This window comes from Muricoprocola aceti (genome assembly GCF_025567005.1).
GTDB classification, from domain to species: Bacteria; Bacillota; Clostridia; order Lachnospirales; family Lachnospiraceae; genus Marvinbryantia; species Marvinbryantia aceti.
Genome location: NZ_JAOQKE010000004.1, coordinates 1 through 57671 on the forward strand (window position 1 = coordinate 1; position 57671 = coordinate 57671).

Here is a 57671-nt window from a genome sequence, read left to right on the forward strand (position 1 = left end):
CATAAAAACTGCCCGGCATAACACCGGGCAGAAAATATTTTTTGTTTTTTTAATTGTCTACTTGACGGGTAGCACACCATTTTCCGGGGTTTTTGAACCATTTTGATATAGTCTGAGCAGTCGATTATCGCTTGCTGAACTGCGGAGCGCGACGAGCAGCTTTGAGACCGTATTTCTTACGTTCTTTCATACGTGGGTCACGTGTTAAGAATCCTGCTTTCTTCAGAACTGGTCTGTAATCAGCATCTGCCTGAAGTAATGCTCTGGAAATACCATGTCTGATAGCACCAGCCTGTCCTGTTGTACCACCACCATGAACGTTTACTAAAACGTCAAATTTATCTGTTGTTTCTGTAGCTACCAGTGGCTGGCGAACGATAACTTTCAGTGTTTCCAGTCCAAGGTACTCATCGATATCTCTTTTATTGATTGTGATCTTACCTGTACCCGGTACAAGGTATACTCTTGCGATAGATTTTTTTCTTCTTCCGGTTCCGTAATATTTAGTAGCCAATGTCATTTACCTCCTTCTTAAAATGTTAATACTTCTGGTTTCTGAGCTTCGTGTCCGTGCTCTGCACCAGCGTATACGTGAAGTTTTGTCATCATCTGTCTTCCAAGAGGTCCTTTTGGAAGCATTCCCTTAACAGCCAGTTCAATGACTCTTTCCGGTTTCTTGTTTAACATTTCACGTAAGGTGGTTTCTTTCATTCCGCCTACATAATCTGAATGATGATAGTAAATCTTCTGGTCAAGTTTCTTACCTGTTACTTTGATCTTGTCAGCGTTGATGACGATTACATAATCACCTGTATCGATATGCGGTGTAAAGATTGCTTTATTTTTTCCACGTAATACTTTTGCTACTTCTGAAGACAGACGTCCTAATGTACATCCTGTAGCATCAACTACGTACCATTTTCTGTCAATTGTTGATGGGCTAGCCATAAATGTTTTCATTGGTTTTCCTCCTTAAATAATTAACCTGGCAATGCTGGAAAGTTACATCACCTGCTCTATCGTTAAACACCGTTACCGGGGCTTTGGCTTGGCGTTAACATTCTTTGTCACACTGGTCTATTATATTATACGAATTTCCCCGTGTCAACTCTTTTTTCTTTATTTTTCAGCCATTTTTCAGCCTTTTTACACTTTTGAAAGAACATAGTTATATATTTTCTTATAAGTTGCAGCCGTATAATGCAAACCATCCACTGTCTTGAACCCTTTTTTCTTCAGATAAGAATTCACATCAATGTATCTCTGTGGAAATGCAGCTTTCAGTTTTTTATTAAAACTGTTAATCTTTGCATTGCTTACATATCCTGCAGTATATTTGGAATCAATCGGATTCACTGACATGAAGTAAATATTGGCTTCCGGATAAGCTTTTAAAAGTTTCTTATAGCTGTTTATGTATTTTGTAATATTCACGTGGTCATTTACACCAAAATTCAGAACCACTGTAGCTTTTGGATTTTTCTTCAGTTCCTTTTTCAGCTTTTTTTCCGCTGTTGTAAGATACCAGTTATGTCCTTCTCTCACTTTTGCAATACACTTTTTACTGATTCCCATGGAAATACCCAGTCCTACTGTCCTTGAATCGCCTACCCAGTAATCTACTTTTCCGCTTTTCTTTGGTGCTGTATCTGTTGTCTTATCAGATACAGCGTTTACTCTTTTTCCATTTTTATCTACTTTATAATTTCCTATGGTGGTATTTACCGCCATCTTACCGGTAACTGGTGAAAAGTAATACCAGGAACCTCCGATCTTATTCCAGCCAGTCTGCATAACGCCTGTTCCGGAAAAATAATACCATCCTGTAGACATCTTCACTTTTCCGGTTGCTGCACTGCCAGATAAGTCTGCTTTATTTTTCCAAAGATAATACTTTTTTCTGCCAATTGTCTGCCAGCCAGTTGCCAGCTTTCCTTTTTTATTGAAATAATATCTTTTTTTATGATATGTTTTCCATCCGGTCTTCGCATATCCGTTTGAAGTAAAATAATAGATCTTTCCCCTGACCTTCACCCACTTATTTTTTGTATAGGTTTTACTTCCAGAATTATAATACCGCACTCCTTTTTTATCAGTCACCAGTTTTCCCGCTGCCGCCTTTGGTGCCTTCAGCACATTTTCCAGCGAAGCCGCACTGATCTGGCTCCCCATCCCTGTTATAAAAAGCATCATGAACAAAAGCAGCCAACATAATTTCTTTCTCGGTCGTTTCAATGGTTTATCCTCCGTTTCATCTGCAATATGTGACAACCTATCTTTGAATTATACCATAAAAAAAAGGATGTCTCAACCCTGTTTTACATAGTCGACATCCTTTGTATCTATTTTTGTTACTATTCACTATTTTTCTCTGGAAATAACATAATAAGGAACAGCAACAAACAAGATTCCACCTACCATATTTCCAAGAGTAACAATACCCAGGTTATAGAAAAATCCACCCATGGTGATTGCTTTTCCCATTGGGTTCATCAAGCCAATGGATAAAAATGTCATATTTGCAATGCTATGCTCAAATCCGCAGGTTACAAAAGTTCCTACACAGCAGAAGTTCATGAACATCTTTGCGCCTTCTGACTTCATCTTTGTTCCGCACCAGATTGCAATACATACCAGAATATTGCAGAGAATTGCTTTTGCAAACAGATTAGCTGGTGTTCCTGCCATTTTTCCTGCTGCTGCATTTGCAAAAAACTCCCCAACTGCTTCATTGCTGCTACAGATTCCGGTCATGGTAAAAATTGCTGATGCAATGACGGAGCCAATCAGATTGCCAATATAACAGACGATCCAGAGTTTTACAGTCTGCCCCCAGCTGACTGCCTTCTGCATGCTGGCTGATGCCATCACAAAATTGTTACCTGTAAACAATTCCGCGCCTGCCATCGTTACAAAACAAAGACCTACCGAGAATACAATACCGCATACCAGCTTCTGTGCCGGCTGTCCGGTCAGGCATCCTCCCACAAACCCCATTAAAATACTGCCAAATCCAATATATAAGCCAGCAAGAATCGAAGCCAGCACATAAGCCAGTGGATTCTTTTCCAATAAAGCAACTTTTCCCTTTGCTACATTACCTACTGCCTGATATTCCTCTTTAAACATATCGCATCCTCCCTCATCATCCTGAAACTATGAGAACAGGAAAAAGGCCGATTTCCTCCCTTAGTACGAAATCGACCTCCTTCCTGTCTTTATCCGTCTTTAATTTTATTTAATTAGAACAGACCCGTAATCTTACCTGTCTCGTCTACATCAATTCTTTCTGCAGCCGGTACCTTTGGAAGACCTGGCATTGTCATAATCTCTCCGGTAAGAGCTACGATAAATCCTGCACCTGCACTGATCTTCAGATTACGAACAGTTACTTCAAATCCAGTCGGTGCTCCCAGTTTTGTCTGATCATCTGTCAGACTGTACTGTGTCTTAGCTACACAGATCGGGCAATTGCCAAATCCCATATCTTCCAGCTGTTTTGCCTGCTTCTGTGCATTTGCTGTCAGGACAACTCTGTCTCCACCATAGATCTTCTGAACAATCGCATTCAGCTTATCTTCAATGCTGGTTCCTTCCAGTTCGTAAGCATATGTGAAATCGTTAGGCTGTTCTACCAGTCTCAGTACTTCTTCTGCCAGTGCGATTCCGCCTTCGCCACCCTTTGCCCATACTTCAGACAGTGCAACGTTAACGCCCAGTTCTTTACATTTCTTCTCTACCAGATCCAGTTCTGCTTTGGTATCTGTTGGGAATGCATTAATAGCAACCACTGCAGGCAGCTTGTATACGTTTGTGATATTGCTTACATGCTTTAACAGGTTTGGAAGACCTTTTTCCAGTGCTTCCAGATTCTCATGATTCAGCTCTGCCTTTGGTACTCCACCATTATATTTCAATGCACGTACAGTAGCAACGATAACAACTGCACTTGGCTTTAAACCAGCCATACGGCACTTAATATCCAAGAACTTCTCAGCACCCAGGTCAGCACCAAATCCTGCTTCTGTAATTGCATAATCAGCAAGTTTCAGAGCCATCTTGGTTGCTGTTACAGAGTTACATCCGTGTGCGATATTTGCAAATGGTCCACCATGAACAATGGCTGGAACGTGTTCCAGAGTCTGAACCAGATTCGGTTTCAGAGCATCTTTCAGAAGTGCTGCCATGGCACCCTGTGCATTCAGGTCACCAGCTGTTACCGGTTTCTGTTCTGCTACTTTACCATATGTATAACCAACAATGATTCTTGCCAGTCTGTTTTTCAGATCTGTAATGTCGCTTGCCAGACACAGAACAGCCATGATCTCAGATGCAACAGTAATATCATATCCGTCTTCTCTTGGCATACCATTGGTCTTTCCGCCAAGTCCGTCTACAACATTTCTCAACTGACGGTCATTCATATCCACACATCTTCTCCATGTGATCTTTCTAGGATCAATGTTCAGTGCATTTCCCTGGAAAATGTGATTATCAATCATTGCTGCCAGCAGGTTGTTTGCAGCACCGATTGCATGAAAGTCACCGGTAAAATGAAGGTTGATATCTTCCATTGGAACTACCTGTGCATATCCACCGCCTGCTGCTCCGCCTTTTACACCAAATACAGGTCCCAGGGATGGTTCACGAAGTGCTACCATAACTTTCTTACCCAGTCTCTGCATACCATCAGCAAGACCAACTGTTGTCGTTGTCTTTCCTTCTCCTGCCGGTGTTGGGTTAATTGCCGTTACCAGAATCAGTTTTCCATCTGGAGCATTACTTTCTTTTAATAAATTATAGTCGATTTTTGCTTTATACTTACCATATTGTTCCAGATATTTCTCATCAATACCGGCCTTTTCTGCAATTTCTGTGATTGGAGCCATTGTAGTCTCCTGTGCAATCTCGATGTCTGACTTGTATCCCATTGTCGATTCCTCCATTCTTATATAATATGTTAAATATTTTTAGGCAAAAAAATGCTGCGCAAAGCAAATAATCTGATATAAAACATATACCAAACTTCTTTCTTTTACGCAGTAGCGGAAGCGATGCTATAACGCGGTGTAAACACCTTCGTTCATCAGAAGTCTTCCCGTCTGATGACACTTAACGTACAGTATCTACTCTACTTATTAACAATTCTTTCCTTTGATCATCATTATACTGGTTTGTTTTCTTTTTGTCAATCCTGTTTTTTATTTTTTTCGTTTTATCTTTCAACATTTTTCTTTTTTCTCATACAAAATGTACTATGTATTACAAATAACAGAAGGCGCACTCTACGAACATTCCGTTATCATGAATCAAAAAAGAGACTCCTCTCAGAGTCCCTCTTTCACTGCGGATAACAGGACTTGAACCTGCACCCTCCCGGACCAGAACCTAAATCTGGCGCGTCTGCCAATTCCGCCATATCCGCGCAGTCTTTATTGATATGAAAAAACGTATCCAGATCGGATACGTCCAAATGAAGCATCGGGGATTCGAACCCCGGACAACTTGATTAAAAGTCAAGTGCTCTACCGACTGAGCTAATGCTCCATAAATATGAACTGGGCTAGCTGGATTCGAACCAGCGAGTGCAGCAGTCAAAGTGCTGTGCCTTACCGCTTGGCGATAGCCCAATTGGTCGCCGTAACGGCAGGGTGGGTAAAGGGACTCGAACCCTTGGCCTCCAGAGCCACAATCTGGCGCGCTAGCCAACTGCGCCATACCCACCATACAACGTTCATGTAATCATGACGTTTACTCTGCGATAAGCAAAGTAAAACGAGCCTGAAGGGATTCGAACCCCCGACCCACGGCTTAGAAGGCCGTTGCTCTATCCAGCTGAGCTACAGACTCATAAGCGGGTGATGGGAATCGAACCCACGTATCCAGCTTGGAAGGCTGGTGTTCTACCATTGAACTACACCCGCATCAGTCGGGGTGACAGGATTCGAACCTGCGACCTCCTGGTCCCAAACCAGGCGCTCTAGCCAAGCTGAGCCACACCCCGTAAGCACTTTTGTTTTTGTGCTTTCGTTTGACGCAAATAGAATTATATATGAATGTCTCTAAAAAGTCAACACCTTTTTTTAATTTTTTTCATTTTTTTGCAAATTCCGCTTTTTCCCTTATTTTATGCGGTTTTCCGAGCTTATGTTCTTCTATTTTCTCTATTTTTCCAGATATTTTATTTCAAAATCAGTGTCCCCATTCTCTTCCAGGCGCATAATAATATAACTTGGTTTTCTGCCTTCCTGTCTTGGGTAAGCCACACTTCCAGGATTCACCAGAATGACACCATTTCGTTCTTCGATCTTCGGTCTGTGCGTATGACCATACAGAACAATGTCAAATCCCCTTGCTCCGGCATCGCTTCCCAGCATTCCGGTGTCCAGAGACACATAATAATAGTGTCCGTGTGTAAGAAGGATATGATGATCGCATAATTCCAGTTCTTTTTCTTTTGGCAGATCTCCCAGTATATCATTATTACCTGCTACCATATCGACAGGGCACTTTGCCATGCGAATCAATTTCTTCTGGCTGCCTTCCACATCTCCAAGGTGAAATACCCGATCAAAGCTTCCTTCTTTTTTTAATATTTTTTCCACATTCTCATCTTTTCTGTGCGTATCACTGATTACTAAAATCCTCATTATTTTTCCTTCTAAACCCGTTTTCTTAAACTATCTGTTCCATAATCTGCTGTCTGACTGCACGCAGTGCTTTTCCCCTGTGGCTCAGGCTGTTCTTTTCTTCCGGAGAAATCTCTGCCGATGTACAGCCATAATCATCCAGCCAGAAAATCGGATCGTAGCCGAATCCATTTTCCCCTGCTATATGATCTGCGATTCTTCCTTCCATGGTTCCATTCACTACGATACTTTTCCCACCTGGAAATACTGCCGCCACAGCGCAGACAAATCTGGCTGTCCGCTGTTCTTTCGGCACACCTTTCAACCGTTCCAGAATATGGTTATTCTTAATATCGTAAGAGGTATGCTCTCCCATATAGCGGGCAGAATAAATCCCTGGCTCTTTATTTAGATAATCAATCTCCAGCCCTGAATCATCCGCCATCACAATATCATCTGGCAGCAACTCTGCAATAGCCTTTGCCTTAATCAGTGCATTTTCCTGAAAAGTAGTCCCATCCTCTATAATTTCTTTTTCTACTCCCGCTTCTTTCATGGAAAGAATTGGAAGATTCAGATCTTCCATAATCATGCGGATTTCTTTCATTTTGTCCTTATTTCCCGTTGCAAATACAATTCTTTTCGGTTTCATTGCTTCTCTTCCATTTCTGTTTTATTGTTTTACTTCATCTGTTGTATAGAGTTTCATGCAGACATTGCATCCATATTCCGTTTCTGTTCCAGTCCATTTGGCACCATTATGGCTGATATAACCATCTCCATCGGACAGGTCCGCCTCCTCCGTGGCCTCATCTGCCATATACTCTGTTGCCACCGGATAGTCTGCCTCAGGCGTGTGCACCTTCACTACTACTGCATAGGTTTTTCCCTCTTCCATATAGATTGGTTCTTTCATATTGACAGTATAATAACCGGCATTTGCAAAGCTGCCGGATGCTTTCGTTTCTTCCAGTAATGCATTGGAAAGATCTTTTTCTCCGTCCATTACTGTCACACTATATTCTGTATCCGGACCAACTGCATAGAACCCTACCGCATCCAGCCATTCATTCCTTTCAGCCTGAAACAGATTGGCAAAATAGCAGGTTCCATCGCCATAGCCCAGTCGTCCTACCCATCCGCACAAGTCGGTCTGATAAAGATGGTCATAGTTATCGGTATCTTCAATGTCTGTATAACAAATCGCATTTTTTCCGATACTTCCATCTTCATAGGAAACATAAAAAATCCCCTCTTCCCCAAATTCCGTTCCCCAGCTATTCTGACAGATAAATGCCCCATCCTGTTTTGTCTGATAGTTGAACTTTTCTGCCGGATAAGCATCATCCCATCCAATAATCAGGATATCATGGTTCGCTTTTTTTTCTCCCGGATACAGATAGGAATGATTTATCTGGTTGTAATAAACCGAAGAAGAAAATGCTGTATCCATATCCATGTAAAGTGAAGACTGTACTGCTCCATATTGATAGATGGCACTTTTAATTGACTGGTAATCTTTTTCCTGCAAAACCTGCATTTCCTGCACATGTTTCACTGCAGTCAGAGACTCATCTGAGATTCCATCCCCATATGGATCTTCTGCTTCCAGAACCGGTCCCTGCCATCCTGCAAGATAGGCCATCACCATCGTATAATCTCCCCCATCGCTCTGTTTCCGTGAAAAGGAATTCTGTAAAGACATGTGATCTGCCGCAAATACCTCTTTTTCCCTGGGAAGGAGAGCAGATTCCAGAGCTGAAGATGCTGCTACCGCCCAGCAGGTACTCAGTTCCCCCTGATTTTTCACAGCAGGTGCTTTTTTCTGCTCTCTAAGATCGTATACTGCCGGTAATTCTGCTTTTTCTTCTGTAACCAGCCGTTCTCTGTATACAACAGTACCATCTTCCTCTCTGGTAACTACGTAAAGCCAGCCAGCCAGCCCTGTACACAAAAAGGCCAACGTCACTGCAAACAGTTTTTCTATTTTTTTGATTGTCATTTTCCTTCTTTTTGTCTTGGCGGTCTTGGGCCCAGGAACTGATAAAAATAAGTCTTCATCATGCCATTATAGATTTTCCTGTTTTTGTCCGCTTTTTTTCCAATATATTTTTCTGCATCTTCATATGCGGTAATCACATATTCTGACCAGCAGTCCAGTCGTTGAAAAGCTTCTCCAATCTCCCGATAAAGCTGTGGCAGGTTGGCTTTTTCCTCAATACGCTCTCCATATGGAGGATTTGTGATCACAAATCCATACTTCTTTGGATGATTCAAGGCTGATACCGGCCTTTGCTGAAAATGAATCAGATGATCAACCCCTGCCAGTCTGGCATTCTCCCTTGCAGCTTTTACTACGTTCGGATCAATGTCATACCCTTGAATATCCGTCTCAATTTTGTCATCCACCAGCTCCTGTGCTTCGTCCATGGCATTATACCAGCTCTTTTTCGGGACAAGATTGCTCCACTGCTCTGCAAGAAAGCTACGGCTCATTCCAGGCGCTATATTGGCCGCTATCATCGCTGCTTCAATAGGAAATGTGCCACTTCCGCAAAATGGATCCACCAGAATGCGGTCTTTTTTCCATGGTGTAAACAGAATCAGTGCAGAAGCCAGTGTTTCGGTAATCGGAGCCTTACTGGTCAGTCTGCGATAGCCTCTTTTATGTAAAGACTCCCCGGATGTATCCAGTCCGATCACTGCTTCATCTTTCATGAAAGCCACCCGTATCGGATAAGATGGCCCATCTTCGGTAAACCATTCTTTATGATACAATGATTTTAACCGTTCTACCATCGCCTTTTTCATAATAGACTGAATATCTGACGGACTGAACAGTTTGCTCTTAATAGAAGTGGCCTTCGCCACCCAGAACCTTCCATTCTCCGGAATATATTGTTCCCATGGAAGCGCTTTTGTACCTTCAAAAAGTTCATCAAATGTCTCCGCATGCACAGTTCCGACCTTGATCAGTATACGTTCTGCCGATCTCAGGAACACATTTGCATAACAGACTGCTTCCATATCACCAATAAATGTGATCTTGCCGTCTTCCACTTTGCTAACATCGTAGCCCAGATCCAGAATCTCTCTTTTCAGTACTGCTTCCATCCCGAAATGACATGGCGCAATCAGTTCTATTCTTTCCATACTAAAGGACTTCCTCCGTTTTTCTTCCTTCTCTCATATCTCTTTGTATACCTTTCTATATTAAGGTTCTAAAGCACCATCTGTCAATATTTCTCTTTTAAATTCCCCCGATAAGCTCTGATCCCCCCTACCAGCACACTGACCGGAATTCCTCTTTCTGTCAGTTCTTTTGCAGCTGCAAAACTGGTCGGTCCACGTTCACAGTAAAGTATCACATTCTTATTCTTTTGTATTTTTTGAAATTCTGCGCTGTGTGTATAGTTTTTCCAGTCATGATAGGGAACGTTTACCGCATTCCCGATATGCCCCTTTTCATAGTCTTTCCTTTCTCGCAAATCAATAATCAGACTACTATCATCCAGCAGATAATGTTCCATCTCATCTGGCGCAAGCATATGAAATCTCATAACAGCCTCCCGGTTATTCTATATTACACAATATGATATCAAAAACAAAAGGTCAACAACTGTGTTAATATCTGCTACAGCATCACAGCCGACCAGAATATTCCGGCCGGCTGTGATGCTGTTTTTATCCTCAGGCTGATGGACTAGTATTCCTCTTCATCCATATCTTTTTTAGCAGTGTACTTACTCTCTGTATTTTTACTGGAATTAGAGGTGCGGTTTTTTGTGGAATTCTCATTTTTCCCACAATTTGACATATTCGATTCCGCTTTATTTCCGCTTACCGTATTCTTATCCTGAAGATTTTTATTTCTTGCCATCTTAAATACCTCCTGAAAATATTAATTTTTTGTTACAGTATTTATTATTTCTTAATATTTTCAAAATATGTATTGCAATTTTTACCAAATTATATTATAATGTCTCCTGTAAGAGTTACTACTCTTACAACCCCTTATTAATTATTTATACTCCCCTCGAGACAGCCGGTAGCTCCCCTACCGGCTGTTTCATTGTATTCGGAACTCTAAAGGAAATTCTTGATTTCTCTGTCTATCTGCATTATACTAAGACATATTGAATCAAAGGGGAGAATAAATTAATATGAAAAAGACATGGAAGCTCATGCTTCTTCTGGCAGTCAGTTCTACTCTGCTGCTGTCTGGCTGCCGTCGCAAGCCTGTAGCCACAGAGACAGAAACTGAAACAGAAACACAAACAGAAACAGAGACCGAGACAGAAACTGAAAAGATCACCGAAAAACAGACAGAAAGGAAGACCGCTGCTTCTTCCACCAAGAAGCCTTCCACTTCTCAGACCGAGAAAAAAACTTCCGTTCAGCCAAATGAAACTAATACAAATAAGAACAATACATCTGCAAACAGTTCTGCCACTCAGACTTGTCCTTATTGTTATCAGAGTTTCAGTACTACACCTGATTCTGATGGTTCTTCCGAATATTCCAGACATTATGCACAGGAAAAGGCTTATGCTGATATGTATGGTATTCAGCCTGATGACACTTCCAGTGACAGCACTTCTTCTGACAGCAGTTCTTCCAGTGGAAGCAGTGATTCTTATGCACAGTGCCCATATTGTTACCAGTGGTTCTCTACCACTCCTGACGCATCTGGATATTCTCCATACGGTGAACACGAAGCAGCTGAATCTGCAGCAGCTAATTCCGGAGCCAATATAACACAGGAATATCAGGAATGTCCATATTGTGGATTGTGGCTGGATTCCGGCACTTATCAGGATCATATCACTAATGGATATTAACTGTTATTTCTATATCGTATAAAAAGACATAAAAAAAGAATGTGCCAAAGCACACTCTTTTTTTATGTCTTTTTATACCAGGAAGTCCCGCAATCTTTTGCTTCTCGATGGATGTCTCAGTTTTCTGAGTGCTTTTGCCTCAATCTGACGGATACGTTCTCTTGTAACATTGAATTCTTTTCCTACTTCTTCCAGAGTACGTGCCCTTCCATCTATCAGACCAAATCTCAGCTGTACTACCTGTCTTTCTCTGTCGGTCAGTGATTCCAGTGCAGTACTCAGTTCTTCCCGCAGCATGGAAAATGCCGCTGAATCTGCTGGAGACAGTGCTGAATCATCTTCTATAAAATCACCCAGATGGCTGTCATCTTCCTCGCCAATTGGTGTATCCAGCGATACCGGATCTCTGGAAATTTTCAGAACTTCCCTTACTCTGGCCACTGGTACACCAAGTCTTTCCGCCACTTCTTCCGGGGTCGGTTCACGTCCCAGTTCCTGCAGCAGTGTTCTGGTCATACGAAGTGTCTTATTAATCGTTTCTACCATGTGCACCGGCACACGAATCGTTCTTCCGGTATCTGCAATACCACGGGTAATCGCCTGTCTGATCCACCATGTTGCATAGGTACTGAACTTAAAACCCTTGGAATAGTCAAACTTATCTACCGCTTTCATCAGTCCCATATTTCCCTCCTGAATCAGATCCAGGAACGGCATACCACGGCCTACATATTTCTTGGCAATGCTGACTACCAGTCTCAGGTTTGCCTCGATCAGCTGTTTCTTGGCACTCTCATCACCAGCTTCTACACGCTGTGCAAGGGCCACCTCTTCCTCTGTGGATAACAATGGCACATTTCCGATCTCTTTCAGATACATACGTACCGGATCCTCTGTACTGACACCCTCCAGTACGTCTGCATCATCGATAATCTCAACTTCATCTTCTTCGCTGAGAATCACTTCATCATCGGTATCCAACAGCAAATCTGTTGTATCATCCACATTATCATCCTGCAACACATCAATATTGTTCTTTTCCAGATACTCCAGAATCAGATCCATCTTCTCTTCGTTGATTGGCATGGAAGCAAAAGCATCATTTACCTGCTTATAAGTCAGCACATTCTTCTTAGTCTTGGCATCCTCTACTAATTTTGTAAGTATCTTCGTGAACTGTTCCTGTAATTCATCCATAAATTACCATATCTCCTCTCAAGGTAATCTTCGGGCCGCCTTTATGCTCCACATATTCCCTGGTAATCGTTACTTTACCAATATTATCATCTTTGGGAATTTCATACATGATATCGAGCATTATTTCTTCAATGATTGCCCTAAGTGCTCTGGCTCCTGTTTTCCTTTCCAACGCCTTTTCAGCAATGGCTTCCAGAGCTCCATCCTCAAATTCCAGCTTTACTTCGTCCAGCGCCAGCAGTTTCTGGTATTGTTTTAAAATCGCATTCTTCGGCTCTTTTAAAATCTTAACCAGCATATCTTTGTCCAGCCCCTTCAGGGTAAATATAATCGGCAGACGTCCGATAAATTCAGGAATCATTCCAAAACTGCGAATATCCTCTATGGTTACTTTTTCTAAAAGATTCGGGTCGTCATTATATTTATCCTTCAGGTCTGCCTGGAATCCCATCGATGACTGTTTCGTCAATCGTTCCTTTATAATGTCTTCCAGACCTGGAAAGGCGCCTCCACAAATAAACAATATGTTCCTGGTATTCACTGTCTCCAACGGGACCATGGCATTTTTACTGTTGGAGCCCACCGGGACTTCCACTTCACTGCCTTCTAAAAGTTTTAACATTCCCTGCTGAACAGATTCCCCACTGACATCTCGTTGATTTGTGTTCTTTTTCTTTGCTATCTTATCTATCTCATCTATAAAAATGATTCCCTGCTCTGCCTTCTGCACATCATTCCCGGCGGCAGCAAGCAGCTTGGATACTACGCTTTCAATGTCGTCTCCGATATACCCTGCCTCTGTAAGGGATGTCGCATCTGCAATTGCCAGCGGCACATCCAGAAGCCTGGCCAGTGTCTTTACCAGATAGGTCTTCCCAGATCCTGTTGGTCCAATCATCAACATATTAGACTTCTCAATTTCAATATCGTCCATTGTTCCGGTAGCCACTCGTTTATAATGATTGTATACGGCTACAGAAATCACCTTTTTTGCATATTCCTGACCAATGACATATTCATCCAGCTTTTCTTTGATCTTATGGGGTGCCGGAACAGACTTCAGGTCTAATGCAGGTGCTTTGCTTTTCTTCTTTACCTTCTGCCGTTGAGGCACCTGATTGGTCAGATCAGATACATTGATCATCTGCATATTGGGGAAACGTTTAGACATCTCCATCAGTTCCTGATAAGTATTCGCATCCATTTTACTCATGCTGTCGAAGGACTTCTGCATACAGTCCGGACAGATACACATATTAGGCATCAGCTCAATCATCTTACCTGTCTTGCTCTCCGGCCTGTGGCAGATACAGCAGACTTTCTCATATTCATCTGTGTCATGTTCTGTCGAGGATGCTGTTGTCTCTTCGATTAACTCTTCTGTCTTCTTTTCTTCTGACACGTATTTTTCTCCTTTTATTGACGCATACTGAACCCATAATAAGTAATACTAACATACATCTGTTTTTTATACAAGCATAATTTTAAAAAATGCCATGGGTTTTCCCATGGCATTTGCTGTTTAAAATCCAAAGTAACGGAACAGATCTCCAAGATCCCCGTTTCCATCAGAAAACGGGATCTGGCCTCTTCCTCCAAAGTCATACCAGTCCTGATAGCCTTCTCCATCCTGACTGTTATCAGATCCTTCTGTCTCTTCTTCCGAATCCTGTGTATCACTGTCATCCTGCGCACTGTTCTGATATCCCGGAAGGTCACTCTTTTTTCCAAGTTCTACTTCTATTACCTTTTCTTCATATCCATCTGAGCCAGAACGTTTTACAGTAACGGCTACCGTCTCGCCTGCTGCGTAATACTGCATCCGATCCAGGAGCTCGCTCTTGGAACTAATTCCTGTCTTGTCCAGCTTGACAATGATATCACCTTCACGAATTCCTGCCTTTTCTGCGGCACTGCCTTCTGTCAGTTCATATACAAAGGCACCAGTCGGAATGTTGTATATCTGTCTCGCTTCCTCAGATACATCTACCGGAACCAGTCCCAATGCTCCGGCATCTTCTGCACGGACTTTTGTTCTGGTCACCTGATTCATCAGATCTTCGATAATTGGCTTGGCTGTATTGACCGGGATGGCATATCCCATGCCTTCCACTCCGGTCTCTGCTGCCTTTGCTGAATTGATACCGATCAGTTCTCCCTTTAAATTCAGGAGTGCACCACCGCTGTTGCCAAAATTAATGGCTGCATCTGTCTGTATCATAGGATTTGTTACTACTCCATTATTAGTAGAAACAGAAATCTCCCGGTTCAGGGCACTGATAATGCCAAAGGTTACTGACTGTCCATATCCTAACGCATTGCCAATGGCTACTGCATATTCTCCCACCTCAGTTTGATCGGAATCTCCCATCTGTGCTACTTTGATCTTTCCTGCCACATCCTCGCTGATGTCACTTAAATTCACTGCTATCACAGCCAGGTCCCATGTCGAATCAGTCCCCTTCACCTGAGCAGGAACTAATTTATCCTTATCCTCCGCATCAACAGTAAAGCATACGGTAAGTTCCTCGGCACCTTCTACCACATGCTGGTTGGTAGCAATCAGCAGTTCACTGTCATTTTTTCCTACAATGATACCAGATCCAGTGCTCTCACTGTCCATCTGATATTCTGTTCCGTAGTAGCTGATTGTCTCTACTCCGGCATTGGTAATCGCTACAATGGATGGCATAACATTCTCTGCTACAGCGGAGATATCAGGCAGGCTCTGCTGATCTTTTTCCTCCAGCAGTTCAGTCGTTCCAATCAGATTTCCAATTTTCTGATCTGAAGCATTTTCTTTCTGTGCTTCACTCTCTGTTTCCGTCTCAGTCTCCTCTGTATCCATTTCTTCCTTCTCTCTCTTAGAGAAATCAGATCCTATCTTAATCCGTTCACTTTCTGTTGCTTCCTGTGCAGCTACACTCATGCTGCCTGCGGATACACTCATAATGCAGGCTGCCATGGCCAGTGCCGCAAGGCTGCGCCAGTAATTTTTTCTGTGCATCTTCCCATCCCCCTGTTTTTATAATTTAAATATTTTAACAGATATTTGTGTTCAATCTGTGATGTCCTTCAAATTCTTTTTTCCCAATAACTTTTATCCGAAGTAAACTTCAGCACCAGCTTTTGGGGAAGATGACGATAACTTTTTCCAGCACGATATCCCAGATATTTCCATCCACTCTGCCAGATTAGCTTAGGAAGTAAATAATAATATCGTTTTTTCATCAGATATCCGGCCGTTTTTTTCACCAGCCGCATTCCTTCCCCTTCTGAAGCAATTCCCTGAAATATTTCCGGATGATCTGTCTGAGAAACTGCCAGATCAAAATTCCTGTGAAACTGTTCCATTGCCGTGTAATTATGGGAATGAATCACCCTCGCATCCGCTGCATAAGCCACCTTATATCCCTTTTGAATCATGGTACCGGCACAGATCATATCTTCATTAAAAATCGTATGACGGACAAACCCACCTACAGATAGATAAATATTTCTCCGATACATCGCACACACATCCGAACAGAAAAATGTCTTAATTCCCATCTGAGGGATATCTTCTGCCGTTTTGATCAGACTGTTTTCTCCATAGTTGAACTCTCTGGTATAACGCTCTATAATACCACAATCAGCTGTCGGAAGTTGTCTTGCATAAGCCGCACCAATCATTGGATCCTGTGTCATGATTGTCAGCAGTCGCTCAATCAGATATTGATCTGCAGGCATAGCATCCTGTGTCATAAACATCAGGTATTCTGCCTGTGATTTTCCAGCTGCCCATGCCCGTGTGCCGCCATGGTCAAACTCTTCTTTTCTGATATGATACAACTCCATTTTCATACCAGCCAGTGTTCCGAATACAAATGGTGATTTATCGAACTCAGCCTGTTCCCACAGTACCTCTTCGGTGTTAATCACAAGAATTCTCTGTGGTTTCACTGTCTGACGCTGAAGCCGGCTGATCAGTTTTTCAAATGTTGCATCCGGTTTATATGTGGGAATGATGATATCAATACTATATTCCATATTTTTCCCTTTCCTGTTTTTTACAGACCGAACCAAACAGGGGGACTGCCTTTACAGTCCCCCAAAATCTACTTTATGAAATACCTGTACGATAAGCAATTTCGTCACTTATGCCCTGTACTGTATCAGATGGTGTATAGTCTTCATTTGCAAATAAGAACTGATGCAGTTCTGTAACATTCTGTGCAAGATTTACCGGAATAACGCAGTCACCTGCATCTACATCGCCTGTCTGTTTTTCAAATGGGAATCCCGTAGTATCTGTCAGACTGTAAGAAGCCACATCCTTTGCAAGATTCAGGATCTCAGTTGTGGAAAGACTGGTAGATACCTGACCCATAACATCCTTAACGATATTGGTAATTGTGATTGGATCCATCTTCTTCACTTTTTCCAGGATCTGTTCCAGTACCTTTCTCTGTCTGTAAGTACGTTCATAATCCAGGCCTTCATGTTCGGAGTCAATCGCCTCAGTATAACGGATACGGCAATAGGATAATGCCTGAAGTCCGTTCAGTGTCTGCATCCCTGCTGATGTTACCGGTACGATTTCCAGGCCGGTAATCTCAGAGCCTTCATTCTGATAACCGTTCAGGAAATTGATCTCATCTTCACGAACATCAATATCCACACCGCCGATATCATTTACTACTTCTGCAACCACATTCATGTTAACCGTCAGGAAGTCTGAAATATCCAGATCCAGGTTCTCGTTCAGCATCTGAATAGAACGTTCTACTCCATAAATACCATAAACATCTGTGGCCTTACGGAAATTGTAAGATCCATCGCCGGTTTCCAGATAAGTATCACGATATACAGATGCCAGTTTTACTTCTTTGGTATCCTTGTTAATGCTGCATACCATGATCGTATCACTCTGGCCCACATCCAGGTTCTCACGGGAGTCTACACCATACAGTGCAATATTCCAATACCCCTGCAGAGCCTTGGCCGTATATTCCGGGAGCTGTTCCTGTACCTTCTGTTTGATCTCATCATCTTTCAGCTGTACACGCTGCACCTTGGAAAGTGTTGCCGCTGCATATAATCCAACAGCCAGTACAAGCAATAACAGTATCTCAAACACGAATAATACTTTACGTTTCTTTTTCTTCTTTTTCTTTTTATCATTCGCTTCCGCCATCTCTGCCTGATAAGGAACACCATATCCCTGCTGGCCTCTTGCATTCTGATAATATCTTTGCTGTCCATATGGATTCTGTTGATAATACTGCTGTTGTCCGTTTGGATTCTGTCTGTAGTACTGCTGTTGTCCGTTCGGATTCTGCTGATAGTACTGTTGTCCGTTCGGATTCTGCTGGTAATACTGCTGTCCATTCGGATTCTGCTGATAATACTGCTGTCCGTTCGGATTCTGCTGATAATACTGCTGTCCGTTCGGATTCTGCTGGTAATACTGCTGTCCGTTCGGATTCTGCTGGTAATACTGTTGTCCGTTCGGATTCTGCTGATAATACTGCTGTCCATTTGGATTCTGCTGATTTGTCTGCGTAGTATGGCCGGCTTCTCTTCCGGCTCTTCTGTTCTCGCGCTCGTCTCTGCTTCTTGCCATAATGTTCCCCTTTTTCTCCTGTTGTCTAATATGCATTTTTATTTATAAATCCTTTAAAAACCGTCAGGAACAGGATCTTGATATCCAGTCCCATGGTCCAGTTCTCAATATAATAGAGGTCACAGTCAATTCTCTTACGGATCGAAGTATCCCCCCGGTATCCATTCACCTGTGCCCAGCCTGTCATTCCAGGCCTTACCTGATGTTTTACCATATAGCGCGGGATCTCTTCTCTGAACTTTTCCACAAATTGTGGACGTTCCGGTCTTGGACCAATCAGGCTCATTTCACCTTTTAAAACATTAAAAAGCTGTGGGAGTTCATCGATGCTGGTTCTTCTCATAAACTTTCCAACTCCGGTTACTCTGACATCGTTCTTTGTGGTCCAGCCTGCCTTTTCCCCGCTTTTGCTCTGTACCTGCATGGAACGGAACTTATACATTACAAATGGCTGATTGTGCAGACCCACCCTCTCCTGTCTGAAGATTACCGGTCCCGGTGAAGTCAGCTTTACCAGAAGCGCCGCCAGAAGCATGATCGGTGAAAACAGCACAATACACACCAGTGATCCAACAATATCCACTGTCCTCTTTGCCATTGCATTGAATGTATTGGATAATGGTACATACCGGATATTGATTACCGGTAGTCCCATCAGGTCCTCCGTATAAGGTCTGGTTGGTATGATATTGCCATAGTCAGGAATTAACTTAGTATGCACCCCCGACTTCTCACAGACCGCAACAATATGCGCCAGTTTATAATACTCACTTAAACTCAGCGCAATGATAATCTCGTCCAGCTGATGTTCCTTCAGAATATCCTCCAGATCTTCCGTCCGTCCGATCATCTGTATCCCACGGTAGGTGGCTGTACGTTCCATATTGTCATCTAAAATTCCAAATACATGGTAACCCCATTCCGGATTATCCATAATACGGTCAATATATCCTTTGCCAGCCGCTCCCATACCAACCAGAAGAATATGCTTCAAATTCATTCCTCTGCGCCGGATCTTGCGTAGTCCCCAACGGATAATGACCCTCTCCAGTGTTTCAAAACAAATATTAAATCCAAAAAAGATAAAGATCAGCTGTCTGGAGAACTCATGCTGCTTTACCAATGTAACGGCTGCCATAAAAATCAGCATGCCGAACAGATTTGCTTTTAGTATATTGCTTAATTCTAATCTGCGCCCCTGTACCCGCTTTGGTGTATACAGGTTGAATGCGGAATTCAGTAAAAGCATCCCCGGGATCAGCGGTATCAGAACCATCATGTACATCTCTGCCGGAAGTACACCGATTTCTTCCCCGGTTATAACCTTAATCTGAATAAACCACGCCAGCATATAGGAGCCGGCTGTAATCAGGGCATCAATCAGAACATGCAGTCGATTAAAATACTGCTGGTTATCCTTTATCAATGTATTTCACCCCTCATAAGCTACGTACCTTTACATCATACATGACGAATCTGAAAATTGCAATAATTCTTTCAATTTTATTACAATTTTATTTATTTTTTCTTAATAAGCCAAATGTATTTTGCCATAATGTCAGCTGTATTTTACAACATCTGTCAAAATTTTCCGGTACAAGTGTAAACTTTTCCCCTTTTCTGCTTAGCAGTACGCCTTTCCACAGGCCAGCAAGGTAAATATGTCCCAGACCCTTGGGTATAAAATAGAGTGTCTTTATCAGACATCCGGCGAACAGAAATGGCAGGTTAATGAGAATCTGCCATCTTGCCATATTCTTATAGATCAGATAAATATTATTTCTGGATGCATGAGACACTTTGAAAGTATTGTGTCTGGATCCTGTAGCTGCGCTGCCTTTGTGGTAAACTACCGCCTGAGGCTCATACCAGTTTTCATAGCCACAGATCTGTGCCCGATACCCCACATCCACATCTTCCAGATAAGCAAAATGCGCTTCATCAAATAATCCAATCTGGTCAAACACTTCTCTTCGATAAAGAACCGCACCTCCGCAGGCTGAAAAGATCTTTGCCGGTTCAGAAAACTTATCTGCCGGGCAGTCTTTTCCTCTTGTGTAAGCCCATCCAAGCGCGCAGTATTGATCGCCTGCATTATCAATGCGATCCGGATGATCCATCTGAAGCATTTTTGCCTGACAGGAAAACAGCTTTTCATTCTTACCTGCACGCAATAACAGATATCGGACAAAATCTCGATCTGCACGGATATCATTGTTCAGCAATATCACATATTTTGTTTGTGCCGCACGAATTCCTTCGTTTACTGCTCTGCAAAATCCGTAATTCTGTTCCAACGAGATCAGTTTCACCCATGGATACTGCTCTGCCACACATTCTCTGCTTCCATCTTCCGATGCATTATCTACTACAATCACCGGCACCTGCCCCACACTCTGATCTTTCAGACTGTCCAGGCACTGGCTGATGTATTCTTTTCCATTCCAGTTTGGTATAATTACCGTTACTTCCATATATTTTCTATACTCCGGTTTTATTTGCGAAGAGAAAAATTATGCTTTGCCAGGGTCAGATTCTGATTATAGCACGGATCTCCTGCTGCCAGAAAATCTGCCCATTTCTCCTGGGTATATTTTACTTCCCTTGCATGTCGTTCTTTTTTCTCATCATTGACGCCTCTGGACTTTGATTCATAATGATACAATTCTGCATATGGATCAAATACGATCAAATACCCGGCTGTCACAATCTTCAGTCCCAGATCTACATCGTTAAACGCAACAGTCAGTTTTTCTTCCAGTCCATGGACTTCCTCATATACAGATCTCTTTACCATAGCACAGGCTGCTGTCACACCACTCATATCCACCTGAATGGATGCCCGGTGCATATATCCCGACTTCTTCCGGTCCATATTGACAAATGCATGATCTGCCATACCGCCCATTCCGATGATCGTTCCTGCTGACTGAATGGTGTTATCCGGGAAATAGAGCTTGGCTCCCACCATCCCCACTTCCGGTCTCTGGCAATGAGACAGCAGTTCTTTCATCCATCCCTTTGTAATCACTTCCGTATCATTATTCAGAAGCAGCAGATATTCTCCTTTTGCCTGTGTTGCACCAAAATTATTAATAGCAGAATAATTAAATTCCTTATCCCAGTAAAGCACACGAACATGATGTCTGCCATCAATTTTTTTATAAAACTCAAACGTTTCTTTTTCTGTACTGTTATTCTCGATAATCAGGATTTCATAATTTGTGTATTCTGTCTTTTCCCAGATAGACTTCAGACATTTTTTCAGTGTCTGCAGCTGATCCTTGTTCGGGATCAGGATCGACACCATCGGACTGCCAATCACCGGATACTTCACCCGATAGTATCCCAGATCGCAGGTTTCTTCTACTTCTGCCTGAAACCCCAGTCTCTGAAGATGGGCTTCTACTGCTCGCCTGCCTGCATGAAATGCATAAATCTTACTTTCCGGATTATCTGAAGTAGATTTTTCATGCGTCCGCCAGTGATATAATACTTTGTGCACATGAGCAATCTTCTCTGCCTCTTCTGTACATCTCAGAATAAAATCATAGTCCTGAGCTCCATCAAATTCCTTGCGGAATCCACCAACTTTTTCCATTAAAATACGCCGCACTACGAACAAATGACAGATATAGTTATTGGAACGAAGCAGATCCAGATTAAAATCCGGCTTCATATTTGGTGTCAGATGTTTTGTTCCCTTGCTGTTGATTTTGTCCTCATCTGTATAGACTACATCTACCCGGTCATCTTCACAGATCTTCCCTGCCACTTCATACAGTGCGTTTGGTTCCAGGGTATCATCATGATCCAGAAGTCCCACAAAATCACCTGTTGCCATCTCCATGGCTGCATTGGAGTTCTCTGCGATACTTTTATTTTCTTTCAGGATCTCATAACGAATTCTGGAATCTTTTAACTGGTACTCCCGGATCACAGAAGTCAGCTCCGTATCTCCATCCGGAATCTTCATCAGAGCTTCTCTTGTTTTTCTGCCCTTTATCTTTTTAAGATCCTGACGAAGCTGTTCGCCTTTTGGACTGGCATCTGCCAGACATAGTTCCCAGTTTCCGTAAGTCTGATTCACAACTGATTCAATCATTTCCCGCAGATAGATCTCCGGTGTACGATATACCGGCACAACGATACTGATGAGCGGTCCATGCTCCGGCGGATTCTTTCTCTGCTCCTGCAGTTCTTTTTCTGTTGCCTTATTTAACCCAAACCAGGTCTCGTAATCAATGTCCTCCTGCTGAAACCGTTCTGTCAGACGAATCAGAAACTGCTTCATGCCATGTCGCTTCAGATAACGGTATCCTTTTTTGATATAGGCGGGAGAAATCGATGTGATCATTTTTCCCCATTGTGTACCATATTCTTTTCTTGCCATGTATGCCCCCGATACTTATATTTCCTGGTAGCCTGGGAATTTCAGGACAAGCTCCGCCACCTGCTCTGCCTGCGCCAGATCCAGATTATAATACATTGGCAGTCGTACCAGTCTTTCGCTTTCTCTGGTCGTATAGCGGTCCTCCCCATGAAATCGTCCAAACTTCTGACCAGCTGTTGCTGTATGAAGCGGAATGTAATGGAAGACACACTGCACTCCATTCTCTTTCATATAACGGATAAACGCTGTTCTGGTCTCCAGATTCTTCAACTTCAAATAATACATATGTGCATTATGTACTGCATAATCTGGAACAAATGGACGTTCTACCAGATGTTTTTCTTCCAGAGATGCAAATGCCTCATTATACAGATTCCAGATGGCCATACGTTTGTCGTTAATTTCCTTAAACAGTTCCAGCTGTGCATACAGATAAGCTGCGTTCAGGTCGCTTGGGAGGTAAGAAGATCCATAATCCACCCAGGTATACTTGTCTACCTGACCACGGAAAAACTTACTTCTGTCAGTTCCTTTTTCTCGCAGGATCTCTGCTTTTTCCTGATATTTATCTTCCTGGAATAACAGAGCGCCTCCCTCTCCCATGGTGTAATTCTTTGTCTCATGAAAGCTGTAACATCCAAAATCGCCAATGGTTCCCAGAGCTTTTCCTTTATACCATGCATTCACTCCCTGAGCTGCGTCTTCGACTACCAGTAAATTATGTTTTCTGGCAATCGCCATGATCTCATCCATCGCGCAGGCAACACCGGCATAATGTACCGGTACAATTGCTCTGGTCTTTTCTGTAATGGCTTCTTCTATCAGATTCTCATCCAGATTCATAGTCTTTGGATTAATATCAACGAACACGATTTTTGCGCCACGTAATACAAATGCATCGGCAGTAGATACAAAGGTATAGGCTGGCATAATTACTTCATCTCCTGGCTGGATATCACACAGATATGCTGCCATCTCCAGCGCATGAGTGCAGGATGTAGTCAGCAGACAGTGCTGGCTCTCAAAATGTTCTTTCATCCACTGGGAACATTTTTTTGTAAAAGGTCCGTCTCCGCAAAGTTTTCCATTTGCAATGGCCTGCTGCATATATTCTGTTTCTTTACCTGTAAAAGGTGCCACATTAAAATCGATCATTTCTTTCTCCTTATGTTCTCCCGTTTTTTTATCATAATTACCACACTGATAAATACCAATGTGCTGATTACACTTACTACTCCCCCCAGTCGAAGCAGCGGTGCGGTAAATTTTACCGTCATATTATATTCTCCTGCTGCCACTGGAAAACTGATAAATCCATAATCTCCATTGGACAGTTCCTGCTTTTCCCCATTCAGAGTTACACTCCAGCCATTCTCATTCGGAACTGCCAGCATCACATAACCATCTTCTTTAGCTCTGATATGACCATTCAGAAGACTGTCTTTTTTCGGTGCTTCCACGGTAATCTCTGCCTGATCAGAAAATGCCGGTTCTTTTTCCGTGCCATATACCTGCACATCACTAATCTGGATATAACCAGTCGGATTCTCCACTGTCAGTGTTACCTTCTGTGCATCTTCTGGAAGCTCGATATGCATCTTCCGTTCAGTCTCCCAATTATGTACATAGTCATGACTGTATCCGTCATTGATCTGTACGGTTACAACGGTACGTTTTTCAGCCAGCATCGTGAACTCCAGGATTGCAGATTCATAAGCTGCCCGTTTTTGCGTATCCAGATTCAGTTCTACTACAAACGGAACCGTTTTGGTGTCATCCTGCGCATCTGTCTCATAGACTTTCCTGCTGTCATCTGTCAGTATACCACTGATTTCTTTCTTTTCATATGCTTTTATTTCAGAATCTGTTAATGTTTTCTCATTCTCATCTTCCAGAATCAGAGTATCCGTCAGCAGGGCTCTGGTATTCAGATTGTCCTGATTGGCTTCATACTGTTCCTGAGTCATAGTCTGTGTGAAGAATTTGCCAAGTGACTGTGTTCTGCTATTCTGGTATATATATACAGCGCCCTCCTGATGGATCAGCTCGTAACCATCTACATCCATATCTCCAGACTTAGATAAAATATATTTGACATCCGTCAGTCCGGCAAATGTGCTGTCCCACAGAGCATTCATGAACTGAATATGATTCACATCCCTTTCATGATTCAGCTGTGGCCAGATCTGTGCTACAAATTCTTTAATATCAGCATTCTGATTGGAATTGTAAGCACTGATGCCACGATAATCCTGCGCCAGAGAATCAAAACAGCTGGATGCGGTAAAATAATCTTTTTCTACGCGATAGAAAGTATCATCATTGGCTTCCAGCCAGTCCAGTGCTGCATTGACATCAGAGTGATAGGTCTCTGAAAAATATTCCGGATGATTCTTTGGCAGTGCCACACGATCATTATAACACAGATAAGAGTCTGACACGATATTGATCGTCACGATCAGCAGCAACAAAGTATAACAGGTCCTGCCATCCAGGAATTTATTCTTACAGTACATCCATAACAGAGCTGCCATCCCAAGTCCGGTCAGCCATAAAATCATAGCATTATCTTTGAACTGCTGTTCCGGCAGGATACGGTAAGCCTTCATATAAACTGCAGTAATCATCAGTACGGAAATGATCAGTGCCGGCATATTTAACTGTTTTTCCTTCAAGATCCGATCCAGCACCAGACATATCATCACAGCAAACACCGGCATCAGAACAAATGTGTGACGGAAAAACGGGCCGTACAATCCATTAAATAAAGTGGTCACGTTCGTAATCACTACACTTGCTGTACACAGGATCACGCAGAGATACTGCATACATTTACTGCGTCTGCTGCCCTTCTGTTTTGGAATGCATACCAGATACTGAATCAGTAAAATAACAAATAAGGTAGAAAAGAACAGTTCCGGATCTTCATAAAAATTCCGTGATCCCACATATGTCTCATTTCCGTTTCCCTGAATACAGCTGGAAAACAGACGGTAAATAACAGACTTATTAATTCCCGTACTCCACAGCCTGATGTGGAAAAGACGTTCCACCAGAGACTGCTTTGCTGCCATACGCTCGCTGGAACCAACCTGTGCTGCTGCAGATGGGAAAAAACGCCATGCAGACATCAGAACTCCCAGAATCATCGCTCCTGCTCCGGCAAAGAATGCCTTTCCTCTTTCCCGGATCGTCTCCTTCTCCTGCATAAGAATACGAATACAGATATAGGCTCCGCCGCCGAACATACACATATAGCCCTGATAAAAACTGCTAAGCATAGCCAGACAACTGATCAGACAAAGTCCGATGCTGAACTTTTTCTTTTTTACAACACGTTCTGCAAAAATCAGGATCGCAGGGAAATATACTACAGAACTTCCCAGTGCATAATGCTGTCCCCACACCATCATGTAACTGTTGAATGCATAGATCACGGTAGCAATCAGCTTGGACTTCTCACTGAAATCAAATTCTGACAGATACCAGTAGCACAGAGTTGCCGCTACAAAAATACGGAAAATCTCCATCCACACCATATACCAGGTGATATGCTCCGGTCCGAAGATCACCCCCAGAATATAGATCGGAATCAGGAACGGCTCTGTCAGGTGATGTCCCATGGTATTCATGCCGAACCCGTTTCGGAAATCCCACGGAGAAAAATTGCCATCCCGCAGGCTGTTTACAATTCCGTTATACCACATAATATACTGATCTTTTCCATCGGTACCCACATCGTAAAAAGCAATGGTATAATTGCCGATGACGTACATATGGAAAATATAGAGGCAACCCAGTCCCACCAAAAACCACATCAGCAGAATGGTATTGCGATTGATTCTTTCATTTTTCATCTGATACTTCTCCTCCGATTTTATCTTTTCAGGGAAAAATCTGGTTTTTCCAGCGTAAGACTGGCATTATAAAATGGATCTCCCCTGTGAAGTTCCTCTTTCCATGTCTGACAGAAATACTCTGCCTCACGCTTTACACGTTCTGCTTTCTCTGTGTTCATTTCAAATCCCCTGGTCTGAGACTCGTAATGATACATCTGTGCAGCCGGATCATACAGTATCGTCCAGCCTGCTTTTCTCAGCTTCATGCAAAGATCAATGTCATTATAAGCTACTCCCAGCTTTTCTGTAAATCCCCCGATTTGTTCAAATGCCCTGCGGTCCACCAACATACAGGCAGCCGTCACAGCTGACATCTGCCGAATCACCTTCGCGTAACGCAGGTTCTCATATTCTGTCTGCGACATACCTTCAAAGGCATGTCCCGCAATTCCTCCGTATCCAAGCACTACACCTGCATGCTGGATGGTCAGATCGCCATAAAAAAGTCTTGCTCCTACTGCACCGGCTTTTTCTCTCTGTATACAATCCATCAGTTCCCACAATGCTCCCGGTTCTTTTATTTTAGTATCGTTATTCAGAAACAACAGATACTCTCCATGTGCTTTTTTCACCGCGTCATTGTTGATTGCTGAATAATTAAAAACACCACTCCAGTTTAACAGCTGGATTCTTTCATCCGCCTTCTTCATTTCTTCATATCCCTGAAAGGTGGCCTCCTCCTCACTGTTGTTTTCCACAATCAGGATCTCCAGGGATTCATATTCCCCCTGATCCAGAAGACTCTTCACGCAGAGTCTCAGGTCTTCGATATGATCTTTATTGGGAATAATCACAGACAAAAGCGGATTTCTCTTTCGGCCATCTATTGGGGGAACTGATGACAGCTCTGCCATCTCCGTTTCCAGTATTTCATTGACGTGATACAGTAATGCCGGCAGATGAATCACATCTTTAGCTGACTGAACTGCCTGATTTAGAAGCGCCCTCCAAAATTTTTCCGTTCCTGCCAGAATAAAATCCGGTTCCTGCACCAAAAGCCATCTCTCCAGTGCCTCTGCTATCGTCCGCTCCACCAGAAGCACACTTCCCATATAATTCTGCTGCTTCTGCCATACCGGATCATAATCCGGCTTGCAAAACGGATTTTTCAGATGTCCATCTGTTCCGGCCACATCATGATCCGTATACAGTACCGCAGATCTTTTCTGTTTTGCAGCTTCTTTTGTCATCTCATAGACTGCCTCCGGGCGAAGCTGCGTTCCTTCACGGATCAGCAGAACATATTCTGCCTTCTTCCATCCGACAGCTTCCGTCTGCTGCTGCAGCTCTCTGGCTGTAAAAATCGGGAATCTGCCTGCGCTCTGACACATCAGACTCTCCAGAGTCGAACTGCCCGGTCCGGCTGCCGGAAACAGCCATATTGCCACTTTCACTGGATGCTCTGCTACCGCTTTTTTCTGTCTTTCCAGTTCTTTTTCATCTGCCACATGCCCTTTCAGCCATGCCTCATAGGAAACTTCTCTGGACAGAACGGCTTTTCGTCCCGCCCGGCAGATTGTCTTACGCACACCGTTTCGTTTCAGATATGCGATTCCTTTATCCAGTTTTTTCTTCAGATCTGACATCGTAACGCCTGCGCTCCTTTTGTTGATTATTATTTTCTCTCTGCTGCCGGCGGAATTCGGAAGGTACAGTTCCAGGTGGTACGAGAAAGATTCACATTATAATATGGATCTCCTTTTTCCAGTATTTCCTTCCACCGTCCACGAAAATAAGCCACCTCACGGTCATAGCGTGCTTTTTTCTCCGGTGTGTCCTCCAGTCCTCTGGATTTAGATTCATAGTGATACAGCTCTGCCTCCGGCTGAAATACAACCATTTCTCCGGCTTCCTGAACTTTCATACAAAAGTCTACATCATTCAGGGCTACCTGTAGTTTTTCTTCAAATCCGCCTACTTTGCGGAATATTTCAGCTGATGCCATCATACAGGCTGCTGTTACCGCACTTAAGTTCTGCATGGTACAGGCTCTTCCCATGTATCCACTGATATTGCCAGGCTCTTTCACAAACAGATGTCCTGCAATATTGCTCAGTCCCAGAATCACCCCTGCATGTTGGATGGTATCATCCGGGTAATAAAGCTTTGCCCCTACTACTCCTACTTTTTTCTGCTGGCATACAGACAACATCTCCTGGATCCAGTCCGGTGTGAGGATTTCGGTATCATTATTTAAGAAAATCAGATACTCTCCTTCTGCCTGCTTTGCTGCGAAATTGTTAATAGCAGAATAATTAAATTCCTTCTCCCACTTCAGAAGTTTTACCTTTCTGTATCTTTGCAGCATCTTCTCATACCAGGCAAAGGTCTGTGGCTGACGGCTGTTATTTTCCACTACCAGCACTTCATAATTGGTATAGGTAGTCTTTTTCTGTATGGATCTGAGGCACTGCTCCAGATCTGCAATATGATCCTGATTCGGAATAATCACAGATACTTTTGGACTTCCTTTTACCTGCCATTTCACCCGGTAGCGCAGTGGATAATTGGCCCAGGTCACCTGTGCCTGGATCTGTGCTGAAGCGTAATAACTTTCCAGTACCCGTTTTCCATCATCCCATTTTCTGCACAACTCCTGTCTGCCTTTCAGATCTCTCTCCATCGGGCAGCTCTCATGATACAGAATTTCGCTGATATGGGATATCTGATCTGTTTTCTCTCTGCAGCGCAGGATCAGATCATACAGTGGCTGACTGCCATATCCTTCCCGGATACCTCCCACCTCTTCTGCCAGTTTGTCATGGATCCAGATACTGTTTCCAATATAGTTGCCACTTTGCAGGGTATATGGGCTGTCATCCGGCTTAAATTGTGGTTCAAAAATGGTGTGTGTCTCAAAATCTATTTTATCTGAATCTGAATAGATCAGTTTTACTTTCGTTTCCCGGTTGATTTTCTGACAGATCTGGTAAAATGCCCCCGGTTCCAGAATATCTCCCGGTTCCATAAACAGCAGCCAGTCTCCTTTTCCCTGCTTTCTTCCGGCTTCCATACGGGCTCCCAGATCCGCATCTGCTTCTACTGCGATTCCCCGTACTTTTTCATCCTCTTTTTTCAGCTTCTTTTCACTGACCATCAGCACTTCCCAGTTTGCTACAGTCTGATGACGTATGCTTTCCAGGGTCTCTGCAGCTGCCTTTGTCTGTCCATCTCTTACTGGCAGGATCACACTGATCTTTGGATTCTCTGCGAAAACTGTTTTCTGCTGACTGATCCGCTGTTTTTCGGTAAACTGATGTGCCATTCTCCAGGTATCAAAACGCTGGTTTTCCACCCGATAACTGTCGGACTCACCAAACAGCCCCATCTCATGAGGTGCAATATAGGATATGGTATCTTTTGCTCCCCGAAGATCCATCAGTTTTTTTCCGATCCTGCTCTGCTTGATCCGCAGCTTTTCTACAGGTATCGGGAACTGCACCTCACTGCTGCCATCCCTGGCCACCAGTGTAAACTTTCGATTCTTCTGAACCGCTTCTGGCAGTCTGCATTCCAGATGAAACCCTGCTTTGCTGTTCTTGCCGCTAAGTTTGAACTGATCTACTACATCCCGGCGATACAAATATTCTGTCCTGACTGTCTCCAGTTCTCTGCCCTGCTCATCCAGTAATGCAAAGCTGACCTGTTTATCTGCCTTGCTGACCGCCCATCCGTTCACATGAATTCCATTCATGGCAATCTCAAAGGTATCTACAAATACTTCAATTCCTTTATTCGCCTGGGCATTTGCCAGGGCAACTGCCTTTCGGTTCGCCTCTTCCGCCTGGAAATTCACACATCCAGGTGAAATTTCTTCATACAAATACCGCAGCGGCACATGCTTTCCGGTAATATAATGCTGGAATGCTGCTTCCATATCTGTATACTGTGCGATCTCCTGTTCCGTCAGGCCTGCTCTTTTATACAACAATTCCTTATTTAGTGCTTTTCTCTCCACATTTCCATAGAGATAATTCTGAATAATTCGATAAATGACATAATTCACCGGTATCGGAAAGTCAAAAGACCATTCATAATCCATATGAACCCAGCCCTGCTCACAACAAATAGCGTTTCCGGCCACCATATCGATATCTGTGACTGCCCCGCAGGTCAGTCCCTCCGGCAGCAACACCGGCCCAAATACCTGCTCAAACTCTGGTGTCACATAGAATTTCTGGCTGCTGCCTGCCTGACGCACTGCCTGAATGTAACGCATCAGTTCTCTGATGGCATCTTCTGCCTTTCCTTCCAAAAGGAAATGATCCATCTTTTCTTCCAGCGTCTGACCTTTCAGAAAATCGATCTCAATTCTCTCATCTCCCATATGACAGGTATTCATGGTAATCCCCACATCTTTATAGACATCCGTCAGCTGTTCCATCCAGCTCGGCAGCTGATCTATATGTCTGCGTCCTTCCGGGTAACACGCTGCTTTCCCGACATGGCGGATGCCCTCTTCATCCTTCCAGATATCTGTACGGATGGCAAACGCTCTTGCCCGTTCATTGGAATATTTGGAAAAAATGGTTCGTGCCTGCGGTACCTGTTCTTTTTCTGCCCGGATAACAGCCAGAAAGGAATTCGAAAATACCGGGAACAATCCATCCTTAATAATCTGATCAAATGCCTTCATCTCATCAAAGAAAAGATATCTTTCCTGATCAAAATTACGCAGATTATCCCAAAGTTCTCCTACTTTTGGCAGATGTTCATCTGAATAAATCGTCATTGGCAGATGATAATCCGGATATGGATAATAAAACTCTATCTGTTCCAGTCCTGCCAAATGTATCACCTGTTCCATCTCCGGACGGGAAAATGTCTTCTTTCCGGCATTTTCCGCATATCCTTCTATGCCACGGAAGTATTCCTGAGAATAGGGTTCTCTGCACCCGGCAAAATATCGCAGCCCCAGACGGTTATCCGATGCCAGCACAATCTTTCCGCCCGGTGCCAGGTACTCCTTCACACTTTTCAGTAATTCCGCCCATGGATCTGCTCCATCGATCCAGCTTGCAGCTTCCCCCCATGCATCCATCAAAAAAATCCAGTCATATGTTTTTTTCAGATGTGGAGATATTTCCATCCAGTTCCCCTGACAGATCTCGATTCCTTCCCTGTTTCGATTGCGCTGTGCATTGATCTTATTTTTTATCGGAGAAGGTTCCACACAGGTTACAAAGCCTGATTTTTCTGCCAGAACTGATGTAAGCGCTCCATAACCAGAGCCGATCTCCAGAACTTTTTCTCCCTGTGAAACAGGAAGCCACTCGATGGCATTTCCTCTTATATGGGACAGGGAAAACAAAATAGCCCAGTTTTTCTCCCGGGCAATTTTGGCATTATATTCATTTTCCTGACAGTTGGAAACAATCTCCTCTATTTTTCTTTCTTCTTCGGTTGCCTGCTCAGACGTCTGCAGACCATAAGCCGCATCTATGACTACCTTGCCAATCTTACTTCTCATTCTTTATTCTCCGCTGTCCTGTACTGTTATCTCTGAATCCATATCATAAAATCCAACGGTATTTTTATCGGATACCACAGAAATACTGCACACATCATATAGTCTGTGGTACACGTTGAATTCTCCATTCTCGTATCCGGTACAGCTGATAGACAAAAGGTACTCTCCGCCCTGCAGGTTCATGTTTTGGGTAAAGCTGACAATCTGGCTGTCTCCCTTTTTCTTCGGTTCAATCGTTACCCTTTCATACATGGTATTCGTACCGGTGATCTCGGTTCCTTTCAGATCCTTGATCGTGAACGTATAAATCGGTGCATTTACATCCTCATGGAAAACTACTTTATATTTAATGGTAAACGGTGTCATTTTTTCAATGGTATTTCCCGCCAGTCCATTTTCATCTTCTATGGTAAAATCCACGATTTCGGCTTCCTGCCCTCCATATTCCAATACATTGGGATTTCGGCTAAACGGACGCTCAAATACACCTTCTTTTTCTGTTCCTGCCGCCTTATTCTTTTCGCCATCCATCTGCACCAGTACTTTCTTGTACAGATTGATCATCTCTTTGGGATTGCCACTGTCCAGGATCACGCCCTTGTTCAATAGTATCACACGGTCGCAGTAACGACTGATACTGCCCAGATCATGACTGACAAACACAATGGTTTTTCCCATCTTCTTGAATTCTTCAAACTTTCTGTAACATTTAGACTGAAAAAATACATCTCCTACGGAAAGTGCCTCATCAACAATCAGGATCTCCGGGTCAATATTGATGGCTACTGCAAAGGCCAGACGGACAAACATTCCGCTGGAGTAAGTCTTCACCGGCTGATGCACAAACTCTCCGATATCAGCAAAAGAGAGAATAGCATCCAGTTTCTGGTCAATTTCCTCTCTGGAAAATCCAATCATGGTTCCATTCAGATAGATATTTTCCAGACCGGTATATTCCATATTGAATCCTGCTCCCAGCTCCAGCAGTGCGGAAATTCTTCCATCTACCTTTACCTCCCCTTCCGTAGGGTTCACCACTCCGGTGATGATCTTCAGTACCGTAGACTTTCCTGAACCATTGGTTCCAATAATTCCTACACATTCTCCCTTTTGAATCTGGAAGTTCACATCATGCAGTGCATAGTGTTCTTTTACATTCACCTTTCTTCCCAGTGCTTCTTTCAGCCGGTCAGATGGCTTTTCATATAATTTATATCGTTTGCTCAGGTGTTCCACCGAAATGGCCACATCACTCATATCTTTTCTACCTCTTACAGCACATCTGCAAAATGTACTTTTAACTTCTGAAATAATCTTGTCCCGAACACAAACAAAATGACTGTCAACGCCCAGAAATACAGGGTCATTCCAGGATGCTCCCAGAACCATTGTTTGTCAATCAGTGCATTTCGATACCCGGAAACAATATAATACATCGGATTTAGCTTCAGGATTCTGGCAGCCAGGGCTGATTCCGAAATTCCCATATCCGTAAAATCCCACATAATCGGTGTCATCCAGATACCAATCTGCAGCAGAATCGTTATCAGATGTGTCAGGTCACGGAAAAACACCACTACTGCACTGGTAATATAGGCCATAGACAGTACCAGTGCAAATGCACAAAAACTGTAATACAGCAACTGAATCACATAAAGATCCGGAAAATAACCGTAACAGCAAAACAGTACCAGCGTAAATGCTACAAAGAAAATATGCACAAATAAAGAGGCAATTACTTTGATGAGTGGCAGAATACTGATCTTAAATACTACTTTTTTGACCAGATAACTGTATTCTATCAACGCATTGGTACTCTGTACCAGAGCTTCCTGAAAGAAAAACCATGGCACCAGGCCACATACCAGCCATAATACAAATGGGACCGCCTTTGGTGCTCCCTGTCGTACCACGCCAAATACAAACCAGTATACCATCACTGTCACCACCGGCTGTACAAAAGCCCAGATGATACCTAGATAAGATCCTGCATATTTGGTACGAAAATCATTTTTCGCCAGCGTCCAGATCAGTTTTCTGTTCTGATAAAACTCTGACGGTATTGTCATTAACTGCTTCATAGATTCACCCCTGGATTATCTTCAGGTATCGGCTTAACGCATCCTGCCAGGTCGGTAATGGAGTAAATCCGTTCTTTACCAGCTTGCTCCTATCCAGTCTGCTGTTGAATGGACGTGCTGCCTTGGACATGCCATATTCTTCTGTCGTTACCGGTATCACCTTTGTGTCATATCCTGCCTGACGATAAATCTCACATGTAAAATCATACCAGGAAATATAACCGCCCTCATTGGTAGCATGATAATAACCATATTTGTCGGTCTCAACCATATCGATCAGAAGTCTTGCCAGATCATAAGTATAGGTCGGTGTACCAATCTGGTCTTTTACAACACGAACCGTATCATGAGTTTTGCCCACATTCAGCATCGTTTTGATAAAGTTCTTACCGTTAACCCCAAATACCCAGGCAATACGGACGATAAAATATTTTTCCAGATTGCGGCTGACTGCCAGTTCGCCTTCCAGCTTGGTCTGTCCGTATACATTCATTGGTTTATAGTCTTTGCAGTCCGGATCCCATGGGGTCTCTCCCTGACCATCAAAAACATAGTCCGTACTGATATAGACCATCTTGCAGTCCAGTTTTTTGCAGACCAGTGCAATATTCTCTGTTCCCCCTGCATTGACTGCACGTACCTTCTCTACCTTGTCATCGTCTTCAGCCATATCCACTGCAGTCCATGCGGCACAATGAATCACCACATCTGGGTGGATCTGTTCCAGTGTCTGTTCTACAGCGTTTTTATTTGTAATATCCAGCGATACATATGGCATTTTTGTCACTGCACTGCCATCCTGAATCCCGGTATATTCCGGAGCCAGGTCACTTCCGATTCCTTCATATCCTCTTTTTGCCAGTTCGTTCATGACATCGTGTCCCAGCTGACCTGCAACACCTGTTACAAATATCTTCATTCTTTCCTCCCATCTTTCCTGTGCGGAATCTTTTTTATTTATCTGTTTCTCTGCTCCTTTACCTGACTGTCAATCTTTCTGGAAATCAGGTAACGAGGTCTTCCTTTTACCTCTTCATAGATCTTTGAAATATAATAGCCAATAATTCCAAGACTGATCATCAGAATGCTTCCTATCAGCAACAGCAGCAGAATCACTGTTGTAAATCCCTCTACGGCATTACCGGTAAAATAATGAACCAGTGTCTGAATTCCCAGTACGACAGCCAACAGGAACATAAACACTCCTGCTCCGGTTACAAGCTGCATTGGTGCCGAGGAAAAGGATACAATATTCGTAATGGCATAGCGAATCAGTGATTTGGTAGACCACTTGGATACTCCTTCTTCTCTTTCCCGCACATCGAATTCCACTGATGTGGTTTTATATCCAATCCACGCAGACAGGGCACGGAAAAAAGCATTCCGTTCCGGCATCTCTAAAAGCGCATCCACTGCCTTCCGATCCAGCAGCTTGAAATCAGACGCTCTGGACATGTCGATGCCTACTGCCTTGGATATAATCTTATAAAACATTCCCGCACTTGCCCTGTGTGCCAGGCTTTCTTTTCCACGGCTGTGCTTGACACCTTCTACTACTTCATACCCCTGTTCCCAGAGACGATACATCTCTACTACCGTTTCCGGCGGATGCTGCAGATCACAGTCCATTACCACGCAGCAATCTCCTCCTGCACTGGCCAGACCAGCCATCATAGCAGATTCTTTCCCAAAGTTTCTGGAAAAATGCACTCCCGCCACATGGTTATCTTTTTCTGCTGCTTTTTCAATCTCTGACCACGTCTGATCCTTCGATCCGTCATCTACAAATACGATCTCATATGGAATGTCCTGTTCACTTAAGATCCGGCCTAATGTGTCCCGTGCTTTTTCAATCATCTTCTCTTCGTTGTATGCCGGAAGTATCACGGACAATAGTTTCATTTCGCTGCTGCCTCCTTTTTGGCGCTTTTCTGCTCTCCCATGACCATATCCAGGATTCTCTCTGTTGCATGACCATCACAGGAACGCATAAACTTATATTTAAAATCAATGATCTGTTGTTTGTCAAATCTGGTATCCAGATGCAGGATATAATCCAGCATTTCTTCATTCTCTGTACAGATCGGTCCTGGAGTCATCTCTTCGTAATTATAATAGAACCCTCTCCAGTCATCGTATTCCGCCTTGTCATAGGCAAAGAAGATCATCGGTTTTTCAAACAGCGAATATTCAAATACCAGTGAAGAATAGTCAGAAATACAGATATCCGCCACACAAAGCAGATCATCAATCGCCATTGTTTCTGTCACATCCATGGCAAATCCTCTGCATTCCTTCGGAACTTCCGGACGAACTCTTACTAACGGATGCTGCTTGATCAACAGCACATATTCTTCTCCCAGTGCTTTCTGGAACATTGGAATGTCCAGCTTATCCGGTGCTTCACCATGGGCAACTCTTCCCCGGAATGTCGGTGCATAGAGAATAACTTTCCTGCCTTTACTTTCTGGCATCTGCTGATGCAGTTTTTCATAAGCTTTCGCAATAAAGTCCGGATCAAAAAATACATCCGTACGACTGATTCCGGTAGCCTTTAACACCTCCGGACGATCCGACAGATTCATGGCCTCTTCATAAGCCCATGCTACTTCCGGACTGCTTAAGGTCACATAAGTATAGTTTTTATAAAATGGATATTTTAGCTGCTGTTCCCGATTCAGTCCAAAGATCAGATCTGCTGTACTGAATCCGAATTTTTTAAATGCCCCGCATCCATGCCAGGTCTGAGTCACAATCGTCTCCGGACGCATTGGCACACAGCTGAGTACATTGGATGCCTCATCAGCAAATATATATTTTGCAGTTGCAATATCTTTTACAAATTCCACACAGTTCTTATCATACTGTCTTCTGCTGGCAAAGGACAGTCTCAGGAAATGGGTATGTACCTCATACCCTCCCATCTCGGTAATGGTCCTGTGAAGCGTCTGAAGACTGTTAGTCAGTTCCGCCAGTCTCACTTCAAAAAAAACCACCTTCTTTTCATCTACCGGCTGACTGGCATACTTACGATAGATACGTGGGAGCTTGATCTTCAGTGTATAATAACGGCGCCATTTTCCTGCCAGTGAACGCATCTGCTTTACTGGCGGCTTTGTCTTGACAAAATGCCAGACAGATAAAAGTGGTGTATTTCTTAATGTTTCTTTTATTTTTCCCATAATTACTGCTCCTTGTTGTCTGATCCGATCAGCCTTTCCAGATCATGACAGTTTTTCCGATCAGCTTGTGAATATCTGTCTCAAAAGCCTCGGTCATATCTTTGATGGATTCTACTTCAAATGTCGTTCCCACGATATTCTCCAGGTATTCTGGTATATCCGGATTCTTTTTATATAATTCCATCAGTCCCTCAAAATCTGCACGTCCGCTTCTGCTGCTTCCAAAAATGTGAAGTCCTTTTTCCAGTACCATTCTGGTATTAATTGGTGCCGGATCTTCACTGACTCCCAGTATACTGATGGTACCTTCCGGCTGAATGTAATCGATAATCTGGTTAATGGCTATGGCAGATCCATTGCCACCCACACACTCAAAAGCATGATCCAGCAGCAGGTCTTCCGGGATCTCTGATACCAGACAGGTAGCATCCGCAAAGGAAAAATCACTGAGCTTATTCGCATTTACGCCAAAAATACATACCTTGCTATCCGGCAGCATCTTCTTTAACAACAGGGATGTGATATACCCCAGGTTGCCGTCTCCCCATACACCGATGGTTCGTCTGCGTGAATGAGAAAACTTCTGAAATCTGCTGATTGCATGATAGCTGACCGATACAATCTCCGTAAAAGCAGCCACAATTTTGTCAATTCCCTCCGGCAGGCGCACCAGACGATCTGGCAGCAGCGACACATATTCCTGCATGAATCCATCTTTGCTGCTTCCACAGAATTTCGTACTGCGCAGATAGTTTTCTTCAATAATATCATCTTTTTCCACCGGATGATTGGGAATCATCACTACTTCTTCCCCTATCCGATAGGTTCCGGTGGGATCATAGACAACTTTACCGATTCCCTCATGAATCAGTGCCATTGGAAGCTTGGAACGTAAGACTGCCTCCGGCCGGTTTCCCTGATAATATCTCTGGTCCGCATGGCAAATAGATAAATGGGTAGGACGCACCAGTACATGTCTGTCATCCAGCGGAATATCTTTAAATACTGTCTCGAACTGCCGCGGTGCCTTTAACTGATAAACGGTATTCAGCATGTCTTCTCTCCTCCCAGAATTGCCTCCGCAACACGCAGATCATGTGGATAAGTAATCTTGATATTGGATACTTCCCCCTGAACCAGATGCACTTTTTCTCCTTTCAGAACCAGAATCTTGCAGGCATCCGTCAGAATCTTTTTTTCTTCCTCTGTCAGTGCCTCAAATACCTGGCGCAGCTTCCATGCTTTAAAACTCTGCGGTGTCTGTCCCTGATACATCTGGGAACGATCCGGGATATCACTGATGATCTCATGATCGGCACTGGCTACAATGGTATCTGTTGCCGGTATCACCGTATCGCAGGCTCCCATCTCTCTGGCATAATGAATATTTTCCTCCAGAATTCGATGTGTCACAAACGGACGCACGGAATCATGCGTAACAATCACTGTCTCCTCGTCCAGACCATATTGCTTCTCAATATGACTGATCGCATTCATAATTGTGTCATTTCTGGTTGCTCCACCCTCAATCACATCAATCTTATCTTTTTCCCTGATATATTTTCGAATCACATCTTTTGTATAATTCAGCCATGCCTTTGGAGAGAGCACAATAATTCTTTCAAACTGTGGCTGTACCACAAATTTCTCAATCGTGTGAATAATAATCGGCTTTTTGCCTACCTCCATAAACTGTTTTGGTTTTTCTACATTACCCATACGGCTTCCGATTCCGCCGGCCAGTACCACACCAAATACATTTGTCTTTTCCATGTCTAATGCCTCCGTTCTGTTACCAGCTCAATCAGCCGGTCTGTCGCATGCCCGTCACAGGCACTCATAAATCGTTTCCGGAATGCCCGGATCTCCTCCGGATCAAACCCATTTTCTGTTTTTTTAATATAGGCAATCACTTCCTCCGTGGTCCGTACCACCGGACCTGGAGTCAGTTCTTCATAATCATAATAAAATCCCCGCCAGTCTCCATAATTTTCCAGATCATAGGCGAAAAAGATTAAAGGCCGCTCAAACAGCGAATATTCAAATATCAGAGAAGAATAATCTGAAATACAGAGATCACAGCTGCAAAGCAACGCCTCAATCTCCAGACTTTCTGTCACATCAAAAGCAAAGTTCTTCGCTTCTTCCGGTATCTGTGGCCGGTTCTTTACCACCGGATGATGCTTGATCAGAAGAATATATTCTTCACCAAGTTCCCTTGCCATTGCTGCCATATCCAGTGCATCCGGAGCCTCTGCCTTACTTACATTTCCCCTGAAGGTAGGAGCATACAAAAGTACTTTTTTATCAGCTGCCTGTGGCACTTCATCCCGTACCTTTTGTCTGGCCTGTTCCAGAAATTCCTGACAGAAAAACACATCTGTCCGGCTGATCCCGATCGGCTGTATCTGTCCGGAATTCTTCTTCAGACACATAGCCTCTTCATAGGCCCATGCCACCTCAGGGCTGGATACGGTCACATAATCCAGATTCTTATAATAGGGATATTTTTCATATTCTTTTCTGCTTCCACCAAAAATCAGATCCGCAGTGCTCATACCAAACTTCTTAAATGCTCCGCATCCATGCCAGAGCTGCGTAATCACAGTCTCCCATCTTGGATGGATACAGCTTACCACTCTGCTGGCATCACATAAAAATACATACTCTGCATCCGCCATATCTTCCAGGCACTTCATAGCCAGACGAATAAAGGTGCCTTTGTCTACAAAGGACTCTCGCAGACAATGAATGTGAAGTTCCCATCCTTCCTCTTTCTCCAGACGGTCATATAGTACCTGCAGACTGTCTGATAAAGAAGGCAGCTGAGATTCCAGAAATATGGCTTTTTTCTCTTTTAACGGCTTTTTACAGTTTCTTTTATATTGCCAGGGAAACAGTATCTTCAACGTCACATAGCGGTATATCTCTCTGATCCACCTGCTCATTTTCCACACACCTCGGCAATTCTCCTTCTAATCTCTTCACAGGCATGACCTGTCTCTGTGTTGCCCATCATCCTGTGATGTTCTTCGATCTTCTTTCGGTTATCCTGTTCATCATATTCCTCTATCAGATGCCACAACTCTTCCTGCGTACCGGCAATCGGGAACGGCCACTGATGAATATCCACATAGAATCCGGTCTTTTCCAGATACTCTTCCAGATCTGGTGCATAAAGGAAACACGGACGATATAAAAAAGAGTAGTCCCAGATATTGGAAGAATAGTCAGTTAGCATCATATCTGCTGCTGCCAGCAGCTGCTGCATATCCGGGTATTCCGATGCCGGAAGGACGCGTTTACCGTTCACACGCAATTTCATATCTGCATCCTGATAACGATGGGCACGATACAGAAATACCCATTTTTCCCCATTCTGCTCCAGATTTTCCAGAAGACTATCTGCATCCAGTACAACCTCTGTACTGCCATGGCGATAAGTCGGTGCATACAACAGAATCTTCGTGTCTTCGTCCAGTTGATAATACCTGCGTACTGACTCCTCTGCCGCTTTTAGTTCCTGTCTTACTAGGAAATCATTTCGTGGCATCCCTGCTTCCATCACCTCTCCCGCATAACAGAAAGAACCACGAATCAGTTCTTTCGTGGCGACTTTACAGGTAGATATGAATAAGTCTATATTTTCTGCACAGAACTTTGCACGGTGTCTGGTAGCCCAGTTCGCCCCCGGTTTACTGTTCTCAATTCTCTTATAGGCCCCGCCACCATGCCAGGTATTGATAAAATACTGATGACGGCGAAACGGAAACCAGGGTGCATAGGATCCGTTGGATACAATCACTTTTGCTGTCAAAAGCCACCCAAACGACTCCCAGGTAAAGTGCTTTATCAACCGTATACCCTTTTTCTCCAGAAAACGGTACTTATCCGGGTCACTGACTGCCCAGATGATCTCATATTTTCCAGGATCCTGCTCCATCAGATATTCACAGAGGTACATTGGATTTCCTGAATATTCATACGAGGTTCCCCCTGTCAGGCCTGTGAATACAATGCGGTTTTCTTTTATTTTCTTTAAATGAAATGGTAGCAGCACTACTTTCATAAACTCTGAAAACAGTGCTTTGCCATATGTGTTCATGTACGCCCTCCTAACGAGCCCGCAGATACTTCCATACTCCGTGTACTGCATAGCAGCAGAAATACCAGGAAGACCGTATTCTTCCAAAGCCGCTGTAGCGATAAGCACGATAAGTCATACCTGCTGATTTCAGTTTATTTCCTGACTTCCCGCTGGAACTCAACCTATATTTTAGCAGAGGTTCATTCAGACCGCAAGCCCTTTGGTATTTTCTGAGAATGCGCAGCCAAAGGATATAGTCTTCATGGCTGTCTTCATGTTCCATGGGATACTGCTGAATCACTTCTCTGCGGATCAGCACAGAAGAACAGTTGATGCTGTTATGATGCAGCAGCTGACGATAGGTGATTGTCTCCTTTACCGGAATCACCCGGCCGGTCAGCTTTCCATCTGGTGTCATCAGTTCTCTTGCTGTACAACAAAGCACCGTCTGAGTCTCCTCAATAAGACGAATCTGCTTTACCAGCTTATTTTCTTCCCACCAGTCATCTGCATCCAGGAAGGCCACATAAGTTCCCCTTGCCATGGCTACTCCCCGGTTACGGCTCTGTGCCGCTCCCATATTTTTTTCATTTTTCACATAAAAAATCACAGGATTATCCGCATAGGACTCCATAACCTGATCCAGGCCCTCTCCGGAACAGTCATTGATAATAATCAGTTCCAGTGCTACCTGCTGCTTTAGTACAGATTCAATTGCCTTTGCAATCGTCGCCTCGCAGTGATATGCCGGCATAATAACCGATACAATTGGCTCAGTCATATAAAATCCTCCGTCACCCTGTGACTTTCTTTACTCTTCTTTGTTTTTCTTTTTTTCTTCTGCTGCCATATCTTCTTTCGTGGCGGCTGTCACCTGCCAGCTTTCCACCCCTTCTGTGCTCTCTTTCTGGAAAAGAATCTTAAAGGTCAGCATCAACAGCTTAATATCCTGTACAAAACTATATGTCTCGATATATGTCAGATCCAACTTCAGTTTATCATATGGTGTCGTATTATATTTGCCATATACCTGTGCATAACCGGTCAGTCCCGCTTTGACCTTCAGGCGGTAATTGAACTCCGGGATTTCTTCCAGATACTGTCTGGCGATCTCTGGCCGTTCCGGTCTCGGTCCAACCAATGACATATCTCCTTTGAGAATATTAAAGATCTGTGGCAGCTCATCAAAATGAATCTGGCGTAATACTCTTCCTACCGGTGTAATCCTGTCATCATCTTTCATAGCCAGACGGGCGCCCTTCTTCTCTGACTGCACCTTCATACTTCGAAACTTCAGAATCTGAAATACTCTTCCGTCTTTGGTCAGACGATCCTGCTTATAAAATACCGGTCCTCCGTCATATGCCTTAATCAGTATGGCAATCACCAGCATAAACGGTAATGCAATTATCAGCCCAATCAATGAAAATACAATATCCATAGCGCGTTTGGCAAATTCCTGTTCCGCTGTCAATCCCCTGTTCCGCGACAACATCAATGTGGTGTCAAACAGATGGATACTGTCTGCGTTTCGCAGTAAAATATCTGAAATCTTAGGAATGCTGTAGCATCTGATATTCTGTTCAAAACAATATTTCAGGAAAATATTTCTCTCTCTGGCCGGAATATCCCCAAGAATTACAGATGGATACTCATCAATCTTTTCTTTGATCTTCTCTTCACCCATGGACAGATGGATCATTTCACAGATATTATATTTATCTTCTCTGGAAGAAATCTTGTGAATCAGATCTTTTGGGTTGTGTGCCCCATATATCAGCAGCATCTTACGTGGCGGATAAATCTTCTCGTAGATTGTCCTCATGAATATTACCCACAAAATCACAATCACCAGATCGAAAATCGTCATATATATCAGTGGAAGAATATTGGTTGTAAACTTCCATCGTCCAATCAGACACAACTGAAGATAAGTAATCATATTTACGCAAAGTACGGAAAGAATCTGCGAATACAATACCTCAAATACTCTCAGATATCCTACTTTGAATCCGCCATAAATACGATAAAATAAATAAATCATCAGCGCATACTGAGCAATTACTACGAAATTTCCCTTCTTCCAAAATGTTTTTCCGATAATTGCCTCATCTGCATAATGAAAGTACCACACGTAAGCAAAAACTGCTGTCTCCAGCGCTACAATCAGTGCAGAAGCCAAAAACATTATCAATCGCTTGTATTGTTCTTTTTTATTCATGCTTCCTACCTTCTGTAAAATTTTGTAATGAATTATTCAAAACATTTTTCATCACATTCTACAACATTTTTCTATAAATTACAACTGTAAGCTGTTACGGACTCCAGTCCATGTCTTTAAAAACAATATAACTTCCTACTCTTCCAATCACATCAAAGTGATATGCAGCCATGCCTTCCACTCTTCCGGCTCCATCTGGAAGAACAATATAATTGCAGCGGATAGCACGACATTTTTTACAGAGTGTCTGATAATCTGTAACCTCGCTCTGAAGGGCACTCTCAATATATTTTCCTCCCTTATTGGCCATCCAGTAATTTCCTTTTCGTCCATATACCTGACGGATCGATGCGTCATGCACCCGAATATAAGGCACCATATCCTCCGGTGCTGCCAGCATCGCCCATTCCTCTTCGCTGCCTCTGTTGGCATTTACAATATCACAGATGGCAATCGGAGACGTTGGGATCTTCTCCCAGTTAGCTCTTGTCTCGTAAGGGCTGTTTTCCACATAAATAAACTGCCCCAGCACAATCATTACTCCGGTAAAAGTTCCTATGAATGCAGCACGTATCCATTTTTTCTTTATTCTATGCCATAACTTTACCATTGCATACGCAATAATCACTGGCAGTGGCATCATCCAGAGCATTCTCCAATATACCAGTTCTCCAATTGTTCTGGTAATCAGCCAGGAGGTCAGCGGACAGAAATATACCACAGTAAAGATCAGGCTGTATCCGATAAAGAGCCTTCTGTGGCAGGCTTCCTCTTTTCTTAATAAAATATATATCAGTGCAAAAAACATGACAATGAAATGCAGCCCCTCATCATTAAACTGCAGCAGCCAGTCCATCGACATTTTCAATTGGCTTATTATCAGATTTATCATCTTTGTATTCCTTTTCTCATCATACGCTTTTCAATACTATATACAAGATACCATATAATGCACATGGAAGGCATCCTGCCAGCATTTTCCCAAAATATCTGCTATTCTTTTGAAAAAGTCCAAACAGTAATGCAAATATTCCAAGCATTACCACCGGAAGAGCTATTCCCATAGAAGACACCAGACAACAGCTAAACATAGCCGTCAGCAGAATCAGCATATTTCCCTTTTCCTGTGGTCTGCACTTCATCCGATAGCAATGGTAAAATAAAAAAGGGATCAGTACGGAAGCCAGTGTTGCTTTTCCCTGCCAGATACGAACCAGTAATACAGATCCCTGATTGCGGATACAGTAATAGGATGTTACATGTACGATGGAAAGAAACAGGATAAATAATCCTGTAAGCTTTTCGGTACTGTCCTTTTCCTTATTCTGCCGATTTTCTTTGGCAAACAGTAATTTGCCCATAGACCAGTAGACCAGATAGGCCAGAATCACAAGCATTGGAGCAAGAATCGTATGATCCAGTGTCGACGGATGTACCCCAATCCATCTGCTCAGTGCTGCCTGAAACATGGAAAACGGCGACAGGCAATATCTTAAGTTAAATCCGGTTACGGCTCTTCCTGTATACGGCGAATAACGATACATCGTATCTGTCTGAATAGCCGTTGTGGCTACTGCCACATAATAGGCATCATCCAGATTCGTCACCATATATTGTATATAATAATAAGCCTGTACCAGAACTGCGCCACCTGCCATATAGATTGTCCAGGAATGATGCAGCAGTCCCCGAGCCATTTCTGTCATCATCTTCCAGATCCATTTTCTTGTTCTGATAAGCCCCACCGCTGCCATTATCAAATATACCACTGCCAGCATCTGACTGAATACATGAAACGGAACTTCTGTTAAAATCAATGGTACAATCAGTATCTGACATACTGCAAACATTTCCAAATATCCGGTTACCATGCACTGTACTGCTCCGTCCTCTTCTCTTTTTAGAAAAGACAGAAGCAATGCTCCCATGAGAAATGGCACAATACCTAACCAGAGCAACGTTCCAATTACTATTTTTCCCATTCTTCTATCCTCTGATGAATTCTTTTTTACGTGTTTCCTTTTATTCTAACGTAAGCCTCCTGTTTTATCAAGTCTCTCCCTGATATTTCCTTTTTGCCCCTTTTTCAACTTGTGGATTTCACATTGGAATGCTATACTAACCTTAAAGAAACCTATAATATTTTTTTATAAAGGAGAGGATTATGATTATAAAAAAGAAGCATTTCCTGATGTCCGTTCTTCTGTTTCTCTGCCTGTTTTTTTCACTATCCGGCCTGGTAAGCGCCGAATGGCGGACGGAAGATGGTGCCACTACTTATTATAGCAACGGACAAAAGGCCGTCGGTCTGAAGACCATCAGCAAGAAAAAATATCTCTTTGACGCCAACGGCAGACTGATCACGAATCAGATTACCAAATATAACGGTAAACTTTATGTCAGCCGTGCAGATGGTACCCTGATCACCGGATGGGGGAAATATAAAGGCAAAACTTATTACGCTGCTTCCTCCGGCGTTCTGAAAACCGGTTTGTGTAAACGCAACAGCAATTATTATTATTTTGATCCTGCAAACGGCGCCATGGCTAAGAAGGCCTGGATCTCTGTCGGTAAGAAGACCTATTACTTTTCTTCTAATGGTAAGGCTGTACGTAATAAAGTTACTACAATCAACAAAAACAAGTATTACTTTAATTCCAAGGGTGAACTTCAAAAGGGGCTTCAGCGAATCGGCAAATATTACTATGTATTTGGCGCTACCACCGGAAAAATGTTGTCCGGTTCCATTAAATATGGAAAATTCTATTACTATCTGAATCCAAAAACAGGCCGTGCCATTACCAATACATGGAAAAAAATAAAAGGAGCACGTTATTATTATAACAGCATGGGACGCCGTCAGACCGGGTGGCTGGTTCTCGGATCCAAAAAGTATTATCTGGATCCTGCCAGACGGGGAGCCATGGCCACAGGAACGAAAAAGATCAATGGAAAGACCTATACCTTTGGAAAGAATGGCTATGTAACCTATAACTCTTCCAGCAATATTGTCATTCAGGTAAACCGGAAAAAATGTGTTGTTACCATCTATGATAATGGTGTACCTGTAAAAGCTATGGCCTGCAGCGTAGGTCGCAGCGGACACGAAACCCCTGTTGGTGTATTTACCATCAAGGATCATCTGGCCTGGGCGATGTTAGACGGTCCATCCCTGGGACAGTACAGCAGTCATTTTCTTCCAGAGTACCTATTCCACTCCGTTCCGATGCATACCTTATCCAGAAACCCTTACAAGGTAGAGGCCAATGATTACAATAACCTTGGCAAACCAGCATCTGCCGGATGTGTCCGTCTGTGTATTGCCGATGCCAAATGGATCTATTACAATGTACCAGTTGGTTCCACTGTCGTGATCAGTGATAACGCTCCAACCCCTCTCGGCAAACCAACTCCTGTCAGAATGCCAAAACGTTCTGTCGGCGCCGATCCAACCGATGACTTCAAAAATCCTGCCGGATACGATGTAACCATTAAATAAGCGAAAAAAAGATGTGGAAATAAAGTTCTCATACTTCTTTCCACATCTTTTTATGTTGCGATCTTTTTACTGTTCGCCCAATCCTGCTTCGATCAATCTTCCGATATTCTCCAGAGCCTCTTTCTCATCTTCCCCCTCACAGGTCAATGTAATGGCATCTTCACACTTGACGCAGGTACTCAGAACATTCAATACACTCTTTGCGTTCGTAGTTGTATTTCCGAATGTCAGTGTCACAGAGGATTTATACTTAATCGCTTCTGTGCAAAGCGCTGCTGATGGTTTCAGATGTAATCCTGCCTGATTCCTGATTGTAAAAGTTCTGCTTACCATTTCTATCCCTCCGTATTTGCTTCTATCTCTGCTTCATTATCCTGTTCCTCTATATTTACTACAATAGAAACATCATTTACCAGTTCATATCCCTCTGGAAGCGTTACGTTCACCGGAAGTGTATAGCTTCCATTTATCTCACAGCTCTTCAGATCAATCTCTGCCGAAATATCTGACAGTGTCAAAGTAATTGCTTCCTCACTGTCCTCACTCGTTGTCTTCACACTGATGGAGACAGCATCTGCTGGTGAGAAAATCAGCTTCTTATCTGACGGTGTATTATGCATAATAATGTCAGAAATTGGCATCTGGAATGTCTTGCTTCCTACTTCATCAATACCTACGTGTACCGTGATGGCAGAGGAAATATCACTTTCCAGTCGAATGTCGTCATACTGATTTAACGTATCATTCAAATCCACTGTGAAATCCTGCGTTTCTGTCATACCTTCCACATTAACAGGATCTTTCAGCTGTATGATGCCCCCAAGTTCCTCTATTGCATTTTCTTCCGCTACCAGATTAATGGTCTGTGGAGCAAGTGTTACCGCAGATACTTTATATCCTGGAGCTACTTCCCCCGTCACCTCCACCTTCAGTGGAATATCGTTGTATACCTTCCAGAGCTCCGTCCGGACTTCTGCCGAATTATTCTGAAGACTTACTCCGTCACTGTTTTTCAGTTCCAGATTACTCATTTGTGCATCCGTTAGTGTTGCTCCGTTTTTATCCTCAATCCGGATCGGATAAAAGTCTGTCGATCCCATACTCATATTCGTGACATCCACTGAAATCGTAACCTTTCCGATGATATTAATCAACGATTCCGGTCCGGCAATCCTGATCGTATCCCCTGTTACAATTGTCGTTTTTCCTACTTCATATCCTTTATCCGGTTTTCCGGTAGTCACCACGGCCATCCCAAAGTTCTGCTCCACTTTATCTTCCATACTGATCTTCAGGGAAGATGGAAGCATTCGGATATCTTCCTGTCGGATCCTTCCATCTTCACAACTGATCTCCAGTGGAACTGTTCCAAGTGCCTCATTATAGTTCTCCATATCCGCTTTTACAATGAAACTGTCTGCCGCCAATGACGATCGTACACTCTTTCTCGCGGTCACATAAACATTGATCTTATCCACACCATCCACCACTGTAAATGTCTTATTGGCATTCGTAATGGTGTCCTGATTCTTAATCGTGATCGGTACATTCTTGTATACCTGAGTGCTCTCCGGATCATTGGTATTGGTTACTACCACCCAGATCAGGCAGGAAACCAAGAGGGAAACGATCTTCAGTCCCAGATTATTTGTCCATTTATGCTTCATCTGATTCTTTTCCCTTCTTTCTTAAGATTCCCACACCCGGTATTCCTTTTTTGGTAACCGGCACTTTATTCTGCAGTGCCACCAGACAGGTCCGCAGCTCTTCTTCCTGTACATTATGGCGCAGCCGTCCTCTCTGGGCAATGGAAATCTTCCCGGTCTCTTCCGAAACAATAATCGTAACAGAATCCGTCACTTCACTGATTCCCACGCCTGCTCTGTGTCTGGTTCCCAGAGCCTTACTCAAAGAAAGATTCTCTGACAATGGAAGATAACAGGTGGCTGACCTGATCTTATCTCCTTTAATAATCACAGCTCCATCATGAAGCGGTGTATTATGTTCAAAAATATTAATCAGCAGCTGGCTGCTTACCAGCGCATCCAGGTCAATTCCTGTTCGCTCATATTCTTCCAACGTCTCATTCTGTTCCAGAACAATCAAAGCTCCGGTCTTCACTTTCGCCATTTCAACAGTAGCCCGGACAAGTTCATTTACTGTCTTGTCACTGCATCTCTGTTCCACATCTTTTTCATTTCCACTGCCGAAAATGTTGACAAGGAACATTTTCTCCCCCAGAATCTCCAATGCTTTTCGCAGCTCTGGCTGAAAAATAATAATCGCTGCAATAATAGCAATATTCAGTCCCTTATTGATAATAAAAATTAAAGTATCCATATGGAACAGATAAATCAGTGCCACAAAAAAGCCCAGGAAAATAATTCCTTTCAATAATGTCCATGCTCTGGTATTCTTGATCCATACCAGAATCGTATATACCAAAAAAGACAACAGTATAATTTCAATAATGTCTATGATCCCGACCGGCATCCGAAAAATATATAATCCGGGGATATACTGGATAAACCACATCTTAATTGTCTGCATCCCTTATCTCCTTTCCGATCTTCTGCTTCTTTTTTTACGATGAACCTTTCTTTTTGGAATCGCTTTTACATAATAGAAATACTCATCATCTTCAAATCGTACATTTTCTGTTCTACGATAATCCAGACTAAACAGAAAAGCCTGAGCTGCTGCCGCTGTCAGCATTGCCACGATCACATCCAGTATCATAGTCACAATCTGTACCGAAACGCCAAAAAATGTACTGCCTGCTATACGCAGTGCCACATACAGAAATAATCCCACTCCGGCTGCCGTCATCCAGGCATATTTGATCTCCATTCTGCGAATCAGCCACACGATCCACAAAAGCACAGCCAAAGCAATGGCCATCACCAGCATTTCCCAGTTATTCATCACTGCATTCATCAGTTCTGTCATTTTCTGCATCATAGCTTCCGCCGCATCGGTCGCTGTAGCCTCCAGCGTACCACCCATCTGATTGGTCACTTCTGTCAGTTCATAAGCAAATACCCCAAATATGACACCTGCTGCGGACAGAGGACCTCCCACCAGGCCAAACAATACCGCCGCCATAGCCGGAACACCCATGTGCATGGTAATGGCCGTTAAAATCAATGGCACTGCGGAGTGGGGTGCGATGCTAAAATAAAGCAACATTCCCACAATCAACATTCCACCACCTGCAATCGCTGCCTCCGGTGAAATCCCGTAGAAATGAATCAGGATCATTCCAGCACCGATCATTACCGTACTGTTGGATGGAAGGAAAGCACAAAGCAATGCCAATGCTGCAACAATCAGTGGATTTCTCAATATTACCACCTGCCCCAGTGATGCATTAATCATTCCAAAAGCACATAGTGCCATACAAAACTTGGCAAGTATACGTATTACCGTATCATGTTCCCCATAAAACCTGCTTAAGCTGTCTCTTATGCCAAGTAACAGTCTCATGCTTCTTCTCCTTTTCCCTTTCTTTTATCTTCCCGTTCGTACTCCCGTTCCAGTCTGGTCAGCATTTCCTGATACTGTTCCAGATCTTTCCGTGCACGTGCATACCGAACACTATGTATACAATAAGTAAGTACCAGGAAAAAACAAAGCCATACTGCATACAAAAACAGGATCTGCTTTCCCAGCAGCCATACATCTATTCTGGTAATATCCAGCATCAGCGTCTCAGCATGATACATCCCCCATCCAGCCAGGATGCACAGGAATGCTGCGGTTACCCGCAGTCCATTTTTTATCATATGGCGGCCAATGTAATCACTGCGAAAGCAGGTACGCACTCCCTCCAGCTGTTCCATGTGATGTTCTTCAAAAATGGCAAGCCTGATCATCTGATAAATTCTTTTTTCATTCATATGTATGCCCTCTCATTTTTTCAGTATATCATATCCCCATGGCCAATACAAATTGCTATATAAAAAATATCTGAAATTCCTGCTCTTTTCAGACTCTCTGCCGCCGCATCTACCGTACTTCCCGTTGTGTATACATCGTCTACCAACAAAACTCTCTGATACGGACTTTCCCTCTCTGCTTCAAATGCCTCCAGCAGATTTTTTCTGCGTGTTGCGCGATCCAGTTCCTTCTGTGCTCCGGTATCTCTGACTTTTTTCAGCAATTCCGTATCTACCGGAAGATTCCAGTATTCCCCCAGATATCCAGCCAGAATCTCTGCCTGATTATATCCTCTGAGTTTTTTCTTCTTTGGATACATCGGAATCGGCACCAATACCTCCGGCTGCCACATCTGCACATTTTTTTCTCCATATCTGGCCAGCATCCGGGCAAAAGTCTCCAGATATTCTCTTTTATTGCTATATTTTATCTTATGAATGGCTTCTTTCACTTTTCCTTCGTACAGCAGCATAGCGCATCCCTGACGGTAACTGTGATGTGTTTTCTGACAGTCAGGACAGAATTCCTGTTCTATGCTGCCAACCGGCTTTCCGCATCGATAGCAGACCGGCTGTTCGACAAACTTCAGTTCCTTCCGGCAATCCTCACAGACTCCCTGACTGATCTTTCCACAAACAGGACATGTGGATGGATACAAAAGTTCCGTTGCTGCCTTCGCTGTTCTTTTCCAACTATCTGGCCATTCTATTTTTCTGATCTTTTTCACTCCTCTTCCTGCCACTGCTGAATCTGTTCTTTCAGCGTGGAATAACGCTTCTGTTCCATTTCATTGTCGATCATCTGCTGAAATACCTGCTCAGATCCTACCAGAGTCACACATTTTCTTGCCCTGGTAATCGCCGTATACAGGAGATTCCGGCTCATCAGCATACGTGGACCGGAAAGCAATGGAATCACCACTGCCGGGTATTCGCTTCCCTGGGACTTATGAATCGTAATGGCATAAGCCAGCTCCAGCTGCTCCAGTTCCTTAAACGAATACTCGATATATTTATTATCATCAAACACAACTGTCATCTGCTCTGCGTAAGAATTAATCTCAGAAACGATTCCCATATCCCCGTTAAAGACGCCTACGCCCTTCTCTATAGGAATGCCATATGCTCCCCGGATCTCCCACTCGATCTGATAGTTGTTCTTGACCTGCATCACCTTGTCACCCTCCCGGAAAAGTCCGGAGCCGAATTCCTTTTCCTTCTTTTCCGGTGATCTCGGATTCAGATATTCCTGCAGGATTGTATTCAGACGTTCCACGCCAAGAAGTCCTTTTCGCATCGGTGTCAGGACCTGAATATCCAGCATTCCCGCATCCACATATTTAGGCATCTTCTTCATCACTAATGTCAGCACTACGCTGATGATCACATTGGCATCATCTCTTTTCAGGAAGAAAAAGTCCCGGCTTTTATTGTCCAGTACAACATGTTCTCCTTCATTAATCTTATGAGCATTGACCACGATATCACTTTCACTTGCCTGACGGAATATCTTATTCAGACGCACTACCGGAAAACACTCCGAATAGATGATATCTTTCAGCACACTTCCAGGTCCGACAGACGGCAGCTGATTCACATCTCCTACCATAATCAGTCTGGTTCCCACCGACACTGCCGACAGCAGCGCATGCATCAGAAACAGATCCACCATAGACATCTCATCTATGATGATCACATCTGCTTCCAGTGGGTTCTCCATATTTCGTTCGAAATGATATCCTGCCGAGTCTTCCTCAGGCACCCCAGAAATCTCCAGGAGACGATGTATGGTCTGTGCTTCATAGCCTGTGGCCTCCGTCATACGCTTGGCTGCTCTTCCGGTCGGCGCTGCCAGCAGAATCTCCAGCCCCTCTGATGCAAAATAGTGGATCAGGGTATTGATCGTGGTAGTTTTTCCTGTACCAGGTCCGCCGGTAATCACCAGCAGGCCATGATTTACCGCCTGCACCACGGCTTCTTTTTGCAGTTCTTCCAGACTGGTTCCTGTTCTGGTCTCGATATCTGCCAGCTTCTGCATCACGGTGTCGTCTGCGATATCCGCTGTCACATTCAGATCATGAAGCATCTTTGCCGTATTCAGCTCCAGATAGTAATTCTGTATACAATATACCCGATCTTCCTTCAGAACTACTTTTCTATCCATGGCCAGATCCATTAGATTCCGTTCCATGGCTTCCAAAGATACCCCAAGCAGCTCGGCTCCTCTTCGGAACAATTCCTCTCTTGGCAGATAGATATGTCCTTCTGCCATGGACTGCTTCAGTGCATAAAACATACCACTTCGTATACGGAAGTCCGAATCCGTATGAATCCCTGCTTTTTCTGCAATCTCGTCCGCAATCTTAAATCCTACTCCCTGAATCTCATCTGTCATCTGATAGGGATTCTCTTCAATGATCCGATACAGACGTTCTCCGTACTGATTGTAAATCTTCACACTTAAGGCTGACGAAATTCCATATTTCTGAAGAAAAATCATGGCTTTTCTTGCATCCCTTTTTTCTTCCATCTGCTGTGCAATCTCTCTTGCCTTTTTCTCACTGATCCCTTTGATCTCTGCCAGACGCTCCGGTTCTTCTTCCATAATACGGAAAGTATCTGCCTTAAAACGCCGCACGATTCTGGCAGCCAGCGCACTCCCGATTCCTTTTATTGCTCCGGATCCAAGATAACGTTCCATCGCCAGTTCATCTTCCGGCGCCTTTAATTCAAAAGAGCTGATTTTAAACTGGGTACCATACGTACTGTGCTGCGTATAGGTTCCTTCCGCTTCGATCAGCTCTCCTTCATTGATATACTGCAAGGTGCCTACGCAGGTCACTTCTTCCCCGTCGCAGATCATCACCATCACTGTATATCCGTTATCTTCATTTCGGAAAATGATATGATCTATGTATCCCGAAATTTTTTCCATTCGTTTTTCCTTCCAAATCCTATATCTGCTAACCTTCCAGACGGTTATTCCGTGCAGTCATCTCTGCATAAATACCGGTACCGATGGCTACTGCTGCAATCGGCTCCTCGGCTGTCACCGTATTGATTCCAGTCTTCTCCTCTATGAGTTCCTCCAGTCCATCTAGAAGTGCTCCGCCTCCCGTCAGCACAATACCACGTTCTACAATATCCGCAGCCAGCTCTGGCGGTGTCTTCTCCAATACGCTGTGTACTGCCTCCACGATCTGGCCGGTAGCCTCCTTCAGCGCCTCGCGCACATCTTCAGAGGTGATCCGCACCGTCTTCGGCAGTCCGGTACCCAGATCCCGTCCTTTGACCTCCATAATCTTCTGTTCCGGGCGCTCGATAGCAGTGCCCACATGAATCTTGATATCCTCTGCCGCACGTTCCCCGATGATCAGGTTATGTACCGTTCTGGCATACTTCATAATAGCCTCGTCAAAATTATCCCCGGCTACATTAATCGTACGATCTACTACCACACCATCCAGAGAAAGAATCGCTGCCTCGCAGGTACCGGCACCGATATCCACAATCATCTTCCCACATGGTCTGGAAATGTCGATACCTGCTCCCATAGCTGCTGCAATCGGCTCCGGAACCGTCAACACTTCTCTGGCACCTGCCTGATAGGTGGCATCTTCCACTGCCTTTTTCTCTACTTCTGTGACATTACTCGGTACACAGATGCTGATACGAGGTTTCTTAAATGACAATCTGCCGGTAGCCTTCTGAATAAAATACTTCAGCATCTGCTCTGTCACCGCATAATCTGCTATAATTCCATTCTTCAGCGGACGAATGGCTACAATGTTCCCTGTTGTTCTTGAAAGCATAATACGCGCTTCATCACCAATTGCCCGAATCTTATCTGCATCACGATCATAGGCCACCACAGACGGCTCCTTTAATACCACGCCTTTTCCTCTGACATAAATCAATATGCTGGCTGTTCCAAGATCGATTCCAATATCTGATACGTTCATATACTTCCCCCTTTTTTACTCCTTGTTCAAGTATAAAACACTGCCCTGAAATTTTAAAGTCCTTTTTCCGATTTTCCGAAAACTTCTCGAAATTCATATTTTCTTCTCTTTTTGAACACATTTTGAACACAATTTACCGATATACTGTAGCCATATTAGCAAAGAGCTAATATATTTCATAACTCAAGCTTCGCAGCACCACACGTTGCGAAGCACTCCCTCAAAATAATTTAGTTTTTTCTCTTTCCTGAAATGAGCTGTGCGAGATGCACAGCTCATTTCATGTTTTACTACAAATATTTCTTAATATATTTTCCAGTATAGGAGATTGGACTCTTTGCCACTTCTTCCGGCGTGCCTCTGGCTATGACAGTCCCACCACCGTCTCCACCTTCCGGTCCCATATCGATGATATAATCGGCGGTCTTGATCACATCCAGATTGTGCTCAATGACAACTACCGTATTGCCGCCATCGGCCAGTCTCTGGAGAATCTCTATTAGCTTGTGTACATCGGCAAAATGCAGTCCGGTGGTCGGTTCATCCAAAATATAGATGGTCTTTCCGGTGCTCCTGCGGCTCAACTCAGTGGCCAGCTTTACACGCTGTGCCTCACCGCCGGATAACTGGGTGGATGGCTGTCCCAGCTTGATATAGGATAATCCCACATCATTCAATGTTTCTATTTTTCTTCGAATAGATGGCACATGTTCAAAGAACTTCACTGCTTCTTCCACTGTCATATTCAGCACATCGTAAATGCTTTTTCCTTTGTATTTGACCTCCAGAGTCTCCCGGTTGTAGCGACGTCCCTGGCAGACTTCACACGGTACATAGACATCCGGCAGGAAGTTCATCTCGATCTTGATGATACCGTCTCCTGAGCAGGCCTCACATCTTCCACCTTTTACATTAAAGCTGAATCTGCCTTTGCTATAGCCTCTGGCCTTGGCATCGGCCGTAGCTGCAAACAGATCACGGATGGCATCAAAGACTCCGGTATAGGTCGCCGGGTTGGATCTTGGCGTACGCCCAATCGGGGACTGGTCAATATTGATGATCTTATCCAGCTGATCCGTTCCCTCAATCCTATCATGAGCTCCCGGTATAGTCCGGGCACGGTTCAGTGTCTTTGCCAGACTCTTATAGAGAATCTCATTGATCAGCGAACTCTTACCGGAGCCGGATACGCCGGTTACACAGGTCAGTACTCCCAGTGGAATCTCCACATCAATGTTCTTCAGATTGTTCTGTCTGGCTCCCACGATCCTGATAAATCCGGTTGGCTCTTTTCGTACCTTCGGTACCGGAATCTGCAGTCTGCCACTTAAATAAGCTCCTGTTATCGATTCTTCACAGGCCATCAGTTCTTCTGCCGTTCCGGCAGCCACCACTTCTCCGCCGTGATCACCGGCTCCCGGTCCGATATCTACGATATAATCTGCTTCCCGCATCGTATCTTCGTCATGTTCTACCACAATCAGGGTATTGCCAAGATCACGAAGACTCTTCAACGTAGCAAGCAGCTTATCGTTATCTCGCTGATGCAGACCAATACTAGGTTCATCCAGGATATAGGCCACGCCAACCAGCCCAGAGCCAATCTGGGTGGCCAGACGGATACGCTGGGCTTCTCCACCAGACAGACTTCCGGTGCTTCTGGCCAAAGTCAGATAATTCAGACCCACATCCATCAGGAACTTCACTCTGGATCGTATTTCCTTTAACAACAGTCTCCCGATCAGCTCCTGCTGCTTCGTCAATGTCAGATGTGTCATGAATTCCTGTAATTTATCAATAGACAGTGTGGTCACTTCGTAAATATTCCTGTCATTAATGGTCACTGCCAGAGAGGATGCTTTCAGACGCTGTCCCTTACAGGTCTTGCAAGGCGTAATGTTCATAAAAGTCTCATACTCTGCCTTGGAGCTTTCTGATCCGGTCTCCCGGTATCTGCGCTCCACATTCTTTATCAGTCCTTCGAAAGCTACATGATAGACACCTTCTCCCCGCTGTCCCACGTAGTGCACATCCACCTCATGTCCGTTTGTTCCATGAATGATAATATCCCGGATCTCCTGAGGATATTCCTGATATGGAGTATCCAGACTAAAATGATATTCCTCTGCCAGTGCATCCAGAATAGCTCTGGTAAAGCTGCCCTTATCTTTGCAGGACTGCCAGCCCATGACAGCTATGGCACCTTCTTTGATACTCAGGGACTTGTCCGGTATCATCAGATCTTCGTCAAACTCCATCCGGTATCCCAGTCCATAACAGTCCGGGCAGGCACCAAACGGATTATTAAAGGAAAAGCTTCGCGGCTCAATCTCATCTACACTGATTCCGCAGTCCGGGCAGGAAAAGCTCTGGCTGAAACTTAATGTTCCCTGATCTGCTGCATCGACCATCACCAGTCCTCCGGTCAGAGACATGACTGTCTCCAGAGAGTCTGTCAGGCGCTTCTCGATTCCCGGCTTGACAATCAGTCGGTCTACCACAATCTCGATGGTATGCTTTTTATTCTTTTCCAGCTTAATCTCTTCTGACAGTTCATAAGTAAGACCGTCAATCACCGCACGGACATAGCCATTCTTTCTCGCCTGTTCCAGGAGCTTGACATGCTCCCCTTTTCGTCCACGTACCACCGGAGCCAGCAGCTGGATC

General features: G+C 43.7%; 47 protein-coding genes, 7 tRNA genes and 1 riboswitch (1 of these 55 running past the window's edge). Of the genes, 2 read left to right on the plus strand and 52 right to left on the minus strand.

Annotated elements, in window-relative coordinates; all coding sequences use genetic code 11:
• Positions 1-124: 124 nt before the first annotated feature.
• The 18 genes from rpsI to OCV47_RS05230 all read right to left on the minus strand — a co-directional run bounded on the left by rpsI (position 125) and on the right by OCV47_RS05230 (position 10509).
• A complete protein-coding gene (gene rpsI / locus OCV47_RS05145) occupies positions 125-514 on the minus strand; it encodes a 30S ribosomal protein S9 (protein ID WP_256296735.1) in 390 nt (129 codons plus the stop codon).
• A 17-nt stretch (positions 515-531) separates the two neighbouring features.
• The gene (rplM, locus tag OCV47_RS05150; protein ID WP_117447828.1) at positions 532-960 is read right to left on the minus strand and encodes a 50S ribosomal protein L13; all 429 of its coding nucleotides are present in this window, start codon (positions 958-960) and stop codon (positions 532-534) included.
• A gap of 186 nt (positions 961-1146) precedes the next feature.
• Positions 1147-2235, minus strand: a complete 1089-nt coding sequence (locus tag OCV47_RS05155; protein ID WP_262654189.1) for an SGNH/GDSL hydrolase family protein — start codon at positions 2233-2235, stop codon at positions 1147-1149.
• A gap of 126 nt (positions 2236-2361) precedes the next feature.
• Positions 2362-3129: a formate/nitrite transporter family protein gene (locus OCV47_RS05160; protein ID WP_262654191.1), complete on the minus strand. Its 768-nt coding sequence runs from the start codon at positions 3127-3129 to the stop codon at positions 2362-2364.
• A 113-nt stretch (positions 3130-3242) separates the two neighbouring features.
• Complete coding sequence (locus OCV47_RS05165) at positions 3243-4931, minus strand: formate--tetrahydrofolate ligase (protein WP_117447825.1); 1689 nt, start codon at positions 4929-4931, stop codon at positions 3243-3245.
• A 110-nt stretch (positions 4932-5041) separates the two neighbouring features.
• A riboswitch (THF riboswitch) is annotated at positions 5042-5136 on the minus strand.
• Positions 5137-5345: 209 nt separating this feature from the next.
• Positions 5346-5425, minus strand: a tRNA-Leu gene (locus OCV47_RS05170).
• 49 nt (positions 5426-5474) lie between these two features.
• Positions 5475-5547 (minus strand) — tRNA-Lys (locus OCV47_RS05175).
• Positions 5548-5558: 11 nt separating this feature from the next.
• Positions 5559-5630: transfer RNA gene (locus OCV47_RS05180), tRNA-Gln, on the minus strand.
• Between the two features lie 20 nt (positions 5631-5650).
• Positions 5651-5724 (minus strand) — tRNA-His (locus OCV47_RS05185).
• Positions 5725-5776: 52 nt separating this feature from the next.
• A tRNA-Arg gene (locus tag OCV47_RS05190) sits at positions 5777-5850 on the minus strand.
• A gap of 3 nt (positions 5851-5853) precedes the next feature.
• Positions 5854-5924 (minus strand) — tRNA-Gly (locus OCV47_RS05195).
• A gap of 5 nt (positions 5925-5929) precedes the next feature.
• Positions 5930-6004 (minus strand) — tRNA-Pro (locus OCV47_RS05200).
• A 160-nt stretch (positions 6005-6164) separates the two neighbouring features.
• Entirely contained in the window at positions 6165-6650 is a 486-nt protein-coding gene (locus tag OCV47_RS05205) for a metallophosphoesterase family protein (protein ID WP_262654193.1), read from the minus strand.
• A gap of 25 nt (positions 6651-6675) precedes the next feature.
• Entirely contained in the window at positions 6676-7281 is a 606-nt protein-coding gene (locus OCV47_RS05210; RefSeq protein ID WP_262654195.1) for an XTP/dITP diphosphatase, read from the minus strand.
• A 21-nt stretch (positions 7282-7302) separates the two neighbouring features.
• Positions 7303-8631 carry a lectin like domain-containing protein gene (locus OCV47_RS05215; RefSeq protein ID WP_262654197.1) on the minus strand — a complete coding sequence of 443 codons (1329 nt, stop codon included), beginning with the start codon at positions 8629-8631 and terminating at the stop codon, positions 7303-7305.
• On the minus strand, positions 8628-9782 hold the full coding sequence (locus OCV47_RS05220; protein ID WP_262654199.1) for a THUMP domain-containing class I SAM-dependent RNA methyltransferase: 1155 nt from the start codon (positions 9780-9782) through the stop codon (positions 8628-8630). Before OCV47_RS05220 ends, OCV47_RS05215 begins: the two co-directional genes overlap by 4 nt.
• Positions 9783-9865: 83 nt before the next feature.
• Positions 9866-10189, minus strand: coding sequence for a rhodanese-like domain-containing protein (locus OCV47_RS05225; protein ID WP_262654201.1), 324 nt, complete (start codon positions 10187-10189; stop codon positions 9866-9868).
• Between the two features lie 143 nt (positions 10190-10332).
• A complete protein-coding gene (locus tag OCV47_RS05230; protein ID WP_256296750.1) occupies positions 10333-10509 on the minus strand; it encodes a hypothetical protein in 177 nt (58 codons plus the stop codon).
• Positions 10510-10792: 283 nt separating this feature from the next.
• On the opposite strand from OCV47_RS05230, the gene OCV47_RS05235 reads away from it, so the two are divergent.
• Positions 10793-11470 carry a hypothetical protein gene (locus OCV47_RS05235; protein ID WP_262654203.1) on the plus strand — a complete coding sequence of 226 codons (678 nt, stop codon included), beginning with the start codon at positions 10793-10795 and terminating at the stop codon, positions 11468-11470.
• 72 nt (positions 11471-11542) lie between these two features.
• On the opposite strand, the gene rpoD is transcribed toward OCV47_RS05235, so the two are convergent.
• The 25 genes from rpoD to OCV47_RS05360 all read right to left on the minus strand — a co-directional run bounded on the left by rpoD (position 11543) and on the right by OCV47_RS05360 (position 45587).
• Entirely contained in the window at positions 11543-12667 is a 1125-nt protein-coding gene (rpoD, locus tag OCV47_RS05240) for an RNA polymerase sigma factor RpoD (RefSeq protein ID WP_256296754.1), read from the minus strand.
• A complete protein-coding gene (gene clpX, locus OCV47_RS05245; protein ID WP_117447818.1) occupies positions 12660-14069 on the minus strand; it encodes an ATP-dependent Clp protease ATP-binding subunit ClpX in 1410 nt (469 codons plus the stop codon). Before clpX ends, rpoD begins: the two co-directional genes overlap by 8 nt.
• Before the next feature lie 120 nt (positions 14070-14189).
• A complete protein-coding gene (locus tag OCV47_RS05250; RefSeq protein ID WP_262654204.1) occupies positions 14190-15674 on the minus strand; it encodes a S1C family serine protease in 1485 nt (494 codons plus the stop codon).
• A 68-nt stretch (positions 15675-15742) separates the two neighbouring features.
• The gene (locus tag OCV47_RS05255) at positions 15743-16696 is read right to left on the minus strand and encodes a glycosyltransferase family 2 protein (RefSeq protein WP_262654206.1); all 954 of its coding nucleotides are present in this window, start codon (positions 16694-16696) and stop codon (positions 15743-15745) included.
• A gap of 73 nt (positions 16697-16769) precedes the next feature.
• Positions 16770-18272 carry an LCP family protein gene (locus OCV47_RS05260; protein ID WP_262654207.1) on the minus strand — a complete coding sequence of 501 codons (1503 nt, stop codon included), beginning with the start codon at positions 18270-18272 and terminating at the stop codon, positions 16770-16772.
• Positions 18273-18297: 25 nt separating this feature from the next.
• Complete coding sequence (locus tag OCV47_RS05265; protein WP_262654209.1) at positions 18298-19698, minus strand: undecaprenyl-phosphate glucose phosphotransferase; 1401 nt, start codon at positions 19696-19698, stop codon at positions 18298-18300.
• An 88-nt stretch (positions 19699-19786) separates the two neighbouring features.
• Positions 19787-20746 (minus strand): glycosyltransferase family 2 protein, encoded by a 960-nt coding sequence (locus OCV47_RS05270; RefSeq protein WP_117447812.1) that lies wholly within the window; start codon positions 20744-20746, stop codon positions 19787-19789.
• Between the two features lie 20 nt (positions 20747-20766).
• Positions 20767-22665, minus strand: coding sequence for a glycosyltransferase family 2 protein (locus OCV47_RS05275; RefSeq protein ID WP_262654211.1), 1899 nt, complete (start codon positions 22663-22665; stop codon positions 20767-20769).
• A 15-nt stretch (positions 22666-22680) separates the two neighbouring features.
• The gene (gene rffA / locus OCV47_RS05280; protein WP_262654212.1) at positions 22681-23820 is read right to left on the minus strand and encodes a dTDP-4-amino-4,6-dideoxygalactose transaminase; all 1140 of its coding nucleotides are present in this window, start codon (positions 23818-23820) and stop codon (positions 22681-22683) included.
• The gene (locus tag OCV47_RS05285; protein WP_262654213.1) at positions 23817-26522 is read right to left on the minus strand and encodes a YfhO family protein; all 2706 of its coding nucleotides are present in this window, start codon (positions 26520-26522) and stop codon (positions 23817-23819) included. The genes rffA and OCV47_RS05285 overlap by 4 nt, the downstream gene beginning before the upstream one ends.
• A 20-nt stretch (positions 26523-26542) precedes the next feature.
• A complete protein-coding gene (locus OCV47_RS05290; RefSeq protein WP_262654214.1) occupies positions 26543-28150 on the minus strand; it encodes a glycosyltransferase family 2 protein in 1608 nt (535 codons plus the stop codon).
• Between the two features lie 29 nt (positions 28151-28179).
• On the minus strand, positions 28180-32034 hold the full coding sequence (locus OCV47_RS05295) for a glycosyltransferase (protein WP_262654215.1): 3855 nt from the start codon (positions 32032-32034) through the stop codon (positions 28180-28182).
• A gap of 3 nt (positions 32035-32037) precedes the next feature.
• Entirely contained in the window at positions 32038-33291 is a 1254-nt protein-coding gene (locus OCV47_RS05300; RefSeq protein WP_117447803.1) for an ABC transporter ATP-binding protein, read from the minus strand.
• Between the two features lie 14 nt (positions 33292-33305).
• A complete protein-coding gene (locus OCV47_RS05305; protein WP_256296773.1) occupies positions 33306-34115 on the minus strand; it encodes an ABC transporter permease in 810 nt (269 codons plus the stop codon).
• Positions 34116-34119: 4 nt separating this feature from the next.
• Positions 34120-35034, minus strand: coding sequence for a dTDP-4-dehydrorhamnose reductase (rfbD, locus tag OCV47_RS05310; protein WP_256296775.1), 915 nt, complete (start codon positions 35032-35034; stop codon positions 34120-34122).
• A 38-nt stretch (positions 35035-35072) separates the two neighbouring features.
• Positions 35073-36017: a glycosyltransferase family 2 protein gene (locus tag OCV47_RS05315; protein WP_262654216.1), complete on the minus strand. Its 945-nt coding sequence runs from the start codon at positions 36015-36017 to the stop codon at positions 35073-35075.
• Positions 36014-37297, minus strand: coding sequence for a CDP-glycerol glycerophosphotransferase family protein (locus tag OCV47_RS05320; protein WP_262654217.1), 1284 nt, complete (start codon positions 37295-37297; stop codon positions 36014-36016). The genes OCV47_RS05315 and OCV47_RS05320 overlap by 4 nt, the downstream gene beginning before the upstream one ends.
• A 28-nt stretch (positions 37298-37325) precedes the next feature.
• Complete coding sequence (locus OCV47_RS05325) at positions 37326-38351, minus strand: ribitol-5-phosphate dehydrogenase (protein WP_117447799.1); 1026 nt, start codon at positions 38349-38351, stop codon at positions 37326-37328.
• Entirely contained in the window at positions 38345-39070 is a 726-nt protein-coding gene (locus tag OCV47_RS05330; protein ID WP_262654218.1) for an IspD/TarI family cytidylyltransferase, read from the minus strand. Before OCV47_RS05330 ends, OCV47_RS05325 begins: the two co-directional genes overlap by 7 nt.
• Positions 39071-39072: 2 nt before the next feature.
• Positions 39073-40245 carry a CDP-glycerol glycerophosphotransferase family protein gene (locus OCV47_RS05335; protein WP_117447797.1) on the minus strand — a complete coding sequence of 391 codons (1173 nt, stop codon included), beginning with the start codon at positions 40243-40245 and terminating at the stop codon, positions 39073-39075.
• A complete protein-coding gene (locus OCV47_RS05340; protein WP_256296784.1) occupies positions 40242-41402 on the minus strand; it encodes a CDP-glycerol glycerophosphotransferase family protein in 1161 nt (386 codons plus the stop codon). Before OCV47_RS05340 ends, OCV47_RS05335 begins: the two co-directional genes overlap by 4 nt.
• A 10-nt stretch (positions 41403-41412) precedes the next feature.
• On the minus strand, positions 41413-42165 hold the full coding sequence (locus OCV47_RS05345) for a glycosyltransferase family 2 protein (RefSeq protein WP_256296786.1): 753 nt from the start codon (positions 42163-42165) through the stop codon (positions 41413-41415).
• A gap of 30 nt (positions 42166-42195) precedes the next feature.
• The gene (locus tag OCV47_RS05350) at positions 42196-43605 is read right to left on the minus strand and encodes a sugar transferase (protein ID WP_117447795.1); all 1410 of its coding nucleotides are present in this window, start codon (positions 43603-43605) and stop codon (positions 42196-42198) included.
• A gap of 94 nt (positions 43606-43699) precedes the next feature.
• Positions 43700-44497 (minus strand): hypothetical protein, encoded by a 798-nt coding sequence (locus OCV47_RS05355; protein ID WP_262654219.1) that lies wholly within the window; start codon positions 44495-44497, stop codon positions 43700-43702.
• Between the two features lie 19 nt (positions 44498-44516).
• Positions 44517-45587, minus strand: coding sequence for a DUF6077 domain-containing protein (locus OCV47_RS05360; RefSeq protein WP_262654220.1), 1071 nt, complete (start codon positions 45585-45587; stop codon positions 44517-44519).
• A gap of 182 nt (positions 45588-45769) precedes the next feature.
• Between OCV47_RS05360 and OCV47_RS05365 the strand changes: the two genes are divergently transcribed.
• Positions 45770-47104, plus strand: coding sequence for a L,D-transpeptidase family protein (locus OCV47_RS05365; protein WP_262654221.1), 1335 nt, complete (start codon positions 45770-45772; stop codon positions 47102-47104).
• A 66-nt stretch (positions 47105-47170) separates the two neighbouring features.
• Here OCV47_RS05365 and OCV47_RS05370 read toward each other — a convergent pair whose 3' ends face one another.
• From OCV47_RS05370 to uvrA, 9 genes are all read right to left on the minus strand, one after another.
• Positions 47171-47437 carry an HPr family phosphocarrier protein gene (locus OCV47_RS05370; protein ID WP_262654222.1) on the minus strand — a complete coding sequence of 89 codons (267 nt, stop codon included), beginning with the start codon at positions 47435-47437 and terminating at the stop codon, positions 47171-47173.
• Between the two features lie 2 nt (positions 47438-47439).
• Positions 47440-48771, minus strand: a complete 1332-nt coding sequence (locus OCV47_RS05375; protein ID WP_262654223.1) for a CdaR family protein — start codon at positions 48769-48771, stop codon at positions 47440-47442.
• On the minus strand, positions 48761-49654 hold the full coding sequence (gene cdaA / locus OCV47_RS05380) for a diadenylate cyclase CdaA (protein ID WP_256296798.1): 894 nt from the start codon (positions 49652-49654) through the stop codon (positions 48761-48763). The genes OCV47_RS05375 and cdaA overlap by 11 nt, the downstream gene beginning before the upstream one ends.
• Positions 49655-49657: 3 nt before the next feature.
• The gene (locus OCV47_RS05385; RefSeq protein WP_262654225.1) at positions 49658-50590 is read right to left on the minus strand and encodes a hypothetical protein; all 933 of its coding nucleotides are present in this window, start codon (positions 50588-50590) and stop codon (positions 49658-49660) included.
• Positions 50587-51003, minus strand: a complete 417-nt coding sequence (locus tag OCV47_RS05390) for a hypothetical protein (protein ID WP_262654227.1) — start codon at positions 51001-51003, stop codon at positions 50587-50589. Before OCV47_RS05390 ends, OCV47_RS05385 begins: the two co-directional genes overlap by 4 nt.
• 20 nt (positions 51004-51023) lie before the next feature.
• A complete protein-coding gene (locus OCV47_RS05395) occupies positions 51024-51770 on the minus strand; it encodes a ComF family protein (protein ID WP_262654228.1) in 747 nt (248 codons plus the stop codon).
• A complete protein-coding gene (gene recD2, locus OCV47_RS05400) occupies positions 51767-53977 on the minus strand; it encodes an SF1B family DNA helicase RecD2 (protein WP_262654230.1) in 2211 nt (736 codons plus the stop codon). Before recD2 ends, OCV47_RS05395 begins: the two co-directional genes overlap by 4 nt.
• Positions 53978-54005: 28 nt before the next feature.
• Positions 54006-55004: a rod shape-determining protein gene (gene mreB / locus OCV47_RS05405; protein ID WP_262654231.1), complete on the minus strand. Its 999-nt coding sequence runs from the start codon at positions 55002-55004 to the stop codon at positions 54006-54008.
• Positions 55005-55294: 290 nt separating this feature from the next.
• Positions 55295-57671 carry the 3' portion of an excinuclease ABC subunit UvrA gene (uvrA, locus tag OCV47_RS05410; protein WP_262654232.1) on the minus strand. Its footprint extends 470 nt past the window's final position, so only the last 2377 of its 2847 coding nucleotides appear in the window; the start codon falls outside the window, past its right edge; the stop codon is at positions 55295-55297.

What these genes read in the sequence shown, in the direction of transcription:
- rplM (WP_117447828.1), bottom strand. Translation starts at nt 960, where the DNA reads ATGAAAACATTTATGGCTAGCCCATCAACAATTGACAGAAAATGGTAC.
- OCV47_RS05160 (WP_262654191.1), bottom strand. Translation starts at nt 3,129, where the DNA reads ATGTTTAAAGAGGAATATCAGGCAGTAGGTAATGTAGCAAAGGGAAAA.
- OCV47_RS05165 (WP_117447825.1), bottom strand. Translation starts at nt 4,931, where the DNA reads ATGGGATACAAGTCAGACATCGAGATTGCACAGGAGACTACAATGGCT.
- OCV47_RS05205 (WP_262654193.1), bottom strand. Translation starts at nt 6,650, where the DNA reads ATGAGGATTTTAGTAATCAGTGATACGCACAGAAAAGATGAGAATGTG.
- OCV47_RS05210 (WP_262654195.1), bottom strand. Translation starts at nt 7,281, where the DNA reads ATGAAACCGAAAAGAATTGTATTTGCAACGGGAAATAAGGACAAAATG.
- OCV47_RS05215 (WP_262654197.1), bottom strand. Translation starts at nt 8,631, where the DNA reads ATGACAATCAAAAAAATAGAAAAACTGTTTGCAGTGACGTTGGCCTTT.
- OCV47_RS05220 (WP_262654199.1), bottom strand. Translation starts at nt 9,782, where the DNA reads ATGGAAAGAATAGAACTGATTGCGCCATGTCATTTCGGGATGGAAGCA.
- OCV47_RS05225 (WP_262654201.1), bottom strand. Translation starts at nt 10,189, where the DNA reads ATGAGATTTCATATGCTTGCGCCAGATGAGATGGAACATTATCTGCTG.
- OCV47_RS05230 (WP_256296750.1), bottom strand. Translation starts at nt 10,509, where the DNA reads ATGGCAAGAAATAAAAATCTTCAGGATAAGAATACGGTAAGCGGAAAT.
- OCV47_RS05235 (WP_262654203.1), top strand. Translation starts at nt 10,793, where the DNA reads ATGAAAAAGACATGGAAGCTCATGCTTCTTCTGGCAGTCAGTTCTACT.
- rpoD (WP_256296754.1), bottom strand. Translation starts at nt 12,667, where the DNA reads ATGGATGAATTACAGGAACAGTTCACGAAGATACTTACAAAATTAGTA.
- OCV47_RS05250 (WP_262654204.1), bottom strand. Translation starts at nt 15,674, where the DNA reads ATGCACAGAAAAAATTACTGGCGCAGCCTTGCGGCACTGGCCATGGCA.
- OCV47_RS05255 (WP_262654206.1), bottom strand. Translation starts at nt 16,696, where the DNA reads ATGGAATATAGTATTGATATCATCATTCCCACATATAAACCGGATGCA.
- OCV47_RS05260 (WP_262654207.1), bottom strand. Translation starts at nt 18,272, where the DNA reads ATGGCAAGAAGCAGAGACGAGCGCGAGAACAGAAGAGCCGGAAGAGAA.
- OCV47_RS05270 (WP_117447812.1), bottom strand. Translation starts at nt 20,746, where the DNA reads ATGGAAGTAACGGTAATTATACCAAACTGGAATGGAAAAGAATACATC.
- OCV47_RS05275 (WP_262654211.1), bottom strand. Translation starts at nt 22,665, where the DNA reads ATGGCAAGAAAAGAATATGGTACACAATGGGGAAAAATGATCACATCG.
- rffA (WP_262654212.1), bottom strand. Translation starts at nt 23,820, where the DNA reads ATGATCGATTTTAATGTGGCACCTTTTACAGGTAAAGAAACAGAATAT.
- OCV47_RS05285 (WP_262654213.1), bottom strand. Translation starts at nt 26,522, where the DNA reads ATGAAAAATGAAAGAATCAATCGCAATACCATTCTGCTGATGTGGTTT.
- OCV47_RS05290 (WP_262654214.1), bottom strand. Translation starts at nt 28,150, where the DNA reads ATGTCAGATCTGAAGAAAAAACTGGATAAAGGAATCGCATATCTGAAA.
- OCV47_RS05295 (WP_262654215.1), bottom strand. Translation starts at nt 32,034, where the DNA reads ATGAGAAGTAAGATTGGCAAGGTAGTCATAGATGCGGCTTATGGTCTG.
- OCV47_RS05300 (WP_117447803.1), bottom strand. Translation starts at nt 33,291, where the DNA reads ATGAGTGATGTGGCCATTTCGGTGGAACACCTGAGCAAACGATATAAA.
- OCV47_RS05305 (WP_256296773.1), bottom strand. Translation starts at nt 34,115, where the DNA reads ATGAAGCAGTTAATGACAATACCGTCAGAGTTTTATCAGAACAGAAAA.
- rfbD (WP_256296775.1), bottom strand. Translation starts at nt 35,034, where the DNA reads ATGAAGATATTTGTAACAGGTGTTGCAGGTCAGCTGGGACACGATGTC.
- OCV47_RS05315 (WP_262654216.1), bottom strand. Translation starts at nt 36,017, where the DNA reads ATGAAACTATTGTCCGTGATACTTCCGGCATACAACGAAGAGAAGATG.
- OCV47_RS05320 (WP_262654217.1), bottom strand. Translation starts at nt 37,297, where the DNA reads ATGGGAAAAATAAAAGAAACATTAAGAAATACACCACTTTTATCTGTC.
- OCV47_RS05325 (WP_117447799.1), bottom strand. Translation starts at nt 38,351, where the DNA reads ATGCTGAATACCGTTTATCAGTTAAAGGCACCGCGGCAGTTCGAGACA.
- OCV47_RS05330 (WP_262654218.1), bottom strand. Translation starts at nt 39,070, where the DNA reads ATGGAAAAGACAAATGTATTTGGTGTGGTACTGGCCGGCGGAATCGGA.
- OCV47_RS05335 (WP_117447797.1), bottom strand. Translation starts at nt 40,245, where the DNA reads ATGAGCAGGTGGATCAGAGAGATATACCGCTATGTGACGTTGAAGATA.
- OCV47_RS05340 (WP_256296784.1), bottom strand. Translation starts at nt 41,402, where the DNA reads ATGAACACATATGGCAAAGCACTGTTTTCAGAGTTTATGAAAGTAGTG.
- OCV47_RS05345 (WP_256296786.1), bottom strand. Translation starts at nt 42,165, where the DNA reads ATGACTGAGCCAATTGTATCGGTTATTATGCCGGCATATCACTGCGAG.
- OCV47_RS05350 (WP_117447795.1), bottom strand. Translation starts at nt 43,605, where the DNA reads ATGAATAAAAAAGAACAATACAAGCGATTGATAATGTTTTTGGCTTCT.
- OCV47_RS05355 (WP_262654219.1), bottom strand. Translation starts at nt 44,497, where the DNA reads ATGATAAATCTGATAATAAGCCAATTGAAAATGTCGATGGACTGGCTG.
- OCV47_RS05360 (WP_262654220.1), bottom strand. Translation starts at nt 45,587, where the DNA reads ATGGGAAAAATAGTAATTGGAACGTTGCTCTGGTTAGGTATTGTGCCA.
- OCV47_RS05365 (WP_262654221.1), top strand. Translation starts at nt 45,770, where the DNA reads ATGATTATAAAAAAGAAGCATTTCCTGATGTCCGTTCTTCTGTTTCTC.
- OCV47_RS05370 (WP_262654222.1), bottom strand. Translation starts at nt 47,437, where the DNA reads ATGGTAAGCAGAACTTTTACAATCAGGAATCAGGCAGGATTACATCTG.
- OCV47_RS05375 (WP_262654223.1), bottom strand. Translation starts at nt 48,771, where the DNA reads ATGAAGCATAAATGGACAAATAATCTGGGACTGAAGATCGTTTCCCTC.
- cdaA (WP_256296798.1), bottom strand. Translation starts at nt 49,654, where the DNA reads ATGCAGACAATTAAGATGTGGTTTATCCAGTATATCCCCGGATTATAT.
- OCV47_RS05385 (WP_262654225.1), bottom strand. Translation starts at nt 50,590, where the DNA reads ATGAGACTGTTACTTGGCATAAGAGACAGCTTAAGCAGGTTTTATGGG.
- OCV47_RS05390 (WP_262654227.1), bottom strand. Translation starts at nt 51,003, where the DNA reads ATGAATGAAAAAAGAATTTATCAGATGATCAGGCTTGCCATTTTTGAA.
- recD2 (WP_262654230.1), bottom strand. Translation starts at nt 53,977, where the DNA reads ATGGAAAAAATTTCGGGATACATAGATCATATCATTTTCCGAAATGAA.
- mreB (WP_262654231.1), bottom strand. Translation starts at nt 55,004, where the DNA reads ATGAACGTATCAGATATTGGAATCGATCTTGGAACAGCCAGCATATTG.